This window comes from Paenibacillus segetis, assembly GCF_014639155.1.
Taxonomy (GTDB): domain Bacteria; phylum Bacillota; class Bacilli; order Paenibacillales; family Paenibacillaceae; genus Fontibacillus; species Fontibacillus segetis.
In genome coordinates, this window is sequence record NZ_BMFT01000006.1 from 1 (window position 1) to 57,671 (window position 57,671).

At 43.1% G+C, this 57,671-nt stretch carries 63 protein-coding genes and 1 riboswitch (1 of these 64 running past the window's edge); of the genes, 12 read left to right on the forward strand and 51 right to left on the reverse strand.

Features of this window, described 5'->3' with window-relative positions; all coding sequences use genetic code 11:
- Positions 1–333 precede the first annotated feature (333 nt).
- Entirely contained in the window at positions 334–1,212 is an 879-nt protein-coding gene (locus tag IEW05_RS23665; protein WP_188542348.1) for a nucleotidyltransferase-like protein, read from the reverse strand.
- A gap of 121 nt (positions 1,213–1,333) precedes the next feature.
- Between IEW05_RS23665 and IEW05_RS23670 the strand changes: the two genes are divergently transcribed.
- Complete coding sequence (locus tag IEW05_RS23670; protein WP_188542349.1) at positions 1,334–1,711, forward strand: YgzB family protein; 378 nt, start codon at positions 1,334–1,336, stop codon at positions 1,709–1,711.
- Between the two features lie 104 nt (positions 1,712–1,815).
- Here the strand turns inward: IEW05_RS23670 and IEW05_RS23675 are convergent, their stop codons facing one another.
- The 18 genes from IEW05_RS23675 to uptA form a co-directional block, all read right to left on the reverse strand.
- Entirely contained in the window at positions 1,816–3,561 is a 1,746-nt protein-coding gene (locus IEW05_RS23675; protein ID WP_373285860.1) for a glycosyl hydrolase family 18 protein, read from the reverse strand.
- A gap of 86 nt (positions 3,562–3,647) precedes the next feature.
- Complete coding sequence (locus IEW05_RS23680) at positions 3,648–4,073, reverse strand: Fur family transcriptional regulator (RefSeq protein WP_188542351.1); 426 nt, start codon at positions 4,071–4,073, stop codon at positions 3,648–3,650.
- Between the two features lie 90 nt (positions 4,074–4,163).
- On the reverse strand, positions 4,164–6,026 hold the full coding sequence (locus IEW05_RS23685; protein ID WP_188542352.1) for a DUF4097 family beta strand repeat-containing protein: 1,863 nt from the start codon (positions 6,024–6,026) through the stop codon (positions 4,164–4,166).
- 147 nt (positions 6,027–6,173) lie between these two features.
- Complete coding sequence (locus IEW05_RS23690; RefSeq protein ID WP_188542353.1) at positions 6,174–6,635, reverse strand: GNAT family N-acetyltransferase; 462 nt, start codon at positions 6,633–6,635, stop codon at positions 6,174–6,176.
- Positions 6,636–6,682: 47 nt separating this feature from the next.
- A complete protein-coding gene (gene gatB, locus IEW05_RS23695; protein ID WP_188542354.1) occupies positions 6,683–8,122 on the reverse strand; it encodes an Asp-tRNA(Asn)/Glu-tRNA(Gln) amidotransferase subunit GatB in 1,440 nt (479 codons plus the stop codon).
- Positions 8,123–8,161: 39 nt separating this feature from the next.
- The gene (gene gatA / locus IEW05_RS23700) at positions 8,162–9,616 is read right to left on the reverse strand and encodes an Asp-tRNA(Asn)/Glu-tRNA(Gln) amidotransferase subunit GatA (RefSeq protein WP_188542355.1); all 1,455 of its coding nucleotides are present in this window, start codon (positions 9,614–9,616) and stop codon (positions 8,162–8,164) included.
- Positions 9,617–9,664: 48 nt separating this feature from the next.
- Complete coding sequence (gene gatC, locus IEW05_RS23705) at positions 9,665–9,952, reverse strand: Asp-tRNA(Asn)/Glu-tRNA(Gln) amidotransferase subunit GatC (RefSeq protein ID WP_188542356.1); 288 nt, start codon at positions 9,950–9,952, stop codon at positions 9,665–9,667.
- Between the two features lie 133 nt (positions 9,953–10,085).
- Positions 10,086–10,469: an ATPase gene (locus IEW05_RS23710; protein ID WP_188542357.1), complete on the reverse strand. Its 384-nt coding sequence runs from the start codon at positions 10,467–10,469 to the stop codon at positions 10,086–10,088.
- A gap of 165 nt (positions 10,470–10,634) precedes the next feature.
- Positions 10,635–11,411, reverse strand: coding sequence for an ABC transporter permease (locus tag IEW05_RS23715; protein ID WP_188542358.1), 777 nt, complete (start codon positions 11,409–11,411; stop codon positions 10,635–10,637).
- Entirely contained in the window at positions 11,408–12,337 is a 930-nt protein-coding gene (locus IEW05_RS23720; RefSeq protein WP_188542359.1) for an ABC transporter ATP-binding protein, read from the reverse strand. Before IEW05_RS23720 ends, IEW05_RS23715 begins: the two co-directional genes overlap by 4 nt.
- Complete coding sequence (locus tag IEW05_RS23725; RefSeq protein WP_188542360.1) at positions 12,337–12,534, reverse strand: PLDc N-terminal domain-containing protein; 198 nt, start codon at positions 12,532–12,534, stop codon at positions 12,337–12,339. The genes IEW05_RS23720 and IEW05_RS23725 overlap by 1 nt, the downstream gene beginning before the upstream one ends.
- A gap of 52 nt (positions 12,535–12,586) precedes the next feature.
- Positions 12,587–12,796: a hypothetical protein gene (locus tag IEW05_RS23730; RefSeq protein WP_188542361.1), complete on the reverse strand. Its 210-nt coding sequence runs from the start codon at positions 12,794–12,796 to the stop codon at positions 12,587–12,589.
- A complete protein-coding gene (locus IEW05_RS23735) occupies positions 12,793–13,128 on the reverse strand; it encodes a YxlC family protein (protein WP_188542362.1) in 336 nt (111 codons plus the stop codon). The genes IEW05_RS23730 and IEW05_RS23735 overlap by 4 nt, the downstream gene beginning before the upstream one ends.
- The gene (sigY, locus tag IEW05_RS23740) at positions 13,118–13,648 is read right to left on the reverse strand and encodes an RNA polymerase sigma factor SigY (protein ID WP_188542363.1); all 531 of its coding nucleotides are present in this window, start codon (positions 13,646–13,648) and stop codon (positions 13,118–13,120) included. The genes IEW05_RS23735 and sigY overlap by 11 nt, the downstream gene beginning before the upstream one ends.
- Positions 13,649–13,792: 144 nt before the next feature.
- Positions 13,793–14,014 carry a hypothetical protein gene (locus IEW05_RS23745; RefSeq protein ID WP_188542364.1) on the reverse strand — a complete coding sequence of 74 codons (222 nt, stop codon included), beginning with the start codon at positions 14,012–14,014 and terminating at the stop codon, positions 13,793–13,795.
- 258 nt (positions 14,015–14,272) lie between these two features.
- Positions 14,273–14,899, reverse strand: a complete 627-nt coding sequence (locus tag IEW05_RS23750) for an MBL fold metallo-hydrolase (protein ID WP_188542365.1) — start codon at positions 14,897–14,899, stop codon at positions 14,273–14,275.
- A gap of 4 nt (positions 14,900–14,903) precedes the next feature.
- On the reverse strand, positions 14,904–15,470 hold the full coding sequence (locus IEW05_RS23755; protein ID WP_188542366.1) for a thioredoxin family protein: 567 nt from the start codon (positions 15,468–15,470) through the stop codon (positions 14,904–14,906).
- Positions 15,471–16,085 (reverse strand): undecaprenyl phosphate transporter UptA, encoded by a 615-nt coding sequence (gene uptA, locus IEW05_RS23760; protein ID WP_188542367.1) that lies wholly within the window; start codon positions 16,083–16,085, stop codon positions 15,471–15,473.
- 137 nt (positions 16,086–16,222) lie between these two features.
- On the opposite strand from uptA, the gene IEW05_RS23765 reads away from it, so the two are divergent.
- Positions 16,223–16,534, forward strand: a complete 312-nt coding sequence (locus IEW05_RS23765; protein WP_188542368.1) for a dehydrogenase — start codon at positions 16,223–16,225, stop codon at positions 16,532–16,534.
- Between the two features lie 74 nt (positions 16,535–16,608).
- Here IEW05_RS23765 and IEW05_RS23770 read toward each other — a convergent pair whose 3' ends face one another.
- The 5 genes from IEW05_RS23770 to yyaC form a co-directional block, all read right to left on the reverse strand.
- A complete protein-coding gene (locus tag IEW05_RS23770; protein ID WP_188542369.1) occupies positions 16,609–18,708 on the reverse strand; it encodes an O-antigen ligase family protein in 2,100 nt (699 codons plus the stop codon).
- Positions 18,709–18,814: 106 nt separating this feature from the next.
- Positions 18,815–19,984 carry a class I SAM-dependent methyltransferase gene (locus IEW05_RS23775; RefSeq protein WP_188542370.1) on the reverse strand — a complete coding sequence of 390 codons (1,170 nt, stop codon included), beginning with the start codon at positions 19,982–19,984 and terminating at the stop codon, positions 18,815–18,817.
- A 48-nt stretch (positions 19,985–20,032) separates the two neighbouring features.
- The gene (locus tag IEW05_RS23780) at positions 20,033–20,695 is read right to left on the reverse strand and encodes a DUF6483 family protein (RefSeq protein WP_188542371.1); all 663 of its coding nucleotides are present in this window, start codon (positions 20,693–20,695) and stop codon (positions 20,033–20,035) included.
- A gap of 175 nt (positions 20,696–20,870) precedes the next feature.
- Positions 20,871–21,671, reverse strand: coding sequence for an alpha/beta fold hydrolase (locus IEW05_RS23785; RefSeq protein ID WP_188542372.1), 801 nt, complete (start codon positions 21,669–21,671; stop codon positions 20,871–20,873).
- Positions 21,672–21,823: 152 nt separating this feature from the next.
- Positions 21,824–22,378 carry a spore protease YyaC gene (gene yyaC / locus IEW05_RS23790; protein ID WP_188542373.1) on the reverse strand — a complete coding sequence of 185 codons (555 nt, stop codon included), beginning with the start codon at positions 22,376–22,378 and terminating at the stop codon, positions 21,824–21,826.
- Between the two features lie 141 nt (positions 22,379–22,519).
- On the opposite strand from yyaC, the gene IEW05_RS23795 reads away from it, so the two are divergent.
- A complete protein-coding gene (locus IEW05_RS23795; protein WP_188542374.1) occupies positions 22,520–22,744 on the forward strand; it encodes a DUF1128 domain-containing protein in 225 nt (74 codons plus the stop codon).
- A gap of 101 nt (positions 22,745–22,845) precedes the next feature.
- Here IEW05_RS23795 and IEW05_RS23800 read toward each other — a convergent pair whose 3' ends face one another.
- Both IEW05_RS23800 and IEW05_RS23805 read right to left on the reverse strand, forming a co-directional pair.
- The gene (locus tag IEW05_RS23800; protein WP_188542375.1) at positions 22,846–23,565 is read right to left on the reverse strand and encodes a pirin family protein; all 720 of its coding nucleotides are present in this window, start codon (positions 23,563–23,565) and stop codon (positions 22,846–22,848) included.
- 98 nt (positions 23,566–23,663) lie between these two features.
- Positions 23,664–24,671: an asparaginase gene (locus IEW05_RS23805; protein WP_188542376.1), complete on the reverse strand. Its 1,008-nt coding sequence runs from the start codon at positions 24,669–24,671 to the stop codon at positions 23,664–23,666.
- Positions 24,672–24,909: 238 nt separating this feature from the next.
- On the opposite strand from IEW05_RS23805, the gene IEW05_RS23810 reads away from it, so the two are divergent.
- From IEW05_RS23810 to IEW05_RS23820, 3 genes are all read left to right on the forward strand, one after another.
- Positions 24,910–25,317: a YtxH domain-containing protein gene (locus tag IEW05_RS23810; protein ID WP_188542377.1), complete on the forward strand. Its 408-nt coding sequence runs from the start codon at positions 24,910–24,912 to the stop codon at positions 25,315–25,317.
- Positions 25,318–25,464: 147 nt separating this feature from the next.
- Positions 25,465–25,785, forward strand: a complete 321-nt coding sequence (locus tag IEW05_RS23815) for a DUF5665 domain-containing protein (protein ID WP_229753720.1) — start codon at positions 25,465–25,467, stop codon at positions 25,783–25,785.
- 15 nt (positions 25,786–25,800) lie between these two features.
- Entirely contained in the window at positions 25,801–26,025 is a 225-nt protein-coding gene (locus tag IEW05_RS23820) for a hypothetical protein (protein ID WP_188542378.1), read from the forward strand.
- A 95-nt stretch (positions 26,026–26,120) separates the two neighbouring features.
- On the opposite strand, the gene IEW05_RS23825 is transcribed toward IEW05_RS23820, so the two are convergent.
- The 10 genes from IEW05_RS23825 to IEW05_RS23870 form a co-directional block, all read right to left on the reverse strand.
- Positions 26,121–26,894 carry a sigma-70 family RNA polymerase sigma factor gene (locus IEW05_RS23825; protein WP_188542379.1) on the reverse strand — a complete coding sequence of 258 codons (774 nt, stop codon included), beginning with the start codon at positions 26,892–26,894 and terminating at the stop codon, positions 26,121–26,123.
- Positions 26,891–27,343: an anti-sigma B factor RsbW gene (rsbW, locus tag IEW05_RS23830; protein WP_188542380.1), complete on the reverse strand. Its 453-nt coding sequence runs from the start codon at positions 27,341–27,343 to the stop codon at positions 26,891–26,893. Before rsbW ends, IEW05_RS23825 begins: the two co-directional genes overlap by 4 nt.
- Positions 27,344–27,371: 28 nt before the next feature.
- On the reverse strand, positions 27,372–27,698 hold the full coding sequence (locus IEW05_RS23835) for an STAS domain-containing protein (protein WP_188542381.1): 327 nt from the start codon (positions 27,696–27,698) through the stop codon (positions 27,372–27,374).
- A 69-nt stretch (positions 27,699–27,767) separates the two neighbouring features.
- The gene (locus IEW05_RS23840) at positions 27,768–29,414 is read right to left on the reverse strand and encodes a response regulator (RefSeq protein WP_188542382.1); all 1,647 of its coding nucleotides are present in this window, start codon (positions 29,412–29,414) and stop codon (positions 27,768–27,770) included.
- An 18-nt stretch (positions 29,415–29,432) separates the two neighbouring features.
- Positions 29,433–30,305: a CheR family methyltransferase gene (locus IEW05_RS23845; RefSeq protein ID WP_188542383.1), complete on the reverse strand. Its 873-nt coding sequence runs from the start codon at positions 30,303–30,305 to the stop codon at positions 29,433–29,435.
- A 51-nt stretch (positions 30,306–30,356) separates the two neighbouring features.
- Positions 30,357–34,016: a response regulator gene (locus tag IEW05_RS23850; RefSeq protein WP_188542384.1), complete on the reverse strand. Its 3,660-nt coding sequence runs from the start codon at positions 34,014–34,016 to the stop codon at positions 30,357–30,359.
- Positions 34,013–35,182 (reverse strand): SpoIIE family protein phosphatase, encoded by a 1,170-nt coding sequence (locus IEW05_RS23855; protein WP_188542385.1) that lies wholly within the window; start codon positions 35,180–35,182, stop codon positions 34,013–34,015. The genes IEW05_RS23850 and IEW05_RS23855 overlap by 4 nt, the downstream gene beginning before the upstream one ends.
- A gap of 159 nt (positions 35,183–35,341) precedes the next feature.
- Positions 35,342–35,686, reverse strand: coding sequence for a YflT domain-containing protein (locus IEW05_RS23860; protein WP_188542386.1), 345 nt, complete (start codon positions 35,684–35,686; stop codon positions 35,342–35,344).
- 93 nt (positions 35,687–35,779) lie between these two features.
- A complete protein-coding gene (locus IEW05_RS23865; RefSeq protein WP_188542387.1) occupies positions 35,780–36,322 on the reverse strand; it encodes a hypothetical protein in 543 nt (180 codons plus the stop codon).
- 89 nt (positions 36,323–36,411) lie between these two features.
- On the reverse strand, positions 36,412–36,918 hold the full coding sequence (locus tag IEW05_RS23870) for a DUF948 domain-containing protein (protein ID WP_188542388.1): 507 nt from the start codon (positions 36,916–36,918) through the stop codon (positions 36,412–36,414).
- Positions 36,919–37,178: 260 nt separating this feature from the next.
- Between IEW05_RS23870 and IEW05_RS23875 the strand changes: the two genes are divergently transcribed.
- Positions 37,179–37,343 (forward strand): DUF1328 domain-containing protein, encoded by a 165-nt coding sequence (locus IEW05_RS23875; RefSeq protein ID WP_188542389.1) that lies wholly within the window; start codon positions 37,179–37,181, stop codon positions 37,341–37,343.
- 80 nt (positions 37,344–37,423) lie between these two features.
- On the opposite strand, the gene IEW05_RS23880 is transcribed toward IEW05_RS23875, so the two are convergent.
- Positions 37,424–37,996, reverse strand: coding sequence for a hypothetical protein (locus IEW05_RS23880; RefSeq protein ID WP_188542390.1), 573 nt, complete (start codon positions 37,994–37,996; stop codon positions 37,424–37,426).
- Positions 37,997–38,122: 126 nt separating this feature from the next.
- Here IEW05_RS23880 and IEW05_RS23885 point away from each other — a divergent pair, with 126 nt between their 5' ends.
- Positions 38,123–38,449, forward strand: a complete 327-nt coding sequence (locus IEW05_RS23885) for a hypothetical protein (RefSeq protein ID WP_188542391.1) — start codon at positions 38,123–38,125, stop codon at positions 38,447–38,449.
- Between the two features lie 106 nt (positions 38,450–38,555).
- Here the strand turns inward: IEW05_RS23885 and IEW05_RS23890 are convergent, their stop codons facing one another.
- Both IEW05_RS23890 and IEW05_RS23895 read right to left on the reverse strand, forming a co-directional pair.
- Complete coding sequence (locus IEW05_RS23890) at positions 38,556–39,569, reverse strand: C40 family peptidase (RefSeq protein WP_188542392.1); 1,014 nt, start codon at positions 39,567–39,569, stop codon at positions 38,556–38,558.
- A gap of 314 nt (positions 39,570–39,883) precedes the next feature.
- A complete protein-coding gene (locus IEW05_RS23895) occupies positions 39,884–40,756 on the reverse strand; it encodes a cation diffusion facilitator family transporter (RefSeq protein ID WP_188542393.1) in 873 nt (290 codons plus the stop codon).
- A gap of 199 nt (positions 40,757–40,955) precedes the next feature.
- Here IEW05_RS23895 and IEW05_RS23900 point away from each other — a divergent pair, with 199 nt between their 5' ends.
- Positions 40,956–41,144: a hypothetical protein gene (locus tag IEW05_RS23900; RefSeq protein WP_188542394.1), complete on the forward strand. Its 189-nt coding sequence runs from the start codon at positions 40,956–40,958 to the stop codon at positions 41,142–41,144.
- A gap of 69 nt (positions 41,145–41,213) precedes the next feature.
- Here IEW05_RS23900 and IEW05_RS23905 read toward each other — a convergent pair whose 3' ends face one another.
- The 5 genes from IEW05_RS23905 to IEW05_RS23920 all read right to left on the reverse strand — a co-directional run bounded on the left by IEW05_RS23905 (position 41,214) and on the right by IEW05_RS23920 (position 46,591).
- Complete coding sequence (locus IEW05_RS23905; protein ID WP_188542395.1) at positions 41,214–42,842, reverse strand: ABC-F family ATP-binding cassette domain-containing protein; 1,629 nt, start codon at positions 42,840–42,842, stop codon at positions 41,214–41,216.
- Between the two features lie 193 nt (positions 42,843–43,035).
- A complete protein-coding gene (locus IEW05_RS23910) occupies positions 43,036–43,971 on the reverse strand; it encodes an MBL fold metallo-hydrolase (protein WP_188542396.1) in 936 nt (311 codons plus the stop codon).
- A 133-nt stretch (positions 43,972–44,104) separates the two neighbouring features.
- Complete coding sequence (gene cydS, locus IEW05_RS26155; RefSeq protein WP_444543957.1) at positions 44,105–44,206, reverse strand: cytochrome bd oxidase small subunit CydS family protein; 102 nt, start codon at positions 44,204–44,206, stop codon at positions 44,105–44,107.
- Between the two features lie 7 nt (positions 44,207–44,213).
- Positions 44,214–45,245 (reverse strand): cytochrome d ubiquinol oxidase subunit II, encoded by a 1,032-nt coding sequence (locus tag IEW05_RS23915; RefSeq protein ID WP_188542397.1) that lies wholly within the window; start codon positions 45,243–45,245, stop codon positions 44,214–44,216.
- Entirely contained in the window at positions 45,242–46,591 is a 1,350-nt protein-coding gene (locus IEW05_RS23920) for a cytochrome ubiquinol oxidase subunit I (protein ID WP_188542398.1), read from the reverse strand. Before IEW05_RS23920 ends, IEW05_RS23915 begins: the two co-directional genes overlap by 4 nt.
- Before the next feature lie 323 nt (positions 46,592–46,914).
- On the opposite strand from IEW05_RS23920, the gene IEW05_RS23925 reads away from it, so the two are divergent.
- Both IEW05_RS23925 and IEW05_RS23930 read left to right on the forward strand, forming a co-directional pair.
- Positions 46,915–48,063, forward strand: a complete 1,149-nt coding sequence (locus IEW05_RS23925) for a virulence factor (protein WP_188542399.1) — start codon at positions 46,915–46,917, stop codon at positions 48,061–48,063.
- A gap of 92 nt (positions 48,064–48,155) precedes the next feature.
- Positions 48,156–48,355, forward strand: a riboswitch (Lysine riboswitch).
- Between the two features lie 139 nt (positions 48,356–48,494).
- The gene (locus tag IEW05_RS23930; protein WP_188542400.1) at positions 48,495–49,958 is read left to right on the forward strand and encodes an amino acid permease; all 1,464 of its coding nucleotides are present in this window, start codon (positions 48,495–48,497) and stop codon (positions 49,956–49,958) included.
- A gap of 10 nt (positions 49,959–49,968) precedes the next feature.
- On the opposite strand, the gene IEW05_RS23935 is transcribed toward IEW05_RS23930, so the two are convergent.
- Complete coding sequence (locus IEW05_RS23935) at positions 49,969–51,096, reverse strand: transglutaminase domain-containing protein (RefSeq protein ID WP_188542401.1); 1,128 nt, start codon at positions 51,094–51,096, stop codon at positions 49,969–49,971.
- 310 nt (positions 51,097–51,406) lie between these two features.
- On the opposite strand from IEW05_RS23935, the gene IEW05_RS23940 reads away from it, so the two are divergent.
- Positions 51,407–51,604, forward strand: a complete 198-nt coding sequence (locus IEW05_RS23940) for a hypothetical protein (protein ID WP_188542402.1) — start codon at positions 51,407–51,409, stop codon at positions 51,602–51,604.
- 102 nt (positions 51,605–51,706) lie between these two features.
- Here IEW05_RS23940 and IEW05_RS23945 read toward each other — a convergent pair whose 3' ends face one another.
- From IEW05_RS23945 to def, 6 genes are all read right to left on the reverse strand, one after another.
- The gene (locus IEW05_RS23945; RefSeq protein ID WP_188542403.1) at positions 51,707–51,937 is read right to left on the reverse strand and encodes a glutaredoxin family protein; all 231 of its coding nucleotides are present in this window, start codon (positions 51,935–51,937) and stop codon (positions 51,707–51,709) included.
- Positions 51,938–51,965: 28 nt separating this feature from the next.
- Complete coding sequence (trxB, locus tag IEW05_RS23950; RefSeq protein WP_188542404.1) at positions 51,966–52,913, reverse strand: thioredoxin-disulfide reductase; 948 nt, start codon at positions 52,911–52,913, stop codon at positions 51,966–51,968.
- Between the two features lie 134 nt (positions 52,914–53,047).
- Entirely contained in the window at positions 53,048–54,985 is a 1,938-nt protein-coding gene (locus IEW05_RS23955) for a heavy metal translocating P-type ATPase (RefSeq protein WP_188542405.1), read from the reverse strand.
- Between the two features lie 319 nt (positions 54,986–55,304).
- Positions 55,305–56,597 (reverse strand): homocysteine synthase, encoded by a 1,293-nt coding sequence (locus IEW05_RS23960; protein WP_188542406.1) that lies wholly within the window; start codon positions 56,595–56,597, stop codon positions 55,305–55,307.
- A 196-nt stretch (positions 56,598–56,793) separates the two neighbouring features.
- Complete coding sequence (deoC, locus tag IEW05_RS23965) at positions 56,794–57,471, reverse strand: deoxyribose-phosphate aldolase (protein ID WP_188542407.1); 678 nt, start codon at positions 57,469–57,471, stop codon at positions 56,794–56,796.
- 36 nt (positions 57,472–57,507) lie between these two features.
- Positions 57,508–57,671: the final stretch of a peptide deformylase gene (gene def / locus IEW05_RS23970; RefSeq protein WP_188542408.1), read on the reverse strand. It continues 418 nt past the right edge of the window; the window shows 164 of its 582 coding nt (coding positions 419–582); the start codon falls outside the window, past its right edge; its stop codon occupies positions 57,508–57,510.

The following is a 57,671-nucleotide window of genomic DNA, read 5'->3' on the forward strand; positions in this document are numbered from 1 at the left end:
GATGATTGTGCTCATTTTGAAACTGACGAGAATATAATTCTCTATTTTTTTGAATTTCACTTTCGTGAATTTCACTCACTCGTTGTTCAGTTTTCAAAGATCAAACCATTCATTTTTTGTCTTCGCTGTTTTTCAGCGGCGACTTTTATAATGTACCACATTCACCCGGTTTAAGTCAACAAGTTTTTTTCGTTTTTTTTCAGCCGTTAAACCGACAACCACGATTCAACAAGTTTTTCTTTTTTAGGGGCGAGATATAATTTACCACAGATTCCTCTTAGACGTCAACCATTTTTGCAATATACAATTACTGGATGTTTAGAGCCTGAGACTTCATGTCCAATAACGAATTTCACGCCCTTCGCCTAATCCATCTGTTGGACCTTTTGCGCTCTCTTTTACTAATGAACGGTATACTAATTTGCGTAGTACCATAGGGAGCTCTTCTCTCACGTGATACAACTGTGGCAGTTGCACCAACTCCTGAATGCTCCATGTTTCTTTTCGACTCGCCAAAATTCGTAGCAGCGGTGCGCAACACTCTGACATTTTGGATATCACAAAAAATTCACTAGCTAGTAAAACAAGTTCAATACGCTGTTCAAGAGTCTCTTTCCCATCTGTTAATTCATCAAATAATTTATATACTACCGAATTCAATGGACGCATTTGTTCCCATACACTACTCTCGGGCAAAATCCCTTGTTCGATCAGTTCGATGCGGGCATAATGCTTCAAAGCTTGGATAACACTGTAATAGGCATCCATCAAATCTTTTTCTTTAGCGAATCGCTTCGCCTCTAGATACATTTGCAGAAATTTAGTGAACTCCTTGAATTTACGTTGCTCCCTCATATCTTCCCCGAATTCAGTAATCTTCGTATGTAAAGAAGCTAACTCCCCTTCAGCATCCCAGATCACCTCACCATGGATGAAACACTGTACAATTTCCCGATTATCACCAGCAACTACCCAACGTTGCAGATCATCCCTGCTGATATAGAGTAATTGATAATGCATATCCTCGTTCATGCAATGCTCAATCGTCATGTTACCCTCGGTCATATCCTTACAAACAACCAATATTAAAAGCTCAAAATCATGCAGCAAAGAGCCATGAAAGTTACCACCTTCATGGCGATATCCGATCGCGCCAATCGCTTGACGCGGGGCCTTCTTCTCATTAACTAAAGAAAAAATCCTTGGATCCACGATATCCTCCTACCTTGGCGTATCCTCGCCAATTCGTTATAATATAGTTCTACACTTTCCAATAGTTTCCTCCTTGCATTTTTTGAAAAAATAAATTCAAAATAGAATTGAGGTCGGCTAAATGTTCTTTAAATCAAGTAAAATAAACTCGTTTCGGCTATGGGGTTTGCTATTGACTATGTTCGGGATGGGGCTGATGGTACTCGGTACTGCCGGCATCGTATTCTGGGGTCAATCAGGCAAGATCGTTGCCGCTATCGGTTTGGTTATCGGTCTAGTCGCAATGCTTGGAAGTTTAGCCGTTTATTTCTGGGCTGGAATGTTATCTACATCCGCGGTTCAATTAGAATGCCCTGAATGTCACAAACTAACAAAAATGCTTGGGAAAACGGATCGTTGTATGTTTTGCAAAACAATTTTAACACTTGATCCCTTACAAGCTACCATCACGGCTGATGAGTTGGAAGCAAATCAATCCACTAATCTCACGGCAAAGTAATAGCATAATATGAATTGACACAAAAAGAAGAAGGTAGACAATGTTAATGTCCCCTTCTTCTTTTTGCGTATTTATAAAAGTATATATTTCGTTGAATTTGCTTATTATTCCATTATTCCATTAAGTACTTCCCACGCATCTTCAGAAGCAAAACTTCTAGTCCAAGTCGCAATCCCAGCAAGTTGAAGCGATTTAGCTAGCTCTACCCGACGGGCAAGCGATTCTTTATCTTCAAGCCAGATTCGGTAAAGCGCTCCATCTTCGCTGTATTCCACATAGTTTTGCCCAGTATCCTCCAAAAATTTAGGTTTCAACTTTTTATCCTTGATGATGTCCTGAGCTTTTTTCATACCAATAGCTTTGGAACTAACCACAGTCTTACCGTCTTTCTGGATTTCTGTCCAAACTCTAGTATATAAAGGAATGGCCAAGATTAACTTATCCGGCGAGACGTTATCTTCTTCCAAAATACGAGTTGCCGCTGAACCCGCCCAAGGTAAAGAAGCGACTGAACCAGCTACTTGACTAGCAGCCCAATGTTCATCATAAGCCATCAGTATTAAATAATCGACTACCTCGCTAAGTGCTCTGCGATCCAGGAAAGCCGACCACATCTCACTATTCGATTTGGGCGTAACATCGATCGATACGACTAATCCCTGTTCCTGTGCAAGTGGCCACAGCTCTCTCATAAACTGCGTCAGGTTGTCCCCATCTTTCGTATACACGTTCTCATAATCGATGTTAATCCCGTCCAGATCAAAGATTTTCGCGTAATGTAGCATTTGCAAAATAGTGTTCATACGGTTCTCAAAGTTCGACAAAGCCTCTGTTGTCAGATCAGGTTCAAAGCTATTACTGAACAATCCCCAGACCTGTATACCTTTGCCGTGGGCCCATTTAACATAAGCACTATCCGCCTTGCTTCGAACATTACCACTGCCATCCATCAGGGAGAACCAAGTTGGACTGACAACGTTTATCCCAGGCATCTCACCAAATGTAGATGGTTTTGGCGCTACTTGATAAACCGCTTCCCATGTTAAATTAACCGTTTTAGACTGCCATTTTTCCTTTGCAGGCGAAGTCTCCTGCTCCAGCTTCGGGATCGTTATTTCTTCACCTCGGCTGACATCTTTCTTCTTAACAAAGCCGGAATACCCATTATCCAGTTGGGCATAATACCAATCATCTACGGTGTCTAGGATTCGTAAATTTGTTCCATCAGGCATATCTGCCAAAATTGGAGTATGGATACTAGCCTCTTGCCTCAAAGGAACCGTGTAATCCTTTTTACCCGAAGCATTCAGGACCTGAGCCTTTTGAACAGTTTCTCCAGCTTTCATCAGAAGTACGGTACCAGATTCTACATCCTCATAAATCTCCGCACCATAAATCTCTTTTAACAGATGCGCAGGTAAATAAAGAACGCCTTCCTTCTCTTCTGGAGCAAAGGCTAGTTGGATTGGCTTATTGTTTATTTTACCAACCTTCTCGTCCGTTTTTAAAAATACTAGTTTACGTGACGTCGTGAGAATAACAGATTTAGTATCTTCTTCATACCTAATATTTGGGTCAATCACGGATTGAATAACCGGAAGCGGCAACTTAAGAGCATCCCCGCTTCCCATAGCCTGCCAGGCCATAAGTTCACCCTCAGCAAATATGGGCCGTTCGTGGGTAACCTTCCAATCCGGATTCACGTGTTCACGATTGGGCAAAGTAACTGACGCAATCCAATATGCACCTATAATAATTATAATGAGTCCAAATAACCATTTGATTTTATTCCCTCTACGTCTACCTCTCCGTCTATAACTACTACTTCTACTACTATGATTCAATTGGATACCTCCAGAAAAGTATATATAAAATAAAAACGTGAAGAATTCCCGAAAGAATCCCACACGTCATCCCAAACACGTAGGTTAATAAATTAATGATCCTGACAATCGCTGCATAGCCCGTATAGTTCCATACGGTGTCCACGCACGTGAAATCCAGTCATCTCTTCAGCCTTACGCTCTACTTCCTCCAAAGAGGGGTAAGTAAAATCTTTAATTTTTCCACACTTTTCACAAATGACATGATAATGATTCGTTACATCAGCATCAAATCGACTTGAATTATCGCCGTAGGTTAGTTCACGAACCATACCTGCTTCGATAAACATCTTAAGATTATTATAAACCGTAGCCACACTCATGTTAGGAAAACGAGGCTCCAAGGACCGATATATCTCATCCGCCGTAGGATGTCCCATCGACTCCATCAAAAAAGTTAATATGGCGTGACGTTGCGGCGTAATGCGGACACCGTTAATTTTCAGTTGGTCCAATGCATGTTGTACGCGCGTAGTCATTATGTCCACCGCCTTATATGAATTACAAAAAAAAGCAATCTACAACTTTATTGTACGTTTATGCTATTTCGTTTGTCAACGCAGTGCAAACTATGAACCCGGAGTCTCCTCCAGAGGAACCTCTATTCCAATTTTGTTCACAACTAAATTACTGTTGCCTTCAACTTTAATAAGATGCTCTCCAGTCCCCATGATTCCCTTAATCTCCTTATTCTCAACGAGAAAGGGTAGATCCGTGGCAATATTGCCATAACCACTTGAGCCATCTAATGTGTAGTCTGCATATTCAGGGATTTTCAAGTACATTTCTCCAACTGCACTGTACACGCCCCAATCTCCGCCAACAAACCTTGAAGAGATGGATATTTTGCCATTCAGCGACTCAGCTCGTAATGCATTTAAGGCACCATCTACTTGAATATTACCATTTTTGGTACTTACATTAATATCCGCTTGCGAACCCACGAGAGAAATGCTGCCTACAAGCGTTGATAACTCGACATTACCACTAATCCCTCTACCCTTCATATTTCCACCTTGAGTATCAACTGTAGCATTCCCGAAAACTCGGTACAAATCTACATCACCATTTAACGTTTTTGCCGAAACGTCACCAACTACATCCCATAATTTTAAGTTCCCATTACCAGTCTGTAGTTTAAATTGACTCATGGCCTGAGTCCCTGTCAAAGAAATCCCACCGCTGGAGGTACTGATATCCAGATCCAAGAATCGATTCTCAGGTAAAATAATCGTCAGATTCGTTCGCGGATGTCGCTTACCAGAGGTTCCATATACTTTATCTTTTACCGTAAGATTCAGTGTCTGCCCTTCCGACACATCAACGAATGTCTCTTCCGCAATTGTCTTTGCATCTTGATCTGGAATCTGATCTACCCATACAGCGGCCTTGATAATCACACCTTCAATTTCCGCTCGTTTCACATCAATATTACCATTAATTCCATCAATAACTACTTTTTTCGTATCCAAATCGATGGGGACTTCGAGTGGAACTTTGTTCATAAAATAACCCTCTTCGGCACTATAATCAGCTCCGGCAGAGGCAAAATCCAAGCTAACACGTTTCCACAAATGCATATAATGATCCTGCTGGGTTACAGCAAATACAGAGAATGCCATAAATATTGACAGGAAAAGCCCCCTAACATCTACACGCATCCTCCGTCCTGGGCGAGGTGTATTTCTCCGGTTCCATAAAAGCACTAGAACATGCTCAACGCCAATGAGCACAAGAATCAAAGGCCACCAATCAAGTAGAAGAAGCATATTGTCTCTGCCCGTAATAATATCGTTTATCAGGATGACACCCACAGTAATAAGTAAAGTAGAAGCAGTGAATCGCCCTGTACGGAAGAACCGACGACGCCCTTCACGGAAAATTAGAAACAATCCAGTAAGCATAAGCAGGACGGCTACAAAGTATCCTGCCCCCGCTTGAATGAAACTTTGAAACCATACCGGCTTCTGTCTAAACAGAAATGCAATAAGTCCACCACCGATAAGAAGGGTGGCAGAAGATACCGTCCTCTCCAAACCAGGATCAGAAGCAGCTATCATTTTTCGAGAAGTATCATCCTCATTTTCCCTTTTGATTCTTATATTAATTACATCCGTAGATTGAAGCACATCATAAATGCTATAAAAATAAGCCACTGGAATTAGTAAACCTAACAATAACAGGAGTGGAATGTTTATTCCCATCCGAACTGATGAGAAATAGATAAGCGCAGAGCCATCTAGTATCGTGAAATAGATAAAGCCTACACCTTTCATAAACATTCTTAAATATAAATGACCTAAGCCAGGGAAAAGAGCCGATAATAAGCAGGCAATGAACTTTCTTTTGCGTCGTCTAGGTTTAAACCCCCTAGTTTGTACTGAAGCTACTCCCTCAGTGTGGCGTTCTGACGGTATTAAATCAGGTGACATCTCTCTACCCCCTCTTCTCGTAGCTTTGTCCCTAATTAGATAATAACTGAATTTTGTTGTTTCGTAACTTGGAATGAATGGGAAACTGTACCCTTCTAAAACAAAAATGCCCCCCATAAAGAGGAGCATTCTTGCAGAAATTAACCATTACCTAGTAAGTTGAAACCGGGTTAATTCCACCCCCGGGGCTGCCATCATCGCTCCACAAGGGATGAACCCATATTGTCGATATAGCGAAACTGCCGGAACGTTAAGAGTTCCTGCCGTTACCGCAATGGTCTTCATTTCAGAATGCTCCGAAATGACATAATTCAATAAAGCACTTCCAATACCTTGGCGAAAATAATTAGGGTGTACCATTAAACGGGTAATGCCAAGAGTTGAGGGAATCGACGAAGTTGTTGCAATTGCGCCTAATAGCTCCCCCTCTTCTTCTGCGTAATACCCATAAAATTGTTCCGTACTGTTTCTTAGTGATTCGAAGGTATCGGGTAGGGGTGGATATTCCATTAAACCTACTGCAAGGGCTTCTAAGCGGTAAGCAGTGTGCTGCAAACTCCATACTTGCTCTACTACTTCATGATCATGCAGCGATAACGGAATAATCATCCTTGAACCCCCTATAACCAGTCAAATTACTCTTAATTCTGTAGTAATTATCCTTTTAAAGCTTCGACCAATAGCTTATTAGCTAGCCCTGGATTAGCTTTCCCTTTACTACGTTTCATAACTTGGCCTACTAGGAAGCCAATCGCTTTATCTTTACCCGCTTTATAATCCTCAACCGATGCAGGGTTATCAGCGATAACCTCATTTACAATGGCAAGAATAGCCCCTTCGTCACTAATTTGGACAAGTCCTTGCTCCTCAACAACTTGTCCAGGTAGTTTGCCGCTGGTTAGCATTTCTTTGAATACGGTCTTAGCAATCTTGGAGCTGATTGTTCCTTTTTCAATCAAACCAATCATTTCACCAAGACCTTGACCAGAAAGCTTCACTTCAGCTAACTCTTGACCCGTACTATTCAAGTATCCCAGCAAATCACCCATAATCCAGTTGGAGACCGCTTTCGCGTCACTTGTATACTGGAGACTGTTCTCAAAGAGATCAGCTAGTGGTTTGGATGATGTGATCACTTCCGCATCATAACTAGGAAGTCCTAATTCCGTTGTATAACGTGCCTTCCGTGCATCAGGCAACTCTGGAATTGAGGCTTTAATCCGATCCTTCCAAGCTTGATCTATATGCAGTGTCACTAGATCCGGATCTGGGAAGTAGCGATAATCATGAGCCGCTTCTTTGCTACGCATAGAGAAAGTCTTGCCCTGCGTCTCATCCCAGCGGCGTGTCTCCTGCACAACTATACCGCCCTCGTCCAAAATCTCGCCCTGACGGAACTGTTCATATTCAAGCCCACGCAATACACCGCGGAACGAGTTCATATTCTTAAGTTCAGCACGCGTGCCAAGTTCCTTCTGGCCATAAGGACGCAGACTGATATTAGCATCGCAACGCATCGACCCTTCTTCCATTTTCACGTCAGAGACATCGCAATATTGCATAATTGCACGCAGCTTTTCAAGATATGCTTTCGCTTCCTCAGGGGAAGAAATATCAGGTTCAGAGACGATTTCTACCAAAGGAGTCCCCACGCGATTGAAGTCAACTAAGGAAGCATAACCTCCGTCGATATGCGTCAATTTACCTGCATCCTCTTCCAAATGAAGACGGGTTATGCCAATTCGTTTCGTTTGACCATCTACTTCAATATCGATATAACCGTTCAAACCGATCGGTTGATCAAATTGTGAGATTTGGTAGGCCTTTGGTGAATCCGGATAGAAGTAGTTCTTCCGATCAAATTTGCTGACGTCGCCGATCTCACAATTCAGCGCCATTGCTGCTTTCATAGCATAATCAACCGCTTGAGCATTCAATACGGGTAATACACCGGGATGTCCGAGACAAACCGGACATGTATGACTATTTGGGGGAGCACCAAATTCAGTGGAACAACCGCAGAAGATTTTTGACTTCGTATGCAATTCCACGTGCACTTCCAGCCCAATCACTGTTTCATATTTGGATGTTGACATATTAATCCTCCTGCTAACTATTTTGAAATCAATCCCTGCTTAGAGTGATGGACGCTGTTTATGATGATCGGTATGAGCTTCGAAGGCATGAGCTACACGAAGAACGGTGCTCTCGTCAAAAGCTTTGCCGATGATTTGTAGTCCAACTGGAAGACCCTCCGCGAAACCGCAAGGTACACTTAGTGCAGGAACACCTGCCAAGCTTACTGGGATTGTCAAAATATCATTTAGGTACATCGTCAGCGGATCATCAACCTGCGATCCCAATGGGAAAGCTGTCGTCGGAGCTGTAGGTCCGATAATTACATCGTAATTCTGGAACGTTTGATCAAAATCTTGTTTAATCAAAGTCCGTACTTTCTGTGCTTTTAAATAATAGGCATCGTAATATCCTGAACTTAGGGAGTAGGTTCCGAGCATAATACGACGCTTCACTTCCGAGCCAAAGCCTTGGCTACGCGATTGATGATACAGATCCAGAAGGTTCCCACCGTTATCAACACGAACACCATAACGTACCCCATCAAATCTGGATAGGTTAGATGATGCCTCCGAAGAAGCGAGAAGATAATATGCGGCTACAGCATACTCCGTATGCGGTAATGACACCTCTTCCCACACAGCACCAAGACTCTCTAGTACACGGAGAGCTTCCAGTACTGCAGCCTTCACCTGAGGGTCAATACCATCTAAATATTCCTTAGGTACAGCGATACGTAATCCTTTGACATCCCCAGTCAATGCACTTACATAACTTGGGATCTCAACATTTGCCGAAGTAGAATCCTTAGGATCGTATCCAGCAATGGCTTGAAGTGCATAGGCAGCATCTTCAACATTTTTGGTAATCGGGCCAATCTGATCTAGTGAAGAAGCAAACGCTACAAGACCATAACGCGATACCAGACCATAAGTTGGCTTAAGTCCAACAACTCCGCAATAGGAAGCTGGTTGTCTGATAGATCCACCTGTGTCTGAACCCAGCGTGAAATAGGCTTCACCTGCAGCTACAGCAGCAGCCGAACCACCGCTAGATCCACCTGGAACTCTGCTTAAATCCCACGGATTACGTACAGGGTGGAAGCTAGAATTTTCATTGGATCCGCCCATGGCGAACTCGTCCATATTTAGCTTACCTACATTTACGGACTCCGCCAGCTTCAGTTTGGATACAACGGTTGCATCATAAATTGGATTATAATTGGATAAAAATTGACTGGCACACGTCGTACGTAAGCCTTCAGTCACCATATTATCCTTAATACCTACGGGCAGACCAAATAATAAACCAAGCGAGTCCCCTTGAACTAATTTGTCGTCTAGACGGGCCGCTTGTGCCCGAGCCTCCTCCTCATTCAAGGTCAGATAAGCTCCAACACGCTCATCACGCTCCCGAATTTTAGCGAACGCCTCTCCTACCACATCGGTTACAGACAGTTCCTTACTGCGGAATTGGTTATGTAATTCCTGCAATGTCAAATCAAACAGCGTCACACCTATATCCTCCTTCCAAATTGTGCATTATTAACTGATTATACGATCCTATTCGAGTACCGCAGGCACTTTGAATTGTCCGTCTTCTTCCTCTGGCGCATTGCGGAATACTTTCTCTTGGCTTAGGCTCTCATGAACCACATCGTCACGCATCACATTGCTAAGACGAAGTACATGGGTTGTCGGTTCGACACCATCTGTATCAAGCTCGTTTAATTTCTCCGCATATTGTAAAATAGCATTCAATTGTTCTGTGAACGTCTCACGTTCTTGATCACTCAAATTCAATCGGGCCAGTTTGGCCACATATTCCACATCTTTGCTCTGGATACTCATTAGCAGCGATACCCTCCTTTATTCTTTCCAACCGAGACTTCATTTGTCCATTCTATCATGTCCTTATGTTATTTTCATAATAAGGATTACGTTAGAATTATGATATCAAAAAAGGTCGGCAGCGCCGACCCTTTTATATCCATGCTCGCAAATTCACCTGCTTGATGAATTCGGCCTGAGACATAACTTCCTTTGTTGGTTCCTCATCTTCATCCGCATCGTCGCTCTCGCCATTCATAATTTGCGAGAATAGCTTCTCGTTATGCGTAGCTAGCGCGTAATCTATCAATGCTTCCTGAGTCGTTCGTTCTACCTCTTGCTCGATCAACTGCTCCTCAGATTCAATATCGCTTGATGGAACGAAATAGTTGCGACCTGTCTTAGGAGACCGAACGACATAATCAAAAGCATTGTCCGGATTACGATCATAAGCAATAAGGTAGCCATATTCCCCAACAGGAAGATTCTGCTCAAAGGCATCGCCGACGATAACAATTTTTTCTCCCAAACGTAGCATCGTCTACCTCCCTGATCCTTTTAATATAAGAGTTTTCAATAAGTTATTTTACTATCCTACTAAAAAACAGAGAGGTTGGTCAAGTTCGAAGATTCGCAGCTTATAAAAACAAAAAAACTGACCGTCAAAGACGGTCAGGCGCTCATAATATTACACTACTCAACTTTAAGGTTGATCTGGAATTCCTTGTCCACGCAGGAGCACAGTCGAAGCGGCAAGACATAACAAACATCCTAGAGTTGTTACTATTAACGCAGCTACTGCTGAGAAATCTATTCCAGCAAATATCGCGGCAGCATCAGACAACAGACGGGCTGGGCTCCATGAGAACCAAGATGGAACAAGGCTATTGGAAAGTGATAATGCCGCCATGATGAGGAGTGAGATCACCGCAGCAGCACTTCCACGGAGCAGGGTGCTGAACAATAATATTAAAGACTGTGCGAATGCGAACCATAGTAGATACAGCGCGCCTGCAGCTAAACCATCCTGCCAATGAACGGGTCCCATTAGTTGCACCGTATAGTACCACGCTCCGCTATATCCAAGCGTAAATGAAATCACTAGTAGAGTTAGTTGCCCTAGCCATTTAGAAATAATGAAATACTGAGATGGAACTGAGCGCACCAAGACTAAAGCCGCTGTTCCGCTATATCGTTCTCCAGAAACGATGTTCATCCCCGCAATAACCAGAACTAGCAAACCAATCGTGCTAAATTGACTCAAGGTATTCACCATGACTTCTGAAGGAAGAGGGACAGGCAAATTCTGTACCAATTCAGCTGACAAATCTCCCGAGGCAGCCAAAATATTCGGTAAGTAAAAATAAACAATGGGTTGCATCACTCCTAATAGAAGAAATACAACAGGAATCCAAAGAAGCTTATAACTGCGGACCATTTCCAACATCTCTTTACGATACATGAGCCAAGTCATTTTCATGATTTAACCACCTTCATGAACATATCCTCCAACGAAGTTGTACCAGCCTCGAAGCGAAGAAGAGGAATATCCTGTGATGCGGCTTCTTGTAGAATGGTATACCGCGCCAATTTAACATCGCTGACCGTTAATACGGCAGTGTTCCTTCTAACAGTTGATTCCAATACAAATTTCCGATCTTGGAACGAGCGTAACCACAGCTTACATTTCTCCTCGGCTCCAGCTTCAACTTCCAATGTCAGTAGAGGTTGTCGATATTTCTCTGCAAGCTCTCCCAATCCACCATTTTCTACGATATCTCCATCTTTCAGCAACATCATCCGATCACATACCTCCTCGGCATCATGTAGCACATGTGTGGAGAATAAGACTGTCGTTTGTTGGCGGAGTTGCGATAGCAAATCCATCACTTCCCGCCGCCCCAGCGGGTCGAGTGCAGATACCGGTTCATCCAGAAGCAGCAACTGCGGACGATGGACAATAACCTGTGCAAGACCTAGCCGTTGCTTCATTCCACCGGAGTAACCAGATATACGCCGCCTTGCTGCATCTTTTAGACCTACGCGTTCTAAAGCAATATCTGCTTCACTAGCGGCTTTTCTTCCATTCATTCCACTGAGCCCTGCAACATATACGACAAACTCCTTGCCTGTCATCCAGCCATAGAATGCGGGGTGTTGCGGCAAATATCCAATCAGTCCCCGCTCATTTTCATTCATATTCTTATTGCTCGATCCGTTAAAAACAATGCTCCCCGAAGTAGGATTGATCAATCCAGCCAACATCCGTAAGGTAGTTGTTTTTCCCGCTCCATTTGGACCCAGAAGTGCGGTGCAACTTCCCGCCTCCAATTGAAATGATATTCCGTTAACTGGAGTGCGTGAGCCAAATTTTTTAGTTAGATTCTTTACCTCAAGCATCACCATTAATACTCTTTCCTTCCAATTGTGAAATAGACGATACTCCCAAGGATATTTCCGAACAAAATAATGATGACCCATAACCATTTAGGTCCTCGTATGGAATTGGATTCTGCTTTGGCAAGTGAAATCAAACCTATTACGGCAAGTATTAGCTGCAGCACTATAATCGGTGCAATTAAACCCCATTTTATTCCTTCCATAAGCCCATCTCCTGTTCTTTCATTATTAAATTCCTATCAGCTATAGGTATTGTTAAATCTTCGTTTTCTTTCTTCTTTCTGGCCAAACAACGACCAACCAATAGACAATGAGTGGGGCAGGGCAGTTAAGGATTCCCCATAATCCCCATAACCAAGCTCTTTTGCCCCGCTTACTCGCGTTAATGAACATCCATGTTCCTTGGCTAAATAGTAATATTCCTACCGCAATCCACAGCCATAATGGAGGATTTTCAGAATTCATGATCTTTCCTCCCTGTGAGTGGAACGATCAAACACTAGAATACCAACGGCCACTGCCAAACCTATGACTTGAATAACTGCCAACAACCAAGGAGCAGAAAAGATGAATGTGTACCCTCCACTAATCAATAGCAAAGCAACCATGCAAAACAGAATTGTCTCCCCTATCCTCTTTCGCTTGGTTAACTTCCACTGTTCCTGTACAATGCCTTCCCAAGTTTCGACCGATGGAGAACTGCTATGCTGAACAACCTGGTCTAGCTTACGCAGATCTTCCAACAGCCGATCAACAACATCATTTTGGAGGTCATCCTTATTCCCATTAAGACTCATGCTGATCAAGCTCCTTTCGTAATTCACGTAATCCATAAGCAACGCGTGATTTGACCGTTCCGGCTGGAATAGCTAAGATGGCCCCAATTTCATCATAAGAATACCCATAGTAGTGCTTCAATAAGATCGCGATTCGCTGTTCCTCAGATAATTGAGCAAGCAACTCAAGCAATTCGGGCCATTCCTCTTGATTCATCTCAAAATGCCATCGTATCAAACGAGTATTTCCTTCATTCGCTAACCATTGCTGTTCTCTTTTTCTACGGCGTTTCTTATCAATAAATAACCGTGTGGCGATCGTAATAAGCCAAGATGAGAAAGCAGAAGAACCATCATAGCGTGCAATATTCTCCATACATTTAAGCATCGTGTCTTGTGTTAAGTCCTCTGCAGTTCTTGGGTCCATTGTGACTTTGACCAAATATTTAAACACAAAAGAATAATGTTCTTGTATTAATAAGGCAAGCGCCGCAGAATCACCCTTTTTGGCTTTCTTTATCCAGTCTTTTTCCTGAGGCACCGTAATCCCCCTCGACTTTCACTAAGTGACTATATTACGTTTGAGATCCCTATATCGTTCAATACACTTCAAAAAAATTTAAAAAGACACTTAGTTACGCTTTCTTTTAAAAAAGATGCCCATATGGGCACCTCTATTTTCTCTTTATGAATCTTCCCGAATTTGAAGAAGTTTATCATACCACGGCTGTCTTATGTCTCCAGAATGTAACATCAGATGACTCCATAAGACTTTTCGGTCCTCAGTTAACCCCCGCTTTAATAATCCTTCCTTTATATCTGCAGGCTCCTGTATGTATTGATTACTCTCCTCTGAAAGGTGTAGCTCATGTCCCATGTCTGTGATATAAGATAGTTCGCTCTTCATATCGATTCCCCCTTTTTCTGTACTTACTGGACTTACCAAAACTGAGTTCATTTGCGTCCTGTAATCACAAAAAAGACAAAAAAGAACGCAAACCGGGACTATTCCACAGCTTGCGTGCTTCGCAAAGGTTACAAACATTTAATTTATATACATCCTAGCAAAGGTAGAGCTATTTGTCTAGTATAATTGTACTATTTAAAGCAATTCCTATATTAGATCTTCCCTACATTAAAAGATCATGTTAAACGTATTTCGCTTTTAATTGACATAAGGGTTATTCGCACGTTCATATCCAATCGTCGTCTTAGGTCCATGTCCTGGATATACTTTAACCTCATCTCCAAGGCGGAATAGCTTGTTACGAATAGAATCATATAGATCAGCCTCTCGCCCACCTGGCAAGTCTGTCCGTCCAACTCCTAGCTTAAACAAAACATCTCCACCAAATAGATCATTACCACATAACAAGCTCACGCTACCTGGAGAATGCCCAGGTGTATGATAAACGGTGAATTCATGACCAATTAGCTTCAAACGCTGACCTTCTGCCAAATCATATTCAGCCGGGTCAGTCATCACAGGTGATGTGACATCAGGCCACATGAGAGAACCATTTAACTTCGGCGTTGTTAGCCAATCGCTCTCCAGAGCATGTACATACACCGGGCATTTCTTCAATTTACGTATTTCATCCACACCACCGATATGGTCAAAATGAGCGTGTGTCAGTACAATTGCTTCTATCTCAAGTCCTTCAATTTTGCGTATTAACGAACTTGGATTCGTACCTGGATCAATAATAATCGCTTTACTCTCATCTTCTCCACGAAGCAGATATGCATTCGTCTGTAATGGTCCAAGGGAGAATGTCTCAATCTTTAGCATGTTATCAAAATCCAGAGATTAATGCGCGTAGTTCTTCAACAACGCTTGCATTTACTCCGGCTCCTTCCTCATATTTGTCACCAATTTGCTTACGTACCACTGCCATCTTCTCTTCATAATCCGGTGCTTCTCGGTCCGGGTTCTCCTGCTTAAATCTGATCATAATCTCCTGAACCTTCTTAGGCCGTGGTCCCCAATGTCCCAGGACATGTCCTCCCGTATCAGTAACTATGACAATCGGTACGGAGCGTCCGCCCATCGTTAAGTATTCATCCATAACCTCTTGATTATCCTCGAGAATGAGTACTTCAGTCTCTATCCCCGCGACCTCTAGAGCCCGAAACACTACAGGCACGCTACGTACGACATCTCCACACCAATCTGCCGCAAGAATGAGTACTCTCAAATCGTCCCGAAAATTTAAGCTTTCAAAAAACTCCCGATCTTCGTCACTTTGCCAGGCAAAGGACTCATAACCAAATTGAAAAGCTTCCTTATTACGCTGCATTCCCTCCATAAATTCCTTAGGAGACAAGCCCTTTCCAAACTTATGACTCCAGTTCACAGCCATTTAAGCATCCCCTTTCTTCTTCTTTGTGCTGTACCACTTGTAAAGAAGATATACAATTAACAGCGCAACCGCAACCAAAAGTATCGGTGTAACATAGGGCGCAGCTTTCTCATGAATATCTTCCCACTGATTACCTAGCACATATCCTAGGTAGACAAACAAGAAAGACCATGGAATCGAGGCTAGAAGGGTAAGCGTCGAGAAACGCAAAATTGACATCTTGGCAATTCCCGCAGGAATGGAGATGACTTGTCGCATTACTGGAACAAACCGGGCCGTAAATACAATACCTGATCCATACTTGTTAAACCAATTTTCCGCGATGTCCATATGGTGAGGTTTTATTTTTATGTACTTACCGAATTTGTCGAGGAAGGGTCTACCGCCCCATCTTCCGATATAATAAAGAATTAATTGCTGAAGGAGCGCACCTACCGTACCGAAGAATACGGCTACATAGAAGTTCAAATCACCTTTAAATACTAGAAACCCCCCATACGCCAAAACGATCTCACTTGGTATGACTTCAACAGCGAGACCTAATACAATCCCAAAGTAACCTAGCCCGCGAATTAATTCGAATAACTGATCTATAATACTTGATAAAATATGCACCCTAGACCTCTCTCCTCAACTAACTTTTAATTTAGTCTATTCTATCATAGGAACGGACATGCATTCTACTTTGCCCATTGCAAGCGGTGTCCCTTAGCGAATATTAAGCATATGTTGAGAGAAGAGGAGGCGGTATTATGGGAACAAACCTTGGGAAGCATCAAAACAACCTCCCTTCTCCACGCAAAATCCGTCGCGGCTGCAACAAGGAATTATACCGAACAATCAAACGGCTCGGTGTTTACGTCCCGGAAGAGCGCTTGGAAGAAGGCGAAGCATTGTATTACAAAAAGGTCATCGGCAATCTGATGTGGATCGTAGAGAATCGCAGCAATCGTAAACTACTTGCGGATTGGTGGGATGGTGAGGTCTGCGATGAACTAGCAACACTTTGGGAAGTAGATGCTGCGAATCTGTCAAAAGCATTTAGGGCGGCCTTCGGCGGTTAGATAACATGGATACAGGGCGAGGTTCAACAAGGGTGTGATTACAAGATACTGATCACCGCTTCGCCCTATAACATTCATTCCATAGAGTTCGCAATTAGGTCAGCTATGGAGATGAGTTTCTTTTCCCAAACTTGGGATTCCTCTGTTAATTTGAAATCACGATCATTACGAGGGTTGTTCATTTTGAGCAAATGATTCTCCAGTTCGGCATACCTAAGATACAATCTTCTACCTGCTGATACAGCTGACTGCGCTTCATTAAAACGATGCTCTCCTTCTAACCTCATGGCTAACAGTACTAGATTTCTTAACACCGCGCCTTGTTTCTCACGATCGTAACGATCCAGATTCGCTACATGTTCTAATGCTGGTATAGCGCGCATATCCCCTTGTACAGCCCATGCTATTCCCAGTGCCAGCCATAGATCGGGGTGACCAGGGTCATAATGAATCCCCTTTATTAATATGGTTGTAGCTGCTGCCGGAGTAGACATGCTCGCCAGGGCAAGCCTGGTAGATGTTCTTGAGCGATCCAAAGTTAATGACTGTTGTAGTAAATCAACCCTCTCTACAGTAGTTATGCTTTGTGTAGATAGATTGGCAAGAGTGTATAACCTCAAGCTTTCCGCTTGCCTAAAGCCCGTTATACCTGTTATTAAAAGTAGTGTGGCTAGTAATCCGTATATGAAGCGAACTAGTCTTACATCAGCCCCAGCCCCTCGATATGCTCTGTCTAGCGGTTTCGCTACCCCAGATTCCTCAAAGCTTAAGCCTACCATCCAGGCTAGAAGCATCCATACCAACCCATAACTCATATCAAAATCAAATGCACTATGTAAAACCAACACGATACATGATGGAAGTAATATACTGCGCGATTTAATCAAACCTGTGAATATAGCGAATAGTCCTAGCATTAGAATCAAAAAGCCCAAAATACCAAGATCCAACAAGATGTCCAAAAATCCGCTATGTACCTCTGTGCCAACGTATGGCTTGCTTTGGATGCTATGAAATAATTTTCGCCAAGCATCCCCACCATCCCCTATCCATGGAGCGTTCTTGAACAGTTTCCATGCATCACTATACATGACTGTACGAGCACTCAGAGTACCAAGACGGAATAACCTCAATAGAAGTCCCCCACAGGCTAATAAAACAAATGCTATAAGCAAACTAAAGCCCCCACAGAAGTAGGCCATTATATAGCGATAAGTCCTTCGTCGCAAATTCAATACTTGCGTGGACATTCTAGACAACATTAGAACAACAGCCATCACAACCACTAATGAAACCAAGCCGGAGAACAAGGGGGGCGCTAGTTTGGCATGAGTAAGCTGCCATGCCAAAAACGCGGCAGCTATAACGACGATACCAGATTGGATCAAGTAGATTAATCGCTTGTCTCCACGCAGTAGAAACCATCCTGCTATCCACCCCACACCGGCTGCAACGTAAGCCCCGCGTGATTCAGTGAGCAGAAGACACAATGCAATAAGCAGCGTCAAAACCGTCGAACCACTTGCTATTAGGAGTTTCTTTCTAGAAAGATCTGTAACGGATAACGAGGCAATTGCCATTAATCGCTCCAGTAGACAAACCGCCATCACCATTCCGAATGTATTCGGGTACTGCAAAAGCCCCCCCAAACGAGCACCTGTTGCCGCTATTTCATCGTTATCTGTGCGCAAAATAATGTGCGGCAGCGGTAAAATACCATAAATAGTCGCTAACGCAGTTGTCACTAGCAGTGTGCCCATGGCTAACCAGCCCATTTTTAACAAACGGCGACCTTCTTTTTCTCTTCCAACTCTGTACAGTGTAACCCCAAATACACCATAAAAGGTCCAGCGTAATAAGGCCTCTGTTGTAGCCTGGAATGACTGTGGACCAATAACAAGGTGAACACTATATAATGCTGCAATAATAAATGGATAGATCCATATTAGTAGATTAGTTTGGGTTAGAGAACCGTTGCGAAACGGAAGTAGAGTAACCTCCCTGGTCATACAAAAGGCGATTACAACCGCCGAAATAACTAGCCATACGGAAATCAGTAACAACGAGAATCTCGTATCTATATAGAACAGGCCATTATGAAGACAAACAACCAGTCCTGTCCCCACAATCCCACCACCTGCCCACCATATGTACATGTGTTCTTTTCCTGGCATAGTCCTCACTCCCATCCCCATATTCCAAAATTAACAATACAAAAAAGGCCAACACCTTAAGTGTTGACCTCAGTCACTAGCTTCAAACCAGTTAAAATCAAAGTCATTATGGGGACTCAGGTAATAAATCGCGACAAGCCCGTTCCAAATAGGGGGAAGCATTCAAAAAGTCGCGAAATGCTGTATATTCCTGCCACAACGCGGCTTTATCACCACCTGGCGCCTTAACTGCCCGAATCAGAATATTCTTCGGCGTATGCTCCATATCAATAAACTCTAATAGTTGCGTCTTATAACCCATCAGATCCAACAGCTTTGCCCGAATCCCATCCGTTGCAAGAGCTGAGAAACGTTCTTTAAGAATTCCATGCGATAAGAGTGGTTCAAGTACAGGACTATTCACCTGAGCAAATAATTCATGTTGGCAACAAGGTACGGATAAAATAACGGAGGCATTCCAGCGAACGGCCTTTTCCAGAGCGGCATCCGTTGCCGTATCACAGGCGTGCAAAGTGACCACCATATCGACCTGACTTAATTCATCATAGTCCGCTATGTCACCAACAAGAAACTCCAAATCATGATAATGCAGTGTCTTCGCCAGCGTTCGACAGTGTTCGATAACATCAGCCTTCAAATCTAAGCCGACAATTTTCAGTTTTCTGCGCTGTTCCACCGACAAATAATGATATAACGCAAACGTCAGATACGATTTGCCACAGCCAAAATCAAGAATCGTTAAAGGACGATCTGAAGGAAGGTGAGGGAGGACATCCTGAACCATTTCAAGAAAACGGTTGATCTGTTTGAATTTATCATACTTCTTAGCCAGTACCTTCCCATCGGCATTCATAATACCCAGCTCGATAAGGAAAGAAATAGGACGACCTTCCTCCAAAATATACTGCTTCTGGCGGTTATGTGTGAGTGTAGCTAATTTCTTAGTTGGGGATTTCGTCAGGATGGATACCTTATACTTCTTACTGATCAGAACCTGATAGTCAGCTTCTGGCGTACATATCAAACCTTGCCGAAAGACTCCATGAAATAGTTCCATCAGACGATCTTCAAAATTCACTGCTGGAATATTCTCATGTGTTACTTTGTTTGTATAGTGGTAAGCAAATTGATAATGAAGATTTTTCTTCAGTTCAACAGGTTTGATCAACACTTTAGTATAGCTGTTATCCTCCGATTTGCGACGCTGACTAAGCGTGGCAGAGATCAACGTCCCCTGCTCCGCCAATTGATGCACAAGATTTCTTAGTGATTCCATAAACAAGACAGCTCGCTTTCATAGACTAATATTAGAATTATTACATAATTAAATGTCAGTTAATAAGAACCGGCTTTGTAGTTCCGCCAGGCCCTCTTTGACTTCACTCAAAGGCAGTCCTCCTTGCTCTAATATTTGAGGTTCGAGTACCAATAACCGATCGTAGAATACAATTCCCTCTTCTGGAGGAATCGCTTCGTCTTGTAGGAGACGAAATAGTACGTTCTCAGCTTGGTCAAAACGTCCCGCTTCCTCTTCGAACCTAAACAGAAGTCGATCTGTATCCGTAGGTAGACGATAACCTTTTAAATGTAATAGCAACTCCTTAACCTCTTCGTCCAAATTCCATAACGAACGGTCGGCACCGTTTAGACTCGCAGTTAAGTAGAGATGAAGTGCCTTCATAAAGCGCGTTACCCCTTCATCATGCTTCCCCATAGCGTAATAAATATTTGCCTCTTCCTTAATTATATAAGCCAGGCTCTGCAATTTATCAGCTTCCACTACACCGCCACTGCGGAACATTTCAGTTATATCTCTGGCAGATAGTGAACGTAGCAAGTTCGAATTCAAACGAAATTGATCCTTATATAGGTCATCGATTTCCCATAGAGCTTCTATGAACTTACGCTCTTGTTTCAAGCCAAATACTTTGCCTATCATCTCTGTCATTTCTTCAATCATGCGGACCAGATAATCCCTACGTAACATAACATTCCAGCCCTTTCCTACGGAGAGACAGACGACCCCGTTTATTCAATCTTTAGCGGTTGTATAAAAAGTATTGCTTAGAATCAAATTTTACTTCCTTATGTACTAAAACGCAAAGAAACCGGAGTTTCCTAGTAGGACCCTCCGATTTTTTCCAAGTTAAGCTGTCTTGTAATTAGTTCTCTTGTTTCGAAGTTTTCCGTAAAAAATCGAGGATAACAGCAACAAGCTGATCTGGGGCTTCGTACATACTCATATGCCCCGCTCCCTTGATAACCGCCTTCATGACGTTGTCTCCTTCGGTCGTAAACAACCGTTCAAGCGGAATCACTTGATCGCTCTCACCTGCTACAAGTAACAGTGGAAGTGTCGTTGAAGACATGACATCTCTTCGATCAATTCGCTCACGCATACTGAGTGCGGCGCCCGATGCCCCTTGTGGAGGCGTCTTATATCCAATTTCCTTCACTCGATTTACTTCTTCCGACAGCGCCTCGATATTACCCGGAGCAAACAATCCCGGTACCAGGCCGTCCACAAACTTGGTTATTCCATCAGCACCGATAGCTGAAACCGCCTTAAGCCGTTTCTCTTTCGCTTCTTCACTATCTGGATATCCCGTTGAATGGATTAGGCCAAAGCCGTTCAAATGGACCGCATAACGTTGTGCTAGAGATAAGGCAACATAACCACCCATGGAGTGACCGAGTAGCGTATATTTCTCTACCCCCAACTTCTCCAGCAATCCAACGATATCATCAGCCATCTGTTCGATTGTATAAGCACCCATTGGTGCATCAGTGGAACCATGCCCACGAAGATCCGGGCAAATGACCCGATATTGCTTAGCGAGTAACGGCTGTACTCTCTCCCAATAATCGGAACTACCACAGAATCCGTGAAGCAAAACAACCGTTTCGCCCTCCCCTTGCTCTTGGTACGCCATTGTTGTTCCGTTGACTTCAATATTATCCACAGTTATCCCTTCCTCTCCATATATGTATCAATTCAAATTTTTATATATTGGATTATCAAGATCTACTTCGCTTAATAATTCATCTATATTATTAAACCAACAATAGTAAACTGAAACCATCAATTTCACTCATCTTTATTTAAATGGATAACCTAAGTATCACAACCAAATACCCTCGTGATGGCTTGCGTTATTTCATCCGCCATTAGCATTACCGAATACAATGATGTCATTTGAAGAGTAGAATATGGCTTAGAGCTCTTCACATTTACTACGGCCGCGATGCTGTAATGGCCGACGGCAGGAAGCTTTGTTCCAACCGACTTTGCAGGAAATATCGGCTTCTCCGACACGAGGTAGTGTCCTACCGAAGCAGGAGAACCCAGGGCAGCATCAATCGCCACAATTATATTATCCGAGGGAATCGTCTTTATTCTGGCCTGCAGATTATCGGCATCACAAGGGTACCGTAATGACCCAACCACGCTTTCCCATCCGCATTCTTCCAAGCGAGTGCCTACCAGTGGACCAAGGGAATCCCCCGTTGAGCGATCCGTACCGATGCACAAGAAAGTAATCGCTCGCTCGTCGCCATGCTTCTTAAGGATCTCTTGAAAGAAGGTGATTAATTCATCACCGCTGATCTTCTTCACACCCTGCTGCACAACATGCGGCGAAAACGTATTTCTTCCTCTCTCCAATCCCATCGTTCATCCCCCGATATCCCATTCTCTTCATACCATCTGTATTGTACCTTATCCATACTTATCACGACAAAGCATAGTTTACACTGCCTTGGCATGATACAATACAAAGTAATGTCTATTGAAGAGAGGATGGAACTTATAATGGATTTAACGCAGAAAACTCAGGAAAACGTTGAATATATGATCGAAGCGATCAAAACGAAATTAAGAATGGCAACTGGAGCTGCCATGGCAGCATCTGCATTTCATGTAGACCAATATGACGATATTTTTGATGTTTATGATATCGTCATGAGCAAAGAACGGCTCAGCATATCCGAAGTGGAAGCTCTCGCTTTGGAGCTTGGCAAATTACGTAATAAGTAATGCTCGCGTTGAATTAAATGAACAGAAAGGTCCTGATGGTAAAGGAGACTTCCTTCACCATCAGGACCTTTTGAGTTGTACGTCAAGAGTATTCGTAACGATTAAGGTAAATCGATGAACATCATTTCGGCTGCTTCATCTGAACCTGTACTGCGGATAATCAAATCCTCCGTATTTTTAATTCTAGCGGCATCCCCAGGATTCAAAGAAAGCTTTCTGGATTCAAAGTGTAGGTCTATATGCCCCGATAATAAGAATAAATGACTCCGCCGGTGCTTAGACACCGGCGCTATCAATTCAGCACCAGACCTCAGAACTGGCACAAACAAATTAATATCCTGGTTCACTCTTAGTCCCCCCTCAAATCCCTTGCCGGAGACAAGTGGCTTAAGATCGTCCATGCGCTCATCTAGAGAATAGAAACGACTGGCCCAGGATGGCTGCAGATCCCTCTGAGAAGGAAGAAACCACATTTGAATGAAGCGAGCTGGTGTTTGCTTAGCGGGATTGCTCTCAGAATGTGAAATCCCTGTACCAGCACTCATCACTTGTAGACAACCAGCTTCTAGATTCGTGTGATTACCTAAATCATCCCAATGTCGAAGCGTTCCCGATACAACATAAGTAACAATCTCCAAGTCATGATGAGGATGTACTTTAATGCCTTCGCCAGGTGCAACTGTATTGTCATTTAGTGCCAAGAGACAGCCGAAATGGGCATTACTTGGATCATCATAATCTGAAAAGGAAAAGCTGAGTTCGCTATGAATGGGACCTTTATTGGAAGTATGACGTTCTTCCGATGTGACCACCTTAATCACAGTAATCCTCCTCGCTTTCTACAGATGCGTTTGTATTAATTGATTATTCCTTACCCGCATCCACATCTTATTAATCAGATTACATCCTAGCGCTGCCGTTATGCCCATTCCTCCAAGGAAAATGCTGCCGTGGCATGACCCACTTCTACACCCGCATCGTTAGTTATTTTGGAAGTAAAGACATTACGTAACTTCTGAATGGTTTCCTTATTCTTATAATCAAGCTGCTGTAGGATTTCCAGAACGATCATTCCCCACTCTTCCTCTGAACCATCCGACACTTTAAAAGAAATCCCCAGACGTTCTTCCCGTAGCGCAAAGGCATACACACCTTTGAACCCTCCTTTAGCAACAATATTGGAGTCTTCCAAGAGGATAGAGTCAACTCTGCCCCGGCCCGCAACTAGCTGAGGATAGCTGTTCATCGCCGTAGTTATCGTTGCTGCTGCTGTGGCAGTTGCCGGATCTGCAATCTTATCCGGACAAGCCAGCTTCATATATGCAGTTGCAAGAGCGGACAGAGGTAAGGCGAATACAGGAAATCCGCAGCCATCAATCCCACGACCGATTTTGTCAGTCGGAAGCTGACTCAAATAGGAGAGTGTATCCACAATTTCTTGTTGAACCGGATGAGCAGGATCATCGTAGCCTGTAAGAGGATATCCCTTCATTTTGCAATAAGCCAATACACCCAGATGTTTGCCAGCACAATTGTGATAAAGACGGCGGCGTTCTCCCCCATTACGGAGTAATGTCTCCCTTGAGACTCTATCTAGCGGCAAGCTTGGAGCACAAACCAATCCATCTTCTTCTACTCCAATTTTTGCGATCAAAGACTTTAAGGTCTCTACATGCTCTTCCTCTGCACGATGAGATGCAGCCATAATAGCCACTTCTGCTGGTTTTAAACCAAATGACTCTATAATTCCCGCCCGGATGCCCGGAATAGCTTGAATCGGCTTAGCTGATGAACGTGTAAAAGCAACGTAGTGCGGATCTCCAGCGTATTTAACCACTCGTCCTTCTTCGTTCACAATACTTATATGACCGCGATGAACACATTCTAATAGTCCGCCGCGGAATTCTTGTATCAATAAAGTATCCATTTTACGTCACTCTCCTCTAATCCCTATTTCCATCAATACAGTATAGTACACTACCCTTTCTCTGGCTATTGATTCTAATATATGTAAGGTTATTTTCTTGAATTAAGGGTGTGTTCAAAAAGTCAGATACCTCTATAAGTGTTCACGTCACTGTTTCAGTCCATACCGTACTCGTTTATATAGAAGTAAGCAAGTCACACAAAACATAGAAATTATCATATATAAGGAGTGATTGATAATGAATAAAGCAGAGACAGAATGTCCGGTACAAAGTGGTTCAACATTCACTAAAGGCCTGATCATTGGAGGTTTACTTGGTGCAGCGGCAGCCCTTCTATACGCGCCAAAACCTGGACGAGAGCTACGGAGTGACCTAGCAGAGAAAGTCTCCACCGTTACAGACAAGTCTAAGGAAATTGCCACCACAGTTGGAGAAAAGACTACTGACCTAGCGAAAAGCGTAACAAACCAGACAGCGGATCTTGCCAAAACGGTAGGATCGAGTGCTGGAGAGATTATGTCAAGTGTAAAACAAGCATCGGCAAATGTTGCTGACGATGTCAAACAAGCTTCCGCTAACATTACTAGAGATGCCAAAAAGGCTTCGGATGACGTAGCTGATGATGTGAAGAAAAACATCGGATAATATAAGGCATCGAATTGCGCCCTCTCCATTATGAGTTTTTAAAATGATGAATCGGGCTGTCCAAGGGAATAGCCAGCTCGTGAGCTGGCTATTTGTCGTTTAAAAATCCTCATTTGGATAATATGCCCTGAATAAAGGAGGATATCAGTGGAAACCTTACAACGATATGATTCAAAGGAACACCCCTTCGAGCTAAGACATGAGGTGAAGCACTTGAATAGCCGACTGAATGACATTTCTCATTTGCTAGAGAAATCAGACTTCAAAGATATTTTAGAAAATTATGCTGATCCAAAAAAACGATTATTTACAAACTTCATGGCGGGTTTGTCTCGCGGTCTAGGCCTTAGCGTAGGAACCTTCGTCGTTCTTGGTCTACTCGGTTGGATACTCACACTATTTGTTGATCTACCCATGGTCGGTGACTACATTAAGGATTTACAAGATTACATCAAAACAAAACCATAGCAAAGGAGTGATTCCATGAGCTCGAACAATCCCGAAGATGAACAAGAGCAATATGTAAACAAGCAGATTCGTGAGGCCAAGGAAGGGGAGCTGCCCAAGCATAAGGATATTTCAGTAGCCGAAAATGGTTCTATGATTAATGATATCGACGATTTAATTCAGCTCAGTGAAGATATGGAGGAAATGACCACTGAAACTCAAGACAAAGATCACGGTCTTGTCTCTGATCCTGAGCAATAATGAAAAACCAAAACAACCTGAGAGTATGGATACACTCTCAGGTTGTTATTTTTTTATATGATAAACCGCCAAGTAACCCTTACCTCGATTCGTACTCAATATGAATTCAAATTAGTCATAATCAGTTTAAGCTTCTCTGTTGCCCTCTTCTGGATACGAGACACACTCATTTGGGACACACCCAATTTCTGGGCGATGGATCGTTGGGACTCACCGTCCTGAAAAGCAAGCAGCATAACCTCTTGTTCCTGTTCCTTCAGTTGGTTCAGCGCTTGTTGTAGGTCCATCCTCTTCTCAACTGCATCGTAATCGTTAGCTTCCGAACTAATTAGTTCACCTAACGTTGCTGCGCTTTCGTCCTGAGACAGTGGAGAATCAAGTGACACATAATGATAACATTCTCGGCCAGCAAGCACTTCAACCGTTTCCTCCACGGAAAGATCCAAATACTCCGCGATTTCTTTTACGTCGGGCGAACGTTCCAATTTGATTGTTAACTCATCTATCGCATGCTGTACGAGAGCTCCCTTTTCTTTGATTCTCCTAGGCACTTGAATATACCAGGACTTGTCCCGCAGAAAGTTCTTCATGTGCCCAATCATGCTCTTCATAGCATATGGTTCGAACGGAATACCAAGTTCCATATTGTACTGCTTAAGCAGCCGAATCAGCGCCATTTGTCCTACCTGATACAGGTCCTCATAAAGATCGGGACGATTGCGTGATATTTTACTTGCCGCCATTTTGACCATAGATTCATATTTTTTAATCAATACCGTGGCAATTTCATTGTCCTCAGTTCGTTGATATTCCCTAATTAGTCGCGTCGACTTCTCCAAAGATTCGGGGGTAGTTGTCCTATCACTCATACGGCTTCCTCGCTCTTCATCAACCGCCTAGTCATAATCACCTTGGTCCCTTGACCAACATTTTGGACAACACTTACATCATCCATAAGTGCCTGCATGAGATAGAAACCAAGCCCACCAATTTGGACTTCATCTAGTTCTTTATCATGCAATGTTGCATCTTCACCTACCTTACCCCATGAATCGAAACTCTCACCGTTATCGCCAACTGTAATTGACAATACTTCATTTGTAATTTCAAAGGTGACTTCCATAATCCCTTGTTCTTGCTTATAGGCATAAAGAACTGAATTGTTACAAGCCTCGGATACCGCAACTTTCATATCTTCAATTTCTTCATAGGAAAATCCCATTTTGGATGCTACACCATATAAATTTAATCTAACAATATCAACGTACTCAGCCGTAGCTGGTAGGCTTAACACCACTCTTTGAACTTCGTCTTTCATACTTTCTCGATCCTTCCTATTGAAAATTCTATTGTACTGTAAAAAACTTAGAGATCCCCGTCATATCAAACAACTTCTGAATCTGATCTGGCACTTCCTCAACAAGAAAACTAGCCTTCATTCCATGTCTAGCCTTTAAGATGGATAACAAAATTCCAATTCCCGTACTATCAATGTAATTTAGATCTTTCAGGTTCATGGCCAAATTTACTTTCTCATCCCCAACGAGTGGCTCCATCAATTCACGAAAATCTGGAGCTACAGAGAGATCAAACTCCCCGTTCAAGTACACGGTGCACGTTCCATTCTTCAACTGCGGCGTTGCAGTAAACTTAACATTTTTATTTGTATTCATAGACACTCTCTCCTGAAATATGTTTTCTTTATATATAACCCTGAAGTAATAGCTCTGAAACAAATCAAATTAAGAAATACTTATCTTAGGTGAAGCAGCGTTATTTTTTCCCAAAATATTCTTAAGGGAGCTCAGTTGGATGGGCTTGCTTATGTAGTCATCCATACCAGCAAGCAGACACTTGCTCTTGATTCCATCCATTACGTTAGCTGTCATAGCAATAATTTTTGCTTTTTCCTTTCCATCTTCGCCGGTTCTAATTTGCTGGGTTGCTTCCAATCCATCCATGACTGGCATTTGTAAATCCATAAAGATAAAATCATACCCATTACCCTGTAATGCCTTTTCAACGGCCTGTTTACCATCCTCCGCCACATCACAGTGATATCCAAGCTTACGAAGCATACTTACCATAAGTCTCTGATTAACGGGATGGTCATCTACCACCAGCATCCGTTCTTTATCCATGGATAAATCCATGGGCGATATACGTCTAGAAGCAAAAACTGTATCTCCAACCTCTTCATACTGGTGTACAGTAATCGAAAAGGCAAAAGTGGCCCCCTGTTCCTCCATAGGTTCCACTCTAATCGTCCCCCCCATCATGTTCACCAGTGTACGGCATATCGCAAGTCCCAGGCCTGTTCCTCCATATTTCCGTGTCATAGATGAATCCAATTGTGAGAATGGTTGGAACAATCGATCGATCTTGTTACGGGCGATACCAATCCCTGTATCTTTGACCGTAAATTCCAATATATATTTATCCTCACTATCTGTTTGAGAAGTGACTACTAAATAAACACCACCATGATCGGTAAATTTAACCGAGTTTGAGATCAGATTAATCAATACCTGCCGTAGTCGGCCCATATCTCCATACAGTATAGTAGGAATATTCTCATCAATAAAATACATCATTTCTAACCCTTTGCGACTAGCATCTATAGAGAACAATTGGAAAACTTCTTGAACGCCCGTCCTTAATTCAAATGGACTCTCTTCCAATTCCAACTTGCCAGATTCCATCTTGGTGAAATCAAGGATATCGTTAATGACCGTAACCAAAGTATCCGCACTGTTACGGATAATCTCTGCGTACTCTTTCTGCTCCCCTTGAAGTTCTGTCTCCAGCAATAGATCTATCATCCCGATAACTCCATTCATCGGTGTACGGATTTCATGACTCATCATTGCAAGGAATTCTGTTTTGGCCTTTGCGGCAATCTCAGCATTCTCTTTGGCTTGAAACAGCTCTTTGTTAATGCGCTCAAGCTCAAGCGTTTTTTGATGAAGCAGCTCACTTTGCATTTTATGTCGTTGATTTGTAATGTACATATCGACAAAACCTTCGATCTTGGACTTCAAGATTTGGGGGATAAATGGTTTCACCATATAATCAATCCCCCCGGCCGAATATCCAGCAAACAAGTGCTCGACTTCTTTACTATTGGCCGAAATGAAGATAATCGGAATATCTCTGGTTCTATCGCGTGCCTTAATTAGCTTAGCCGTTTCAATACCGTCTATTCCCGGCATTTGCACATCAAGGACGATCACGGCGAAATCCTTCTTCAATAGTTGTCGTAAAGCCTCTTCACCTGAAGTGGCTTTGACCAGATCATATTGCTGGCTCTCTAACACCGCTTCCAAGGCCATAAGGTTCTCGGGACGGTCATCTACCAGCAAGATGGAGATCGGTTCTTCAACCTTCATGGAAACCTCCTACTTTGATTACTTGATTTTTCGATATATTTTTTCGCGTTGATCCAAAGCTTCGTAACATTCGCCATAACCCGTAAATTGTGTAGATTCCTTAGAACCCAATACAAGTACTCCAAAATGACTCAAGCTATCATACAGTAGGCTATGAACCCGTTTACGTAAGGTCTCATCAAAATAAATCATTACATTTCGACAAAAAATAACATTAAATTCATTAAAGGAACGATCCGTAGCCAAATTATGCTCTGCAAAAATGATGTTTTTACGAAGGAAGGGTTGAAAAATGACTGAATTATACTTCGCAGTATAATACTCAGACAAAGAGCTAGTCCCTCCTGCTTTAATATAATTTTCACTGTATAATTTCATTTTTTGGATTCCTACAATGCCCTCTTTGGCCATCGCTAACGATCGGTCATTCATATCAGTAGCATAAATTCGGGATCTGTCATACAATCCTTCTTCATGCAGTAATATAGCCATCGAGTATACCTCTTCGCCAGTCGAACAACCTGCATGCCAAATCCGAATATAGGGATAAGTTCGAAGTATAGGAATGATCTTCTCACGAAAAGTTCTGAATAACTCAGGATCCCGGAACATCTCGGTAACTGGAATCGACAAATTGTATACGAAACGATCGAAGCTCGCACGGTCATGCAGTACCTGCGCCTGAAGCTCAGAGATGCTATTCAAATGCTCGGCGTAGATATGATGCCATATCCGTCGCCGAAGAGACGGTAGCGCATAATTTCGAAAGTCATATCCATACATGCGATGAATCCCCTCAAGCAAGAGTTCCATCTCAATCATCTCAAGCTCGCCTTGATTCTCATCAAATACATTATTCTCTTCTAGGTTGGTGAAGTCGTTAGATGTCATTGATTCAACTCCATTAATTCATAGTTAATACTCATTACCCTTTCGTGTAGCTTACGAATACAACCATACACGCATAAGGGACAGCAATTGATCACTCTGAATTGGTTTCTTCACGTAATCAGAGGCCCCAGCTTCAATACACTTCGACCGATCCTCCTTCATCGCCTTAGCGGTCAGAGCGATAATCGGAAGTTTACGGAACTCCGGCATTTGCCGAATACGAGTCATCGCTTCATATCCGTCCATTTCCGGCATCATCATATCCATCAGAATCAGATCAATATCTCCCTGTTCCTGCAATACCTCGATCGCTTCCCGTCCGTTCTCGGCAAAGATCACATTCATCCGGTATGCCTCCAACACACTAGAAAGGGCAAACACATTACGTACATCATCATCAACCAAAAGTATTTTCTTACCTTCGAATAACTCTTCCTTGTTATGAAGCTTTTGCAGAATACGACGCTTCTCCACTGGAAGATTTCCCTCTACGCGGTGCAGGAATAGTGTTGTTTCATCCAGCAATCTCTCTGGTGATTTCACGTCTTTGATAATGATCGACTCAGCATACTTCCGCAGCGTCGTCTCTTCCTTATAGTCCAAATCTTTGCCTGTATAAATAATGATCGGTAGGTCGTTTAAGTTTTCATCATCACGAATCTGATCCAACAGTTCAAATCCTGTCATGTCCTTAAGCATTAAATCAAGCACCATACAATCGTAATGCTTCTGACGTAATTGTTGTAATGCTTCGCCACCGGTAGGTACTGCTGTAATGACCACATCATCATGGCCGATAAGCTCAATGATAGAGTTACGTTGAATCTCGTCATCTTCTACCACCAGCAACTGCTTCAGACCCTTCTCCGTATAAGTTTCAATATAAGAGAAAGCCCCCTCTAATTGTTCTCGAGAAGAAGGTTTGCGTAAGAACGCAATGGCCCCCATCCTAAGTCCCTGTTTAGCATCATCAACTACTGAAATAACATGTACCGGTATATGGCGAGTTTCGGCATGACTCTTCAGCTCACTAAGAATCGACCATCCATCCATGACTGGCAATTGAATATCAAGAATAATAGCATCCGGCAAATACTGCCTAGCTAGCTGAAGTCCCTTGTCGCCCTGGATCGCAACTAATGTTTTGTATTCATGCTGGCGCGACATATCTACTAAAATCCTAACGAAATGAATATCGTCTTCGATGATAAGCATGACTTTGTCCCCTAAGACAATATTGTCACGATCATCCTCAATCAGACTTGTTACTGACACATTCTCATTAACTTGTAGTGAAACCTCTTGATCAAATGACCCGGAATGCAATGCACGGGTTGGAGCAACCTGTTCATCTGCAATAAATAGTGATGCATTGGCCTCCTTCGGAAGGTACAGTGTGAAGTCACTTCCTTCACCTTCGATAGATTGCAGCGCAATACCACCACCGAGCAGCATCGAAAGCTCCCTACTAATTGACAGTCCAAGTCCTGTGCCACCGTACTTACGGCTGGTTGTACCATCGACCTGTTGAAATGCTTCAAATACCAAATCTGCCTTGCCCTGTGGTATACCAATTCCTGTATCTTTCACACTCAGTGCCAAAAACTCTTGGGATCGATCCAAATAAATCGGTACTTCCGCAGGCACTGCTTCTCTTATACTGAAAGTGACCTCTCCTTCAGTTGTGAACTTAAATGCATTCGACAGTAAATTTCGAAGTATCTGTTTCACTCGATACCCGTCTGTCACAATTTCAAGTGGTACGGTTTCCTCTATCTCCATACGCAGACCGATATGTTTGCTCTCTGCTAAGGGACTAAAGTTCTGATCAACAAATTCGCTCAGGTCCTTCACACTGACGGTTTCACGATTGATCTCCATCTTCCCAGCGTCTACCTTCGATAAATCCAAAATTTCATCGATCATTCTAAGCAAATCGCCACCCGACATATGAATCGTATGCGCATATTCGACTTGTTTCGCTGTCAGATTATCCTCTTTGTTCTCCGATAGCAATTGCGACAGAATGAGTAGACTGTTTAAAGGGGTGCGAAGCTCATGAGACATATTCGCTAAGAATTGAGACTTATATTTACTTGTAACAGCGAGTTGGGCTGCATGCCGCTCCAATTCTCCTTTGGTCTTCTCAATTTCCTTGTTCTTCTCTTCTACAGCTAGCACCTGTTCTTCCATTGCACGAGTTCTAGCAATTAACTCCGTATTGAAATGCTCTAATTCCTCCTGCTGACGTTGCAGTAAATCTTCGGAATTGCGGAGCGCTGCGGTCTGTTTCTCCAAATTTTCATTCGAACGCCTGAGATCATCTTGTTGGCTTTGAAGTTCTTCAGACTGAACTTGAAGTTCCTCAGTCAACGTTTGCGACTCACGGAGCAATTCTTCCACGCGTAGACGTCCATATATGGTATTAAGTATAATGCCGAGGTTACTGGTTAAGTCCTCCATCAACTCTTCCTCAAGCGGTGTGAATTGATCAAAATTAGCAAGTTCAATAACACCAAGCAATTCGTCCTCAAATACAACAGGTTGAATAAGGATATGCGCAGGTTTTGATTCTCCGAGGCCAGAACGGATGGACAAGTAATTGTCAGGTACTTCTTTAAGGGAAAGCGGCTTCCTGTCCAGAGCTACTTGTCCAATCAAGCCCTCTCCTATTTTAAATACATCTCGATGTTTCATATCCCCATCTTTTGCATAAGATCCAACGAGATCTAAGTACTGTGGATTCTTCTCATCCCTACGGATATAGATCGCCCCAAAGCGCCCACCAAGAATTGGAGTAAATTCATTAATGAATAATTGCGTTACTTGTTCTAGTGAGTTAATTCCGTGGAACAATTCCGTAATCCGAGCCATGTTTGCATTAAGCCAAGTTCGATCTTTTTGCTGCTGTATAAAATTCGCCTCGAGCTCCCGCTTTTCCTGAAGATCCTCCGACATTTCTTGAAAGACGCGAGCAACATCACCTATTTCATCTGTTGATGGGACTGAAATGGCCCTAATTTCATCAAATTCACTCTTGCCGAAATGTCTCATCATCAGGTTGACTGTATTCAGTCCACGTCCGATGCTCGGAATCACCCAAAGGACAACACCAAGCCCTAATAGAAGTCCAAGACCAATGATCACAATCATGACTTGAATGGATTCCTTGTAAGCTTGTTCAGCCCGATTAATATCGTCCTCAATCTGGATATCCTGGTATTGCTTCATCTCATTTAGAATATCAAGGAGATTATTCTGAACCTGTTGCCCTGTCGATATACGATAGGCGTTAGCATTCTTATAATCACCCGTGGATAAATAATTCAAAATCCGTTTCTGATAGCTCACAAAATCCTGATTAGCTTCATCAATTACAGTGACCATTTTATGTTCTTCCACTGTGACAGCATCATTTTGAATCTGGATGAAGAGATCTGCAGCCGACTTATTCTTCGTTTCTAACCGATCCTTTTGCCGTTCATAATAATCATCATCTTGCATTTGCAATATATTAGTTAAAATACGAGCCGTATCATTAATCTCCCCACGCAAACTCGTTGAATTCTTTATCTTCATATAGCGGTTGTTATATAAGGTATCTAATTGATCATTCATATACGTTAACCTATCGTATGCGGTGAAGGTCATGACCAAGAGGATGACCATAAGGGAACTAAATCCAATGACTAGCTTATTCTTGATTTTCATACTATATTTTCTCCTTTTTCAAGTGAAATCCACACCAGACATTTGTCATCCTCACGCTCCTGAGGAAGCCCCTCTTCAAAAAACAGACTCTGCATTTTCTCTTTGTCCAGCGTATGATTACCTTGGAGGGTGTCTTCCAGAAGTTGAATTTGCTCCTCCTGACTACCCGGTAAAACCTCCAGCAATCCATCTGTATATAACACGATATGCCCATTCCCTTCATAAGGAATCGTCACGGTATTCGCCTCAATTTTATCGAATAGTCCAACGGGAGGACATACCGTATTCAGTTTCGTTACCGAGCCATCCTCGTGAAAAAATAACCCTGGTGGATGTCCTGCATTCACATAATCTATCTTGTTCAATCTTGTATCCACCACTAGATAGATAGCCGTGAAGTAGTATTGAATCAATTGATCTTCAATACACAATTGATTGAAACGACGATTCAATTCCTGAATGACTTTCTCTGGTTCGACATATGTATTCACAGTTTCTTTCAGCATGGATGCAATAAACATACAGAAGAGAGATGAGGAAATACCGTGACCCATGATATCTAATAGAATGATTCCATATCGGCCTTCACCTAGTGAATACCATGAATACAGATCTCCTGCTAACTCGTAGGAAGGTTTGTATAGCGCATCAATTTGCACAAGAGGATCCGCTATAGGTGCACTTAATACGGCATTTTGAACCAAAGCAGCAAGCCTCAATTCACTTTGAATTCGTTGATCTCGCTCCTTATGCCAATCCTTCTCCCTCTTTAACCTTAGTGCAAGACGTATTCTAGCCATAAGCTCAACCTTATTGATCGGTTTTGTCACATAGTCGACTGCACCAGCATCTAGTGCTTCTGCCAGCTTCTTAGAATCACCTACAGCTGTAACCATAATGATCGGAATATCCTTCAAACTATCATATTGTTGAATAAGACGACATGCTTCAATGCCATCCATTTCAGGCATCATCATGTCAAGCAGAATAAGGTCAATATCAGAAGACTTCGGGGCCTCATCTTGTCCAGGGTTTGGCACTCCAAGCCGCTCAAACATTTCTTTTGCAGAAGATGCAGAGAGCATGTTTTTATGCTTCTCTTTTTTTAATATTTCCCTAATGATTAAAGTATTGGTGTAATTATCATCAACAATTAGAATTTTCATAACATTTCTCCTAGTTTTTTAAAAATTTGCTAGTTTATCATTTCATCATAACATATGGAATTGTGTACTATTTCAAAAACATAGATAAGGAATGGGAGAAATTACTCCCATTCCTTATTTATGTTTTTGAATGTATGAGTCAGTTCTATAACCACGACATTAAGGATTTTGTCTTGCTATAACAAGCACTTTCCCAAGGTCCAGCTCTTTCTCATAGAACCCAGCTTCTGCTTCTGTAAATCCAAGAGAAACGATCTTGGCCCTTAATTCATCCCCACGTGACCGGAAAAGGTTAGCGATAGTATCAAATACCCCTTCTTCCTTAATGCCGATTTCTTCAGCATTTGCACTCTCTGCAATCCGCTCGGTTTGATCCTGATTATGGGCTAGAACAAAAATTTGTTCTGAAAGATACCCCGTCGCCCGAAGCTCCTGTACCGTTTCCACAGCTTGTAAACCGTTCTGCACCACTTTAACATATGATTTATTAACTATTGAACTCATAATCCTTCACTCCTTTTTTTGTAGTAATGAGATCGTTGGGTATAGTACCATTTTTCATTACCCGGATGCTAAAGGTTTGAATCAGATTATTTTCTATGACACGTTATCATCAAACAAATCTACTCCGACTATTTCTCTGGAGGATGGATCTCGATATATTTTCAGAGCTACTGGCCCACGAGTGTAGACATCTCCGTCTTCTGCCAGAAAGTCGGGTTTACCAAACACATGAAGTAACGATTTCTCCTGTAACGATACCCATACTCCGTTAATTTTGATCTTCTCTGGCGCAGAATCAGCATGTACATAGTAGACAAGATCATCAGACAGCCCTACTGTAATATCTTCATATTGATATTCTGTGTACCCTGTATAACGATCATGAACTATAGCATCTGGGTTGCCTTTCTTCTCCAAGACAGCCCGTAGATCATCATTTAAGGAAATATCATTCATGGATTCTAGTGAATCCATCGTATTTACTCCAATATCCTCAATTTCTGCAGATAATGCTGGAGACGGAGGTTGCCATACAGCAAGTTTCATCGTGGGCTGTAATAGTTCTTCTGCAGCAACTGAATTCACATTGGTATAAGGATACAAAAGTCCAAATAGTAGAAACAGTACATTTAGCATGATTCTCACCCTCTCTGGAAACTTATCGTTATCCCGGCTCTCCTAACCGTCCCCGTGCGGACATCATCTTCTTATTAAATTAAGGACAGTTACGAACGGTATTTCTGCCATATGACTGCCGCAACATCAACCAACTTAATCCACTCCACTTTTTTCTTATCGCCGTCTGATTCCGGAATCGCTGCAGCGTTAACTGGTGCTGTCAAATTGTCCGGTGTAACAGCTGCTACATTCGGAACAGGGGCCGGTTTAGCTTTAGTACTTACAGGAGATTTTTTAAATCTTTCAATCATTGAAGTTGAAACTTGCTTGGCAGCAAGTGACACTTCACTTAGAACTTCACCTACATTTTTAACCGATTCAAGTACAGGGTCGATTTGTTTCATCTTATGCTGTACATCCCCTGTAATATCATTTGCTTGTCTTACCACCTGCTTCACTTCATAACTTAGCTCGTCAATCGTTTTTTGAACTTCCTCCAACGTTTGCGATGTCTTATCCAGTGACTTCTCCGCTGCTTTCAATGTTTTAATAAGGAAAACAACAAGTACAACGAATGCTACTGCAATGAGTGCAAGGCTCAGTTCCCAAATCATACACGTTCCCTCTCTTTCCTTCCCAATGGATCGATACTCCATAGTTACCCTAACGCTTTTGACCCGAAACAACCAGGATCTACCCCAATTATGTAAAGCAAAAAAATTTGTTTCAGGCTGGGATGGCCCGGTTAATTACATCTACAAGCGAGGATGCCTAATTGTCACTGATACCTTCCGCATAGGTATCTTTACACGAAGACATCATCACTTCATAGCTCCACTATACAATAATTTAATATGAAAGAGGGGTGATTATCATGTTAAAATGGTCAGCAATCTTTCTGGTGATAGCACTGATCGCAGGTGTGTTCGGTTTCTTCAACTTGGTAGCGGCTGCCGCTTCCATCGCCAAAGTCTTATTCTTTATATTCCTTATCCTATTTGTTGTTTCACTAATAACCGGCAGAAGAAGCTCACTTTAACTATCCAAAGAGATATGAAAAAGGTTAGAACATAGAAAAAGGCGGCCACTCTTCTAGAGAATGGCCGCCTTTTTCTATGTTCACAATGTCTGAAGATAATTTAAAATTTCCATTAGATCAACAGAGATCCTTACCTTCACATCATGTCCTTCAAAGTTCACCTTAGTTATTTGAATAACCTCCGGTAAATAAGTACTTAAATCAACAACAATAGGTTCTAAACCTAACTTCTCCGCTGGAAGTGGCAATTGCTTAACATGTAGAGAAACTGGTGTTAAATATAATTGACCCGTATCGTACTCCACCTCATATTCTACGGTTCCACCCGCGATTAGGAACCCCCACTCTGCATTGAAATCGATACTTAATAGATTTCCATTTAAATGTAGCTCAGCCCCTACAATTGAAACGGGGATATCTTTCTTTGCTAGCGCTTCAGCAAGTCCCTTTTTAGCTAAGTTATTCAAATCGGCCTCAGTGAAGGTAATCTCAGGCTGACCTGTCTTTACGATTTGTTGTATTTTGTCCTTCCACACGATATCGGTGTAACTCATATCCAGCGTTTGGGACGGCCTTATATATAACACAGCAGCAGTCAATATCAGCACGATCAGAATCAGAACTACTCCCAATCGTAATCTACGTCTCCCCATCTTTCTTCCCTTCCTCTCTTGTTGTCGTTTAGCCCTTTGATTGTTTAAATGATGATTCGTTCATCGTTTTCCGGTTTATTACTATTATACGAACACAGCATAATCCAAAATAAGGAGGAATACCCAATGAAAAGTTTAGCTGCTATCACTGCTTCTGTCATTTTGACCGCTACCTTCGCAACCGTCGCGTCAGCAAATGAGGACGTAACTCCTATTCAATTGAATGTGGACGAACCTATCGTTAAATCAACCGAAGTTTCCTTCGCTCCTAATCCAATTGACCTCTTAGCAAAAACCTCTTTCTATGCTAGTCCTGACGGAACTGAATGGGGTGCAATCTCACCTCAAATGGTTCAGCCAACCGGAATCGTGATGAACGATTGGGTGGAAATTTACACTTGGCTAGGTAAAGCATGGATATACTTACCTGATTTCGAAATTAGCTATTACTAGCATATACTATACTTAAGAGCTGTTTCCACTAAAAACGCTCCACGGACTAAAGGATCTCCCTTTTTCCGTGGAGCGTTTCTATATAATCTGATCTATTGACCATGCTTTATTTCAAGACGCTTCCGCCATATAAGAAACGGTGAACCCAAGCCCCGTCCAATTTATCGACCAATACTCCCCCTGATTTAACGGAATACGTATGAAGAACTTGTCCGTCACCGAGATACAGGGCAACATGCGTAATTTTCTCATTATCTTTGTTAATACCTTCATAAGATGACGCTGAGGAACCTTTGTAACTCATAAAGAACAACAAATCTCCTCTTTTCAACTTATCGATATTATAAACCGCGGTACCATTGTTCTTGATCCACGTCCCTTGCCCACGGGAATCGGCAGGAAGTACAATATTCAACGCTTCTTTGTAGGCTTGTCTTACAAAAGCAGAACAGTCAAACGTAGTTGTCGTATTTCGATCTGAACCATATTCGTAAGGAGTTCCTAAATACTTCATACCTGTCTTGATTACCTTCTCTACTTGTTCCTTCACACTACCTGATGAATCTGGTGTAGGGGCAGGCGCTACTGTGCCACCATTGATCTTAATGTATTTATCCGATGAGCTTACATATCCTACTTCTTTATTACTTGTCTGTACCTTATAGAAGGCGGAATTAGCTTGCTCTAATATCGTCACGCTAGTTCCTTTCTTCACCAAGGTTATGATCTTCCCCGATGTAGAGGGCTTGTCACGTAGATTTACTCCACTAACCACCAGTCCTTGTCCCAAACTAGGTACTGATGGTGATACTTCATTTTCTCCACTCACGCTAATATATTTATCCGATGAGCTTACATATCCCACTTTCCCATCGCTTGTCTTCACTTTATAAAAATAGGAGTTGGTCTGCTCCAGAATCGTTACATTGGATCCTTTCTTCACCAAGGTAATTATCTTCCCCGATGTAGAAGGCTTGTCACGTAGGTTTACCCCCATATTAATATAGCCGCTCTTCGTCGCTTGGGCTGTTGCACTCGCCGCTGATGTCGATTTCGGGGCTGCGGTATAAGAAGTAAATACAATTGCACTTAATAAAAGAATTGCCATGCTGCGTTTCATAGATGTCCTCCTGGTTGTTGTGTCTAGCTATATTTAGGTGATTTTTGTGTCTTTCCTCCTTTCATTGGACTTGTCACCATTATATCCCTTGTCGGAGATTGTCTAAATCCGTCGTTTTTCGTGTTATTATGTAATATTAGGTCTTTTTACCTGCATTTCCAGAAATATAAGTTATGTCTTTTTACCTATTTTTCTAAATTTTTACTCTGCATAAATAGAGTCTCTGATTTTTTTAATTTTCGTGCAAATAAAAAAAGACATACTTAGCTGTTACCAGCTCGTACGTCTTCTCTTCCACTGCTCCTTAAATCCATCTATTCTATTTTTGGCTCCACATGGACGTGGACGCTCAGTACATTTTTCTGGATTTTTCTCATTTTCTCTTCGACTCGATCACTAATCTCATGGCTTTCCATGACCGTCAACTGTGGATCAACCTCGATAACAACATCAACAAGCACACGATTACCATGAACGCGGGCCTTCAGTTCTCTAATCCCTTCTACACCCTGAATACGTGCAATAGACCCACGTAAATCCCCTAACTCTTTCTCATCAAATCCATCACTTAAACGATGCGTCGAGTCAGAAAAAATATCCCACGCTGTCTTACAGATAAGTATACCGACAGCAATTGCAGCCACGATGTCGAGCCATGGCAAGCCGAACTGAGCACCGATAATCCCTACGGCCGCCCCTACGCTGACCAAGGCATCTGAGAAGTTATCCTTCGCAGCAGCCATCAATGCCTGACTGTTGATCTGTTTGGCCAATTTACGATTGTATAGATACACACCCCACATCGCCACAGCACAGATCAATGCTACAAAGGCTGAACGCACATCAGGTTGTCCAGTCTGTTCCTCAAATAATGAACGAACAGCATCAATGATTACCTGGAACCCAACCATTGCCATAATGAAGGAGGCAATCAGCGCAGCAATCGTCTCTGCCCGGAAGTGCCCATAAGTATGATCCGAATCAGGTGGCTTCTGGGAAATACGCAGACCAATTAATACCGCTACCGAAGCAACGATATCCGTTAAATTGTTAAAACCGTCAGCCTGCAAAGCGCTTGAAGCAAATAAATAACCGCAAAATAACTTAAATGCGGATAATAGCAAATAAGCCACTATGCTGACCCACGCACCACGTTCCCCTTTGCGTATGTCCTCATATATGTCCATGACCCGCACCTCCAAATTTCTCCCCTAGAATAGAAGAAACAAAATCGTTTAACCATCTTAGCAAATGTTAACCATGTGGGTCCAGAGAAGCAGTGTTGCACAAGATTAAAGCAGCTTTATTCATTATTCCCGTTGTCCACTCATTTAAAAACGTTTAATATAAGAGTACCCCCTTTTCTATTATGAGGAGATGATATGTATGACAGAGAATAACGAACCACGCAAAATTAATTTGGCTGAAGCGATGCGCCAAAAGCTGCAACAGAAGAAACAGCAGCAAGCATCAGGGAATAGACCAGGAACGGCGGAGAACCATCAGACCAAGGCTTTGAAGTCACAGAACAATAAAAAGCCTAACAACCAACGCCGCCGGACCGGCGGGTCATAAGCACCCGCATTTCCAAATAAACAAGCCGCACTTGCCCAACGGGCAGTGCGGCTTGTTCATTAACATATATTATTTCTCTTCTGGCGGATACATGGATGCGCGTAGTTTTTGAATTTCTTCGCTCTCCAGATATTCGTCATACGACATAATGCGATCAATAACGCCATTTGGTGTAATTTCGATAATCCGATTCGCGATCGTTTGAATGAACTGATGGTCATGGGATGTGAACAAGATTGTTCCATCGAAATCAATCAATCCATTGTTGAGTGCCGTAATCGACTCCAAGTCCAAGTGATTGGTTGGCTCATCGAATAACAGTACATTGGCACCGTTGAGCATCATTTTCGCTAGCATACAACGGACCTTCTCTCCTCCGGATAGCACACTTGCTTTCTTAAGTGCTTCTTCTCCAGAGAACAACATCCGTCCAAGGAAGCCCCGCAGGAACGTCTCATCCTGATCAGCCGAATATTGACGCAGCCAGTCGACAAGGTTCAAATCGACTCCATCAAAATAGTTGGAGTTATCTTTCGGGAAATAAGCTTGTGATGTAGTTACGCCCCAGCTATATTCGCCCGAATCAGCTTCGCTCTCACCCATAAGGATTTGGAATAACAGTGACTTCGGAGCCCCGTTAGGTCCCACTAATGCAATTTTGTCCCCTTTGTTCACAACAAAGTTGACATTATCAAGCAGTTTCTCGCCTTCTACACTCTTCGTGAGGCTATCAACCGTAAGTAACTGCTTACCCGCTTCACGCTCCGCTTTGAAGTTCAAGAATGGATACTTCCGGTTAGAAGGACGAAGATCATCAAGCGTAATCTTATCCAATTGCTTCTTCCGGGAAGTCGCTTGCTTGGATTTCGAAGCATTCGCCGAGAAACGTTGGATAAAGGCTTGAAGTTCTTTAATCTTCTCTTCCTTCTTCTTGTTAGCATCCCGTTGTAGCGCTAGCGCCAACTGACTGGATTCATACCAGAAGTCATAGTTACCCACATACATTTGGATTTTACCAAAGTCGATATCGGCAATGTGCGTACACACCTTATTCAAGAAGTGACGATCATGGGATACGACAATAACGGTGCCTTCATAATCCATAAGGAAGTTCTCAAGCCATTGAATCGATTCAAGGTCCAAGTGGTTGGTAGGTTCATCCAACAGCAAGTTGTGTGGACGGCCGAACAGAGCCTGAGCCAAGAGAACACGAACCTTCTCATTACCGCTGAGTTCTGACATTTTCTTATCATGCAACTCACGTGGAATACCCAGTCCGATCAATAGTGCTGCCGCATCCGGTTCTGCATCCCAACCGTTTAGCTCAGCAAATTCACCCTCAAGCTCCCCTGCTCGCATTCCATCCTCTTCAGTAAAGTCAGCCTTAGCATATAAGGCATCCTTCTCTTTCATAATCGAATACAGACGCGAATGACCCATGATTACCGTCTCCACGGGGAAGAAATCATCATACTCATAATGGTTCTGCTTGAGCACGGCCATACGCTCGCCTGGTGTCATGTGTACTTCGCCCTGATTGGGTTCGATTTCTCCAGACAGAATTTTAATGAAGGTAGATTTCCCTGCTCCGTTTGCTCCGATCAAACCATAGCAGTTACCAGGCGTAAACTTTATATTTACATCTTCGAAAAGTGCCCGTTTTCCATAGCGGAGCGTTACACCATTAGTACTAATCATTTAGACATTACCATCCTTTATTATTAATCACGCTACTAACTCAACATTATAACACAAATCGGCTTAGACGCTACCAAGGACGAGTGGTAGGAAAACGAGAATCTATTTATTAAAAATAAACGGCAGTAATATACTACAACCTCACAATTAGAGATTGCAGTAATATTACTGCCGCTTCATTTTGGCATTCTATCTAGGTATTTGGGAATCGAAGTGTCTCCCCGTGTAACAAGATTGAAATAGCTTCCTCAGGAATTCCGAGGCGCTTCCGCTCTGCTTCAAGTCGATCAAGTGCTTCACGTGCTGTATCGTCAGCCAACCTGAAGGTACCATAGTGCATCGGAATCATCAGTTTGGCCTTAACATCAATAAATGCTTGGAGTGCTTCCTCTGGTGTCGTATGCTGAGAAGTCATAAACCATTCAGGCTCATAAGCCCCGATAGGCAACAGCGCGATATCAATGTCATACCGCTCACCTATGTCGGTAAAGCCACGGAAATAGCCACTATCTCCTGCAAAATAAATAACTTGCGCCTTCCCCTCGACTGACTCAAGCACATATCCGCCCCAATGAGATGTATTGGTATCGAATAACGTGCGGCGTGTCCAATGTTGGGTAGGTACAAAGGATATTTTTACATTACCGATAGACAGATGCTCCCACCAACTCAATTCATGAATCCGCCGGAAGCCTTTACGTTCCAATTTCTGGCGGAGTCCCATAGGTACAATTAGAGTTGTGTCTTTGCCATACAATTTGCGGATAGACGATATATGCATATGATCATAATGTGAGTGAGAAATCAGGATGAGATCAATTTGTGGGACCTGCTCAATTGGAATGCCAGGCGACCCCAACCGTCGTTGAAACCCCATCCGAGTAGCCCATACTGGATCCGTTACGATATTCAGTCCTTCATACTGGATGAGGAATGTTGAGTGGCCGATCCAAGTAGCCGAAGTTTCACTCTTATTTTTCATTAAGTAATCGAGTAAGGGTGGTGAATTAGGAATAAGGTACGAATAATCCTTTCTCTTCCTGCGGCGTTCTTCCCGCCATTGTTTAAACTGCTTCAACGTTTTGTCAGTTCCGACATTGTCCATATTGTTGTAGCGCGTTTTTGGCAAGTTCGAGGTCTCCTCCCATATTTGTCCCCATCATCCAAATAGTCGTTATTCTAACAGACAGAATGAAGACTGTTTTTCAAGATTAATATAGTTCTATTTTAAATCAAATAGTGTTGATATCCAAACTTCCTGTTTAATCCGTAGGGTCATTATACTTGTAACCATACAAGAACAGAAATAAAACTGCACACGCAATTACTAGCTGAGGAGCCACCATAATGAGAAAATCCTCCATATTCATCCTATCCTTTCTTTGGTGAACTGCCGCGAACATATTTGGCATCAAAGAGAAATAATCGCATTAATAAAATCAATGATGGAATTAAGATAAACAGCCCGGCCACAAATGCAGCAATGAGCGCTATTGCCATCGTTTCATTCGTAAAGTGCTCATAGATGTTCACTTGCTCAAACAAAATATAAGGTAGGTGGGAACGACCATACCCATACCAGGCAAAGCCAAACTGCAGCATGACTAAAATAAAGGCGTACCCTAATTTCATTCGTTTCCAGAGATAGTATACAGCCCATAGAAAACAAATGAAGGATGCGATAAACATCCAAGAGATGCCCAGCATATTACGGAAATGCTCCGGGTTTTGGCGGTTTATTTGAAAAAAGGCAAATACACTAGCTAGGATCGTTGGTCCACTCCACATTAATGCATATCCGCGAAGTATTTCGAAGGCAGAGTGATCCTCCGCCTTCCCCGCGTAAAAGGCAAGGAACATCGCAGAAATGTACAATACGGATACAATCGCCAGCAATATGACAGACCAAGTGTAAGGATTAGCAAAGAATTGTAGCCAATCTAAAATGACCCTACCGTCCTCTTCGAGGATAATACCTCCTTCGGAAATTGCCAGAATCGTCGATAATGCTGCCGGAATCAGTAAGCCTGTGGCGCCATAAATCCCCATATACCATATGTTGTTTGACTTGCTGCTGCCATAGGTGTTATACGCATAATAAGCACCACGAAGCGCCAAAAGTACAATAACAAGGCTCCCTGGAACGAGTAAAGCTGTACCATAATAATACGCCGATTCGGGAAAGAATCCGACGAGCCCAACAACAAAGAAAATCAGAAATACATTCGTTACCTCCCAGACAGGTGACAAATAACGCTGAATGATGTTGTGGAGTCTGTGCTCACGTCTCGTAAGCACGCTATAAAAGCTAAAGAAGCCAGCGCCAAAATCAATGGAGGCGACAATGAGATAGCCAAAAAGAAACGTCCAAAGTACCGTTATGCCCACCACTTCATAGCTCACGATATCTTTCCTCCTTCAATCCCTAACTCCTTCATCTCTTCCATCACATCTTTATTACGAAACAGTTTGGCAAGTACTTTGAGACATGATGCGCAGAGAACAATATACAAAACGACAAACAGTAGCAGCATCGGAGCTACGCTTGTAGATGTAGTAGCTGCATCCGCAACCTTCATATACCCTCGGATGATCCAAGGTTGTCTACCAAACTCTGTAAACATCCATCCTAACTCATTCGCAATAAAGGCAAGTGGACCTAGTGCTAAAATGGCGACCAACAACCACTTGGGATATCCTTTCTGCTTACCAGGTAATCTTCTACGAAACAAATACAGGATGGGGATCAAGACGAGCAATGCACCAATCGTCACCATAAGATCAAACAAATAGTGAATTAATAATGGAGGTTGCTCATCCTGCGGAAATTCATCTAAACCAATTACTGTCGTGTTCGGAGAATTTCCCGCCAAAATACTTAAAGCATAGGGTATTTTAATTGCGTATTTCACTTCATTATTCTCACCCAGTACACCACCATATAGCAAAGGTGCCTGCTTCATCGTCTCAAAATGCCATTCTCCAGCGGCCAGTTTCTCAGGCTGATATTTGGCCAGAAATTTGCCGGAAAAATCCCCAATGATCGCCGTTGATATCGCAAATACTAATGTTGCTGTTACCGTTAACTTTAGGGATTTTTTGAAATAGGCATGCTTACGCCCCCGAATCAGGCTAAATGCAGCTATACCTGCTAACAAGCCCGCACTAACCGTATAGGAAGAAGCCAACACATGCGAGACTTTCGTTGGTGTTGCAGGATTGAACATAGCTACGAGCGGCTGAATATTAGTAAACACTCCGTTCTCTAGCGTAAAGCCCTGTGGCGTGTTCATGAATGCATTAAGTGAGGTAATAAAGAACGCCGAGGTTGAAGACCCGATTGCAACTGGGATCAATAGCAAAAGATGAAGCATAGGCCTTTTGAAACGTTCCCAAGTATAGAGGTAAATACCGAGAAAGATAGCTTCAATGAAAAAAGCGAATGTCTCCATAAACAGGGGGAGCGCAGTTGCTTGTCCAGCAACCCTCATAAAGGTTGGCCAAAGTAAGCTGAGCTGTAAACCAATGGCTGTCCCCGTAACGACGCCAACTGCAACGGAGATGACAAATCCCCTGGCCCACCGACGAGCAAGCAGTGTGTAATGTGGGTCACCCGTACGAATTCCCCTCCACTCTGCAAGTGCGATCATAAGGGGTACACCGACACCAACCGAAGCAAAATTTATATGTACGATCAGCGTAAGCCCAGTAAGAATTCGGCTTAACGTGACAGAATCTAGTGAAGACATATGATGGACTCAACTCCCTGCTTGTAATGGTCTTATCTCTCGATTGAATAACTTAGTTGGGTACTTCTCTTTATTTAGTTCAGTAGTAATTCATAAAACGAATTACACTCTTAACCACTGCATAGAGCATAATTACAGCCACTACTAGACATACGATTACCAAGTTTTTCTCTTGTTTTCTGAACATCCTAAGGACCGCCCCCTTCAATGCCTCTATTTTATTGTGGCGAATCGGTTCCTTTTTATTCCTTCTATTTTCGAGAACACTTGGGCATTAGTCTCTGATGAGGTAGAATAATTACGAAAGGAGTTGTGAACAGTTTATGAAAATCGTATTTATAGAACCAACACCAAGTCCAAATTCAATGAAGCTTCATTTAGACGAAAGCTTAGCTCCGGGTATCCGGAAAACATACAATCAGGACAATGAACGCTCCGCTCCAGCATGGATAAGTAGGCTGCTGAACATCCCCGGGGTAAAAAGTGTATTTCACACCGCCGACTTTGTGGCATTAGATCGCAAGGGAAATGCAGACTGGGCCGCTATCCTATCTCAAGTACAGGAACAGTTCGGACAGGATACCGTTGAATCCGCGTGGAATCCGGGCAATGAAGAACCTGTTGGTTATGGAGAAGCCCAAGTATTCGTTCAGTACTTCCGTGGAATTCCGATGCAGATCAGGGTTAAGTCAGGCACACGCGAGGAACGAATTGGCCTCTCTCAGCGATTTGTATCCGCCGTGACCGAAGTAGCCAGCTCTACGCTCATTAAGGAACGTAAGCTAAGTGATTACGGTGTCCGCTATGGAGAACTCGAGGATATTGCCCGTGAGATCGAGCAAGAACTTGAGGCAGCATTTCCGCAAGAACGACTGCAAGATATTGTTGCCCAAGCTATTGCACATGGGCGCAACGAAGGTGAGTTCATCGAGCAACGCCGCCAGCTGAGCTTGGAAGAGATCGCTTCCTCCCTACAAAGCGAAGATTGGCAAGTTCGTTACGCGGGACTAGATGCGCTGCAACAGCCGGGGCCCGAAGCGCTCCCGTTAATCGAACAGGCACTTCGCGACCCCAAAATGCAGCTACGTCGTCTTGCAGTAATCTACCTCGGAGACATTCGTACTCCGGAAGCGATGGAACTGCTCTACGAGGCACTGCGAGATACCTCTCCTGTCGTGCGACGCACGGCGGGTGACACACTCTCCGACATTGGTGATTCTGCCGCTACAGAGCCAATGATTGCTGCATTAGGGGACCGTAACAAACTTGTGCGCTGGCGTGCCGCACGCTTCCTGTACGAGGTCGGGACAGATAACGCACTAGAGGCACTTCGAAATGCTATAGATGATCCAGAATTTGAAGTTGGGCTGCAGGTGCGAATGGCACTGGAGCGAATTGAATCCGGAGAAGAAGCTGCCGGAACCGTATGGCAGCAAATGGCTAATCGTGAACGGGGTAATGAAACGGAGTAGATTGTCAACATTTGTTCATTGCTAGACTTTACAGCATACGATATACTTTGATCGGTTCATCTAATAATCAAATATTAACCTCATCATTTAACCGATGAGGTAGAGGTCGCGAATGTGAAGAGTACCCTGGAGAAGGCGTTGAAGCCGCTGTAGATCCTAGGGAAAAGGCACCTTCGCCGAAGTGTGGACGCTATCGCTTCAATTTAGCGCCATGCTGGGGCTGTTTCCGAAAGGGACAGAACTGTCACGATTTTCCTTCACCCGGGGGAAATCGTGTTGAGCTATCTTCATAGAGGAATGGTGCGGATACAACGAATGTATAATAAGACCGCAGAGTCCTTTCTGCGGTCTTTTCTATATCTGGATTGACCTGATCCCCTCTCTAAATTAACTACGGGAAAATCCCTATTTTGAAGGAGTTAGTTTTGTTCATGAGCACTAAAAAAGTGGCATCTGTTAACAATTTAAAACCTGGCCTCAAAGCCCGTCATATGACGATGATTGCGCTGGGTGGTTCCATCGGAACGGGACTGTTCCTCGCCAGCGGTGGAGCCATTGCTACAGCGGGACCAGGTGGGGCCCTACTAGCTTATACAGCCGTCGGAATTATGGTCTATTTCCTCATGACCAGCTTGGGAGAACTCGCTACCTACATGCCGGATTCTGGATCATTCGAGACATACGCTTCTCGTTATGTTGATCCTTCACTGGGATTCGCTATGGGCTGGAACTTCTGGTATAACTGGGCGATTACTATCGCAGCTGAATTATCTGCTGCAACACTAATCATCAAATACTGGTTCCCTGAGAGCTCCTCGTTAATGTGGAGCGTTCTCTTCTTGGCCATTATTCTGGGCATAAACGTGTTATCTGTTAAAGGTTATGGAGAGTCTGAATATTGGTTCGCGATGATCAAGATCGCTGTTGTTGTTATTTTTCTAGTTATTGGGGTTCTTATGATTTTTGGTATTTTGGGAGGAAAGGCTGTAGGATTTAGTAATTTCACAACGGGAGACGCACCGTTTCATGGTGGATTCCTCGGTATATTAGGGGTGTTCATGGCGGCTGGATTCTCATTCCAGGGGACAGAAATGATAGGCGTCGCAGCTGGTGAGAGTGATAATCCGAGGGAGCATGTCCCACGTGCGATCCGTCAAGTATTCTGGCGGATTCTAATCTTCTACATTTTAGCCATTCTCGTTATCGGTCTGTTGATTCCGTATACCAATCCCAACTTACTCAAAGATGGAATCGAGAATATCGGAGTTAGCCCGTTCACGCTCGTATTTGAAAAAGCCGGTCTAGCCTTTGCAGCTTCGGTCATGAACGCTGTCATTTTGTCCTCGGTACTATCTGCTGGTAATTCAGGAATGTATGCTTCATCACGGGTACTCTATTCGCTAGCAAAACGTGGTAAAGCACCTAAATTTCTAGGTAAGCTTAATCGCCATGGTATTCCAATGAATGCTCTACTTATGACCACTTTAGTTGGTATGACAGCATTTTTAGCTTCTCTATTCGGCGATGGAGTCGTCTACACCTGGCTATTAAATGCCTCAGGGATGTGTGGTTTTATCACTTGGCTCGGCATTGCCATAAGCCATTATCGCTTCCGGAGAGCTTATGTCGCCCAAGGCCTTGATCTGAACGATCTCCCTTACCGGGCACGTTGGTTCCCATTTGGACCTATCTTTGCCTTCGTTCTGTGCTTTGTCGTTATTCTTGGTCAGAGTATGCCCGCCTTCACTGGAGGTTCCATTGACTGGTACGGGCTTATCGTCACTTATCTCAGCATTCCGTTATTTCTGATCCTCTGGCTCGGTTATAAATGGAGCAAGAAAAGTAAAATGATTCCGCTTAAAGAATGTCAATTTGATGGCCCTCCTAGGCGCTAGATAGGGAGCTCTATTTCAGATCCCAATGAATCTCGACTCGCCAATCATCGGTTCCTTCAAGCGGTTCCATAAGATAGCTGATGTTCTTTATATTCAACGTGTATAAGCCGCCAAGGTCTTCAAGCAATTTCTGTTCCTTGCCGGAATATCTTATGGTAACCGTGCGTTTGTTCTTTTTAAGGCCTTGTTTCACTTTGGACTGTAGTCCTGTTGAATTGCTAATAATAGCATCATCATTATATAAATTGTATCCCAGATCTTCCTCCAGTTCTTGATAGAAGGCAGTTACTTTCCCGCCCTTCTTGATCAAGTTGTGGAGGATTTCTTTATATGTGGATGTTGCCGCAGGATAGTTCTTGGTCCATGTATGATCGCTTCTCATCTGCTTATCCGTTCTAAGATAATACGTATACCTGATTCCAGTTAAAGAATCCCTGATCGGATCGTCCCAAGTCGTGTCGATGTGATACCACTTGGAGTCTAATAAGACTAAGTTCCACGCATGAAGTTGTCCTCCAGCCGTTCCCTCAACAATCAAGTTCTCCAGCCCTGCGCCTTTCAAGAGCTTATAGGTTAGGAGTGTATAGCCTTGACAAACCGCTTCACCCGTACGTAATCCTTCATATGCCGTATAACGCTGTAAATTCTCGTCATATTTCAAATTCATCACCACATAATCATGTATAGCCTTAACCTTTTGGTGATCGTTCATATTAGGCCCAATAATTTCCTTCAATATAGTGCGGACTCTCTCATTCACATAAGCCGATTGCTCTGCCGTCTCACGATATGTGATTTGTACCGAAATCTTCGCGTAGCCCGCGGTACCGCGCCAGGAATAAGCATAACGATCCACGATGTATTTCGTATAAGGATCCTTATCGAGCGCTCCATTCATCGCTTGTTTCAACATGTTTTCTATATTTTTCGTTGAACCCTTGTATTTGAACGCTATGGAGGTTTGACGTATTGCCATCCCCTCTGCTAGTTTCGTTTGAATTTGTAAAGAAGAGGTTACAGATGCTATGTCTGCAGCAGCATGCACTTCAACAACTCCCCATCCGGGTGGGATCGATCCAAATAAGGTGACACCGATAAATCCCACTATAAGCCAGCGTTTATGAAATCTCAGTCTCATCACCTTAGCCCCCTTCTCTCGTTGGTCGTCCTCCCTAGCAACAGTAGACAGCTACACATCGTCCAAGCTTCCATTTAGCTCATTGTATCACAGCCAATATTGCAGAAGGTTTCTAGTTTTGTCGAGGTAACACGAATCATTCCGCTCAAGCAAAAAACGAATGGAAACTTCTAAAAATGACGTAAATTTGCCTTATTTTCTCAATCAATCTCCTACCAATTGACCTAGATTTAGGTATAATAAATAATATGATTTTATGTGATTTTTATCATAGCATTTGATTATTTGGTAAGAATGGAGAGACAACGCTATGACCATTGTGGATACTTCCGATATTTCCGTCCAATTGTTTGTTACTGTCATGTGCTGTGTACTGATAATCGCCCCTATGATAAGTCTAGGCGTCCTACGCTTATTCCAAGGAAAAAAGAAAGCCGGATTCACTCTAATTGGTGGCGGTGTCGTCAGTTATTTCGTGTTCCAGCTTGTCGCCGGGCTATTTCACTAGATGCTACTTAATCTAAATATCAGAAAAAAAGAGAACAGATCAAGTGATCTGCTCTCCTTGCAAAGAGCCCATATGGGCTCTTTTTTAGCTTGCCTGTGTTACTTACTCAACCAGTGCTTTTTCAAACTGGAGTTTGTTCATCCCCATGATGCGGTGTTCACCAATCAGCGTAACCGGTACTGCGCGTAATCCCATATCCCATACCTGTTGAGCAAACTCATCATTTTGCTCGATATTACGCTCTTCATAAGATACGCCTTTCTCGCTCAAAAAGCTCTTGACTTGACGGCAATGAGGGCAGTTAGTGCTTGTATATACGATAACATTTTCCACGGTGATGCTCCCTTCCTTCTATTGACTATTAAACGGAAGATGCCACAGCTTCATGCTCTAGGTTCTCAATATATTTCTCACAATCGATAGCGGCCATACATCCACTACCTGCAGCAGTAATCGCTTGACGATAACGAGTATCTTGAACATCACCACAAGCAAATACTCCCGGTACATTGGTCTCGGATGTGCCTGGCTTCACGATAATATAGCCATTCTCATCCGTATCAATTGCCCCACCAAGGAAACCCGTATTCGGATGGTGACCAATCGCAACGAATACACCACTAGCGTTAATAATCTCTTCTTCGCCTGTATCGTTGTTACGAACCTTGAGTCCAGTAACACCCTTCTCATCCGTAAGAACTTCAATTGGTGTACGGTTCAAAGCCCACTCAACCTTCTCATTACCACGAACACGATCTTGCATAATCTTAGATGCACGCATTTCATCCCGGCGATGTACTAGCGTCACCTTCGATGCAAAGCGAGTCAAGAAGCCCGCTTCTTCTAATGCAGAATCTCCGCCGCCTACGACGATAATTTCCTTGTTACGGAAAAAGAAACCATCACAAGTAGCGCATGTGCTCACACCACGTCCAACATTATCTTGTTCTCCCGGAATGCCTAGATACTTTGCAGTAGCCCCGGTTGATAATACCAACGTTTCCGTAACCAATTCGCCAAGACCTTCGACCTGTAGTTTAAATGGACGCTGACTCATGTCTACGCTATTTACCCATCCTGTGCGGAACTCTGCTCCGAATCGTTCAGCCTGTTGACGCATATTATCCATCAATTCTGGACCCATAATTCCCTCAGGAAACCCAGGGAAGTTCTCTACCTCAGTTGTGGTAGTCAGTTGTCCACCTGGTTGTGGTCCTTCAATCACAAGCGGGTTCAAGTTAGCCCGTGCCAAGTAGATCGCTGCTGTAAGACCCGCTGGTCCCGTACCGATAATAATTGATTTATACATATATAAAATCCTCCTTCAGGGGAATTCACTGGAATCTACTTTAATTATGTTTAATAGAGTGAATACTGTCAACATTCGTAGTAGCAGGGTTCTATGAATATTAAATGAAGGATTGATGAAGCTAATTGTTAAAGTTAGCGCAATAGACGTAATCCATTTAGGATAACAAGAATAGTACTACCTTCGTGTCCTACAACCCCAAGCGGCAATGGTAAGTTTTGCGCAAAGTTCCCTATAATGAGGAGTGTGATGACACTGGCAGCAAAGATCAAATTCTGCTTCACGATTCTTCGTGCTCTTCGTGCTAGATCGATGGTCTCTGCAACTCGCTCTAAATCATCATTCATTAGCACCACATCCGCCACTTCTAGCGCGGCTCCACTACCTCCTCCCCCCATTGCCATCCCTACCGTGGCCGCTGCCAGTGCAGGTGCATCATTTACGCCATCTCCTACCATGACGACGTGACCGTATTTAGCACGTAACTCACCAATGTGATTCAACTTATCCTGAGGTAAGAGGTCTCCATATACCAAATCGATACCTGCTTCTCTAGCAACAGACTGGGCGGTTCCGCTACGATCTCCCGTCAACATTACCGTTGTTACACCAAGCTTATGCAACTTGGAAAGTGCCGCCTTAGCCTGTGGGCGAATCGTATCTTTTAGGGCAATCAATCCAGCATACTTGTCACCACATTGAATTACAGACACTGTATTGCCGTCATTCACCAACAAATGAAGGTTGTGTCTCAACGCTTCAGGTAAGCTTGGATCATTCTCATCCGCTTTACCGATACGCCATATCGTCCCCTCAATACGAGCCTCAATTCCCCAGCCCGTTAGGGCTTGCAATTCCTCAGCTGTCTTGATTTCTAGGCCTTCCTCTTCTGCCTTTCTCACAATAGCACGAGCAAGTGGATGTTCCGACAGATTTTCCGCAGCAGCACAAGCCGAAAGTAATTCTAATCGCTCATAACCATCAGCCGGAATCAGCTCCGTCACAACGGGTAAACCTGCTGTCAGCGTTCCTGTTTTATCAAACGCAACGACCTTGGTAACTCCCAAATGATCCATGTGTACGCCACCTTTAAAGAGCACACCGCGTCTAGCGCTTTTGGACATCGCCGACAACATGGCAGGCATGACGGATGAGACGATCGCACAAGGAGATGCCACAACTAGAAATACCATGGCTTTATAGAAAGCCACTGACCAAGCCCAATCTAGGAGGAGTACTGGCAAGATGATGAGCCCTATCGTTACAAGGACTACCCCCTTTGCATAGACACCTTCCAAGCGCTTAATAAGTCTTTGCGTTTGAGGCGTCTCATTCTGAGCCTGCTCTACTAGAGCAACGATCTTTGCAAAAAGAGTACCTTCAGCTGGGCTCGTAACTTCCACGTATAGCGCACCTTCACCATTCAGCGTACCAGCATATACGCCGTCACCTTGCCTTTTATCTACCGGGATCGATTCGCCTGTGATGGTTGCCTGATTTACCGATGACCCTCCACTTTGAATGAAACCATCGGCTGGAATAACTTCACCAGGTCTCACCAGAAGTAAATCTCCGACACATAACTCTTCCACGGTAACCTGCTTCATTCCGCCCCCTTCAACCCGAAGCGCCGTCTCTGGTTTTAATGCAATCAAGGCCGATATGTCCTTACGACTTCGCTCACTGGCAAAAGACTCCATTGCACCGCTAAGCGCGAAGATAAAAATGAGCATCGCACCTTCATTCCAATAACCTATAGAGGCAGCACCTAGCGCTGCAGCAATCATCAGTAGATTAACGTCCAGATCGCGATCCTTAAATAAAGTGATCAGACCTTCCTTAGCCTTCAAATATCCCCCTAGCACATAAGACGCTATATACAGTAGCACTGAGAACATTTGTGACCAACTTCCAATCCCCCAAGCAGCCAGCATTAATCCCCCACTACATATCGTTAACAACATCTCCCGGTGGCGTAACAGGGCAAGTAAAGAAAAACGGGGGCGACGTTTCGGACCTGGTTGATTCGCCGATTTCTGAGTAGCAGGCATAGCTTTGTGTACAGCTTCCATTTCAAAACTCCTCCTTTTTGTAATAGCTAATTGAGAATGAATACTATTGTTAATACCCTGAAAATGACACATGCCGCCCCGGGAATACCCGGAGCAGCATGTAATTGAGAACGATAATCATTGTTGTACTAGGACAATAATTTTTCCTTAGTGAAACTTTAGCTTTATTCTAAACCTTTTTCTTACTGCTGTAAATATGTGCTGGCAAAGATGTTTTGGTGACAATTTCTTTCAATAAAAACAAAAAAAGTCGCTGAGCAGGGATTCATATATCCCTATCAGCGACTCTTATTCATTAGCTTAGTTATTCTCGCACCAACTACGCTTGACTAGCTGCAATTGCCTGTTCTAGATCATAAATAATATCATCGATTGACTCCGTGCCGATAGACAGACGAATCAATTCTGGATTAACACCAGCTGATAATTGTTCCTCTTCAGAAAGTTGTAAATGTGTCGTACTAGCAGGGTGAATAATGAGTGATTTGGAATCCCCGACATTAGCAAGGTGAGAGAACAACTTCACATTCTCAATCAGCTTACGTCCAGCTTCTACGCCACCCTTAATACCGAAAGTCAGAATCGCTCCTTGACCTTTTGGCAAATACTTTTGCGCTAAATCATAGGATGCGTGGCTTGGGAGTCCAGCATAACTAACCCACTCTACTTTGTCATGAGCTTCCAAATATTTCGCCACTTTAAGTGCATTCTCACTATGACGTTCTACACGTAGATGCAAAGTCTCTAGCCCTTGAAGAAGTAACCAGGCATTAAACGGTGCTAATGAAGCACCCAGATCACGTTGTAATTGCACGCGAGCTTTAATGATATATGCTAGTGGTCCAACTGCGTCCGTATACACGACGCCATTGTAACTTGGATCCGGACTCGTGAGTCCCGGGAACTTATCATTCGCTGTCCAATCAAATTTACCACTATCTACAATTACGCCACCAATCGACGTACCATGACCACCAATAAATTTCGTTGCAGAATGAACAACGATATCTGCACCAAATTCAATTGGACGCAGCAAGTATGGACTTGGGAACGTATTGTCTACGATCAACGGAATACCATGTTCATGAGCAATCGCCGCGACTGCTTCAATATCAAGCACATCACCTTTAGGATTTCCAATAGTCTCCGCATATAATGCCTTTGTCTTGTCCGTAATAGCCGCACGGTAGTTCTCAGGATTTGAGGAATCAACAAACTTCACATTAATGCCTAGCTTCGCAAGCGTCGTGGAGAATAAGTTATAAGTACCGCCGTACAGTGTTGTCGATGAGACGATCTCATCTCCCGCGCCTGCAATATTAAGAATAGAGAAAGTGATCGCTGCCTGACCAGAAGATGTAGCAAGTGCACCAACACCGCCTTCAAGCGCCGCAACACGTTTTTCAAACACGTCGTTGGTTGGATTCATAATACGGGAATAAATATTTCCGAATTCCTTCAACCCAAACAAATTCGCAGCGTGCTCAGTATCCCGAAATCCATAGGATGTTGTTTGATACAATGGTACGGCCCGTGAATATGTAGTGGGATCAATTTCCTGACCCGCGTGGACCGCGAGAGTTTCTAGCGCAAGTTTACGTTCTTCAGACATGGACAATTCCTCCTTAGAATAGATGGATATCATTGGATTTTTATGTTTTGTATATTCTCTCACATATTTGGTCATTTGGAAATAGTAAATCCGATAAATCCTATGCGAATTATAAAAAAAAGAAAAATCCTACCGTTTCCGGCAGGATCATTTTTCCCATATTATCTTATCAGGGCTAGCTTTGTCCAATGAAATCTTAGTAATTCCCTTCGCCGCTTAGTCCTTGCGCAATGGCTACGCCCGCACTAGTTCCAAGCCGGGTTGCGCCTGCTTCAATCATCGCCAACGCATCCTCGGTCGTCCGAACGCCTCCCGAAGCTTTCACTCCAATACCAGGACCAACTGTCTTTGCCATCAAAGCCACGGCCTCAACTGTAGCTCCACCTGTTGAGAAACCAGTCGATGTTTTCACAAAATCAACGCCGGCCGATACAGCCAATCTACATGCACGAACAATTTCTTCAGAGGTAAGTAGACATGTCTCAAGAATGACTTTCACGAGTGCTTTGCCCTCTGCTGCCTTCACTACACCGATCATATCCTGAACAACTAGTTCATCATCGCCGGCCTTCAATGCACCGATGTTAATGACCATATCAACTTCCCCTGCCCCGTCAAGAATAGCCTGCGCCGTTTCGAACGCCTTCACTTTGGGAGCCGATGCGCCGAGTGGAAACCCAATCACCGTGCATACTTTCACCTTAGGTGTATCCTTTAGTACTTCTGCTGCCGTACTCACCCATACTGGGTTTACACAGACAGAAGCAAATCCGTATTCTTTAGCCTCTAGAGCTAGCTTTATGATATCTTCTTTCTTCGCTTCAGCCTTTAACAAAGTATGATCTACTTTAGCTACGATCGATTGTGTATTCATATAGGAATCCTCCATGTTCAACTACAATTATTTTTATTAATATAAGCTTGCGATTTGTACTCCAGTTGGAAGCTTAAACGGATTCTCTTTATTGATCCGGTCGTAGAACATAATTCCGTTTAAATGGTCGATTTCATGTTGCATGACGATCGCATCAAAACCCTTATAACGCAACTTAACTTCTTTACCTTCCGCATTCC

Bases quoted from the DNA above. Each gene is read 5' to 3' on its own strand.
- deoC (WP_188542407.1), bottom strand. From the start codon at position 57,471: ATGAATACACAATCGATCGTAGCTAAAGTAGATCATACTTTGTTAAAG.
- IEW05_RS23890 (WP_188542392.1), bottom strand. From the start codon at position 39,569: ATGAAACGCAGCATGGCAATTCTTTTATTAAGTGCAATTGTATTTACT.
- IEW05_RS23805 (WP_188542376.1), bottom strand. From the start codon at position 24,671: ATGGATACTTTATTGATACAAGAATTCCGCGGCGGACTATTAGAATGT.
- IEW05_RS23925 (WP_188542399.1), top strand. From the start codon at position 46,915: ATGAAAATCGTATTTATAGAACCAACACCAAGTCCAAATTCAATGAAG.
- IEW05_RS23920 (WP_188542398.1), bottom strand. From the start codon at position 46,591: ATGTCTTCACTAGATTCTGTCACGTTAAGCCGAATTCTTACTGGGCTT.
- IEW05_RS23680 (WP_188542351.1), bottom strand. From the start codon at position 4,073: ATGACTACGCGCGTACAACATGCATTGGACCAACTGAAAATTAACGGT.
- IEW05_RS23840 (WP_188542382.1), bottom strand. From the start codon at position 29,414: ATGAAGGTTGAAGAACCGATCTCCATCTTGCTGGTAGATGACCGTCCC.
- IEW05_RS23670 (WP_188542349.1), top strand. From the start codon at position 1,334: ATGTTCTTTAAATCAAGTAAAATAAACTCGTTTCGGCTATGGGGTTTG.
- IEW05_RS23940 (WP_188542402.1), top strand. From the start codon at position 51,407: ATGACCATTGTGGATACTTCCGATATTTCCGTCCAATTGTTTGTTACT.
- IEW05_RS23775 (WP_188542370.1), bottom strand. From the start codon at position 19,984: ATGGAATCACTAAGAAATCTTGTGCATCAATTGGCGGAGCAGGGGACG.
- IEW05_RS23880 (WP_188542390.1), bottom strand. From the start codon at position 37,996: ATGGGGAGACGTAGATTACGATTGGGAGTAGTTCTGATTCTGATCGTG.
- IEW05_RS23860 (WP_188542386.1), bottom strand. From the start codon at position 35,686: ATGAGTTCAATAGTTAATAAATCATATGTTAAAGTGGTGCAGAACGGT.
- yyaC (WP_188542373.1), bottom strand. From the start codon at position 22,378: ATGGGATTGGAGAGAGGAAGAAATACGTTTTCGCCGCATGTTGTGCAG.
- IEW05_RS23935 (WP_188542401.1), bottom strand. From the start codon at position 51,096: ATGAGACTGAGATTTCATAAACGCTGGCTTATAGTGGGATTTATCGGT.
- IEW05_RS23795 (WP_188542374.1), top strand. From the start codon at position 22,520: ATGGATTTAACGCAGAAAACTCAGGAAAACGTTGAATATATGATCGAA.
- IEW05_RS23885 (WP_188542391.1), top strand. From the start codon at position 38,123: ATGAAAAGTTTAGCTGCTATCACTGCTTCTGTCATTTTGACCGCTACC.
- IEW05_RS23720 (WP_188542359.1), bottom strand. From the start codon at position 12,337: ATGGTGATGCTTGAGGTAAAGAATCTAACTAAAAAATTTGGCTCACGC.
- IEW05_RS23900 (WP_188542394.1), top strand. From the start codon at position 40,956: ATGACAGAGAATAACGAACCACGCAAAATTAATTTGGCTGAAGCGATG.
- rsbW (WP_188542380.1), bottom strand. From the start codon at position 27,343: ATGAAAGACGAAGTTCAAAGAGTGGTGTTAAGCCTACCAGCTACGGCT.
- IEW05_RS23895 (WP_188542393.1), bottom strand. From the start codon at position 40,756: ATGGACATATATGAGGACATACGCAAAGGGGAACGTGGTGCGTGGGTC.
- IEW05_RS23850 (WP_188542384.1), bottom strand. From the start codon at position 34,016: ATGAAAATCAAGAATAAGCTAGTCATTGGATTTAGTTCCCTTATGGTC.
- IEW05_RS23865 (WP_188542387.1), bottom strand. From the start codon at position 36,322: ATGCTAAATGTACTGTTTCTACTATTTGGACTTTTGTATCCTTATACC.
- IEW05_RS23930 (WP_188542400.1), top strand. From the start codon at position 48,495: ATGAGCACTAAAAAAGTGGCATCTGTTAACAATTTAAAACCTGGCCTC.
- IEW05_RS23685 (WP_188542352.1), bottom strand. From the start codon at position 6,026: ATGTCACCTGATTTAATACCGTCAGAACGCCACACTGAGGGAGTAGCT.
- cydS (WP_444543957.1), bottom strand. From the start codon at position 44,206: ATGGAGGATTTTCTCATTATGGTGGCTCCTCAGCTAGTAATTGCGTGT.
- IEW05_RS23770 (WP_188542369.1), bottom strand. From the start codon at position 18,708: ATGCCAGGAAAAGAACACATGTACATATGGTGGGCAGGTGGTGGGATT.
- IEW05_RS23715 (WP_188542358.1), bottom strand. From the start codon at position 11,411: ATGAAAATGACTTGGCTCATGTATCGTAAAGAGATGTTGGAAATGGTC.
- IEW05_RS23825 (WP_188542379.1), bottom strand. From the start codon at position 26,894: ATGAGTGATAGGACAACTACCCCCGAATCTTTGGAGAAGTCGACGCGA.
- IEW05_RS23690 (WP_188542353.1), bottom strand. From the start codon at position 6,635: ATGATTATTCCGTTATCGCTGCATGATCATGAAGTAGTAGAGCAAGTA.
- trxB (WP_188542404.1), bottom strand. From the start codon at position 52,913: ATGTATAAATCAATTATTATCGGTACGGGACCAGCGGGTCTTACAGCA.
- IEW05_RS23955 (WP_188542405.1), bottom strand. From the start codon at position 54,985: ATGGAAGCTGTACACAAAGCTATGCCTGCTACTCAGAAATCGGCGAAT.
- IEW05_RS23710 (WP_188542357.1), bottom strand. From the start codon at position 10,469: ATGCTACGTTTGGGAGAAAAAATTGTTATCGTCGGCGATGCCTTTGAG.
- IEW05_RS23765 (WP_188542368.1), top strand. From the start codon at position 16,223: ATGGGAACAAACCTTGGGAAGCATCAAAACAACCTCCCTTCTCCACGC.
- IEW05_RS23755 (WP_188542366.1), bottom strand. From the start codon at position 15,470: ATGGCTGTGAACTGGAGTCATAAGTTTGGAAAGGGCTTGTCTCCTAAG.
- IEW05_RS23725 (WP_188542360.1), bottom strand. From the start codon at position 12,534: ATGGAAGGAATAAAATGGGGTTTAATTGCACCGATTATAGTGCTGCAG.
- IEW05_RS23745 (WP_188542364.1), bottom strand. From the start codon at position 14,014: ATGAAGAGCGAACTATCTTATATCACAGACATGGGACATGAGCTACAC.
- IEW05_RS23870 (WP_188542388.1), bottom strand. From the start codon at position 36,918: ATGATTTGGGAACTGAGCCTTGCACTCATTGCAGTAGCATTCGTTGTA.
- IEW05_RS23845 (WP_188542383.1), bottom strand. From the start codon at position 30,305: ATGACATCTAACGACTTCACCAACCTAGAAGAGAATAATGTATTTGAT.
- gatB (WP_188542354.1), bottom strand. From the start codon at position 8,122: ATGTCAACATCCAAATATGAAACAGTGATTGGGCTGGAAGTGCACGTG.
- IEW05_RS23780 (WP_188542371.1), bottom strand. From the start codon at position 20,695: ATGTTACGTAGGGATTATCTGGTCCGCATGATTGAAGAAATGACAGAG.
- IEW05_RS23905 (WP_188542395.1), bottom strand. From the start codon at position 42,842: ATGATTAGTACTAATGGTGTAACGCTCCGCTATGGAAAACGGGCACTT.
- IEW05_RS23820 (WP_188542378.1), top strand. From the start codon at position 25,801: ATGAGCTCGAACAATCCCGAAGATGAACAAGAGCAATATGTAAACAAG.
- IEW05_RS23730 (WP_188542361.1), bottom strand. From the start codon at position 12,796: ATGAATTCTGAAAATCCTCCATTATGGCTGTGGATTGCGGTAGGAATA.
- gatC (WP_188542356.1), bottom strand. From the start codon at position 9,952: ATGAGTATCCAGAGCAAAGATGTGGAATATGTGGCCAAACTGGCCCGA.
- IEW05_RS23735 (WP_188542362.1), bottom strand. From the start codon at position 13,128: ATGAGTCTTAATGGGAATAAGGATGACCTCCAAAATGATGTTGTTGAT.
- IEW05_RS23810 (WP_188542377.1), top strand. From the start codon at position 24,910: ATGAATAAAGCAGAGACAGAATGTCCGGTACAAAGTGGTTCAACATTC.
- IEW05_RS23750 (WP_188542365.1), bottom strand. From the start codon at position 14,899: ATGCTAAAGATTGAGACATTCTCCCTTGGACCATTACAGACGAATGCA.
- IEW05_RS23855 (WP_188542385.1), bottom strand. From the start codon at position 35,182: ATGAAAATTCTAATTGTTGATGATAATTACACCAATACTTTAATCATT.
- IEW05_RS23960 (WP_188542406.1), bottom strand. From the start codon at position 56,597: ATGTCTGAAGAACGTAAACTTGCGCTAGAAACTCTCGCGGTCCACGCG.
- IEW05_RS23875 (WP_188542389.1), top strand. From the start codon at position 37,179: ATGTTAAAATGGTCAGCAATCTTTCTGGTGATAGCACTGATCGCAGGT.
- IEW05_RS23835 (WP_188542381.1), bottom strand. From the start codon at position 27,698: ATGAATACAAATAAAAATGTTAAGTTTACTGCAACGCCGCAGTTGAAG.